Origin of the sequence: Chryseobacterium salviniae, assembly GCF_035819015.1 — a bacterium.
In the GTDB taxonomy this organism is placed as follows: domain Bacteria; phylum Bacteroidota; class Bacteroidia; order Flavobacteriales; family Weeksellaceae; genus Chryseobacterium; species Chryseobacterium salviniae.
This window is the reverse complement of record NZ_JAYLAA010000001.1, coordinates 57,672-115,342: the sequence shown is the minus strand read 5'-3', so window position 1 is coordinate 115,342 and position 57,671 is coordinate 57,672. Positions and strand designations below refer to the sequence as shown.

Genomic DNA, 57,671 nt, shown 5'->3' with positions numbered 1-57,671 from the left:
AAAATTCACCATGCCTTCTGGCAAGCCTCCGGATGAAAGCGTAATCGGATTCTGCGTATTGAACGGTGTACGGTAAAGTGGTTTTGGTATTGGGAAGTGCAACTTTTACTTTGGCTTCCCGGGGATAATCTTTTGTAACCTGGGTGATAATTTCCTCCAGTGTTTTATCTTCAAAGCTCTGGCAGTCTTTTCCGCTTTCCAGTAAAATACCGGGCGAGCAGCCTGTAATGGTAAGGTTTCCGTATCCTCCTCCCTCGTCTTTTTTATTTTTGATTCCGGCGATAATCCCTGAAAAAGATTGTCTTATTTTCCCGAAACGCCAGTAGGCAATCCCCAGATTTTTACCGAGGAGATTTTTAGAGTTTTCCATAATATATCCCTCAAAGCTGTCTAACGCGTCATCGGGAACGGTTATGGTAAAAGTATCGTGATCGGATGTTTTCTGGTGCAGCTCTACAGAATAGCTGTTTTTGGCGAGAAATTCTTTTCCGTCGAGTGTAAGAAGGCAGTAAACGATCGGGTTGGAAGGGTCCTGAAGCCATTCTTTAAAGGAACGTGAAGTTCCGAAGATCACGGTATGATCAAAGTCTGTATTTTCCATATTTGTATTTTTGGCTGATGCTGTGTGCTTATGCACAAGGATTCATTGTTTTAGTCGCGCCACATTTTCTCGTGAACGGCACCGTTTATATTAAATTTTTTTGCAATAAGGTGCATTTCTATCTGTAAGGGTTCTTCATTGGCGGCATTGAAGTGTTCTGAAAATTCAATGCAGTATGCTTTTTCAAAAACGAGTTCCTGGAGTTTGCTCATGGCGTCTCTTCGATAAAAAATGATTTTCCCGTTCTTTACCTGGTTATGATCCAGCATCCAGCCTAATAGTTCGGGATTGCCAGTGCTTTCGATACGGATCATGATTTCACCGCCTTTAGGAATTCCTTTTGGTTTTCCGGTACCATCCACCGGCTGGGTAAACCTGTATTTACATTCGAGGATGGTATATGTATTGCCGTCGAGCTCTAATTTTGATAAAAATGACATAGTTTTTGGGTTTGTCGATTGGGGAAAAAATTGTAATTTATAGTGTAATAAAAAATGGGCAATATCGTTATCACCCATTTTTGTTTGGGTTATACCCATTCATTTTCGTAAGCACCGCTTCCCATTTCTATTTTTCTTGCAGAGATGGTAAACGATTCGGTAAGCGGATTTTCTCCCACCGAATCAAATCTTTCTTTGTGCTTTACGAGATAGGCTTCCGTGAATTTGAGTTCTTTCAGTGTGGCTTCACTGTCTCTTTTGAAGAATATTATTTTCCCGTCTTTTCTTTCGAAAGAATTGGTCATCCATTCAAAAAGTTCTGTAGATCCTGTTCCTTCTACGGTAACATCTACTTTTCCTCCTCTTGTGATGGTAGACGGGCGACCTGTAGCGTCGGTTTCCTGGAATAATCCGTAATTTACATTCAGGATATTGTATTTTTTTCCGGCTACTTCTAATACTGCTTTAAATGACATAATAATTTTTTTTTCGGTTAATAGGTGTTTTGTGATAACAAGTTTCCGGTTCTCGCAAAATGGGTTGAAAATTAAGTCATGGAAAACTGTTTACATTAACTGACGACAGATTTCCGGGTATAATTTCCGGTTGAAGAGTATCTTTTATTGAGAATCTGGAATGTTTTTGATTTTGTTTGGAGTCAATTTATTTTGACTTTACAGAGAGGGCTATACCCATTCATTGACATGTTTTGCATTGCCTAATTCGATCTCTTTTGCTGAAAGCACAAAAGTTTCAGTAAGGGGGTTTTCTCCTGAAGCATCAAAATTTTCAGTGTACTTCACGATATACGCTTCCTTGAATTTAAGCTCTTTCAGTGTAGCATCGCTGTCTCTTTTAATGAATTTAATGCTGCCATCTTTTCTTTCAAAAGAATTGGTCATCCATTCAAAAAGATCAGTTTCGCCGGTTCCTTCCACCGTTAAATGAATTTTTCCTCCACGGGCTACGGAAGAGGGTCTTCCCGTTTTGTCGGTTTCCTGTAACATACCGAACTCTACTGATAAAACGTTACGCTTTGCGCCAGCGTATTCTAAAATGGTTTTAAATGACATAATAAATATATTTAGGTTTAAAATGATAATACTACCAACTATGGAATATATTCCTGAATTCGTGCATTTTATTAAAGAGGCAGAATACTTTTCAAAAATAAAATTTATTTTTATAAAAACAAGCATTATTCGTAATTTTTTATCACATTTTTTATTATGTTAACAATAAATAAAGTTAATATTTAATAATAATACAAGAAATATATTATTTATATAAATATTTAATTATTTGATAAAATATCATATTAATAAATTTATATATTCAGGAAATTAGCAATTGAACTTCAGTGTATTATCTGTCAATTATCAGGAGATTTCCAATTAAAAAAGCACAGGAGCAAATGCCCCTGTGCCAAAAAAACACAAATTACGAAAAAAGGCAGGAGGAACTTTCTCAGATTACCTATTCACTCCTGCAGCATCGTGACACGATGCTATTTTTCGGTTATTTTTGCTCATATTCCGTATTCCATTCATTTCCGTCGTCTCCTTTATGTCCGTCCATTTTAATTAGGAAGTTTTTTGCCGGGAAATAAGGTTTCATATGAATATCCAGATGAATACGGTCTTTTTGCACCGGATCCTGCTCAAATTTTCTGATTTCAAAATTTTCAATAAGTTTTCCGGGGCCTGTAATCGCATCTAAAAATCTTACAATCTGGTTCATGATTTCTTTTCTGGTTACAGCCGTAAAATTCTCAAAAGCTCTCCTGTTGAGGAAATCCATCAGGACTTTGGTTACATAATCGAATACCCTTACTACGGAATAAGTCTGCAGCCCGAGATTATCTCCGTTGAAGAGAGTTTTCCCGGAAAACGCCATTACTTTTCCGTATTCGTTTACCATGGGAATCAATCCCATATTTTCAAGGTTGGCGATTTCGCTTTTTTTAAGGTCAAACTTTACTCCGTCCACTTCATTTATTCCCCCGAATTTTTTGCCTGCCGTTACCTGAGACATTAAAGTTTTATAAACCTTTCCTGCAAGGGCTCCGGAGGGAGGTACAAATAAATCATCCGGTTCATTAATTTCCTCAAATCTTCCTCTTCCCACCAGCCAGTTGCAGGTCATTAATATATTTGAGCGGTAGATTTCTCCTCCGGTAAGATAGGCCTGATCGAACATTTCCATTACATCATCCGGTTCATCAAGGTGTTCAAAATCCGTCACCAGCATTACCTTGTTTTCATGGGCAATTTTTGCCCATTTTTCCACAACGGTGTTGGAGCCCAAATACCCAGGAATTACCAAAAGCCCGTAATTGTTCTTGAGGTCAAGTCTGTCGTAATTATCAGACAGCTCGGCATGAATTGTGTCGATAAATCGTGTATTGTCGAGATCTTTCAGCTGCTCAAGTGTAGCATTTACTATTGTGATGTTTTTTACTTTTTCCGACTCGGTATTTTTATAGAACAGAGCAATTGTTCTGTAGTTGGCTTCCAGTTCGCGGGTAGCTTCCACGGCTCTGGAAAGATTTTTTGCCAACAGTTCTTCCGCAGATTTTTTCTGTGCTTCGCAGTGCGATACCATATCTGCAACCGCATTGTTTTTTCCGATAACCCCGGCCCAGAGCTCAAGCGTTTTTTTAAGAACTTCTCTTTCTTTTTCTTTACTTTTTTCGGTGAGGAAAATTTTTCTTCTGGCTTTACGTTCCGGATTGATATTCTGCACATTTTCAATCGAGGTTTCCAGCAAGTCGAATCCTCCGTAGCGCGCCAGTTTTTCCAATAATTTATCGGCAGGTGTATGTCCTGCTATTTTCTGCTCCAGTACAGGAGTTTCAATTTGTTGCGATTCTTGTTGTTTTTGTGACATAATTTTTTGCGTTTTTAAGGTTATTTATTTTCTTCCAGTTCTTTAATGAGCAACAGCAACGTATCGTGCAGTGCTTTCTTTGCTTCGGGATCTTCCAGTGCCGCTTTCAGGATTTTGTTTGTTTTGAGCTGCTTTACAATTTTCTGGTACTGGTCTTTTTCCGTTTCCAGCCCGTTAAGGAAATTGCTCTGCGCTGTAATTCCTTTCGTTCCGAAATCTCCGAGATTACTGAACTTAAGAGATTCCATCCGGGTGGCGCCTTCTGCGTTTTCAAAATCGACTTTAATTTCCGGTTTAAAGTGTTCAAAGACTTTTTCTACCGTGGTAAGTCCTTCCACAAGTTCGGGTTTTACCGGGTCTTCTGCGGTAAGTTTCTGTGCGAAGAGTGTTCTGTTTTGTGGGATTTCCACAATCGCTTCGTTTGCTTCCAATGGTACTTCATTACCACCGATTCCTTTGTTTGATAACATAATATATTGAGTTTAAGTTGTTTTTACTTTTTTAATAATCGGTATTAAGTTGTGATGATTCTCATTTATTTTTCAAATAACCGGTACGGATACATATTTGCCGACGCATTTTTCAGGTTCAGCAAGAAGCTGTCGCAGAGATATTCCCATTCTTCTCTACGAATATTTTCTGTGTCTTCTTTATTGCGGACAAGAAAGATATCAACCGTTCTGCTGAAACCTCCTTTTAATGAGGCTTCTTTCTGTGTGCCTTTCTGAACTTGCACGTCTGCAATGAGGTTTTTAAAATGATTCATAGCAAAAGCCCTGATGTCTGCTATCGTAACGATTCGGCCTCTTGTGAGCAGAGCGTTTCTGTATTCCAATATTTTATCCTGGGGAGAAAGTTTCTTTTTCCCGCCCACCGAAGTACGGATGGCCAGGGCAGAATTCTCAAATAATCCGTTTTCCGGGCCGGCTGCTGTAAGCCTTGTCATCTGTTTTATCTCATTCCCATCCTGTGCGTTTGTAGACCAATATGAAATTTGGCACTGTAAATCTGTTTCCGGGTTCCCGGAAGAAATGATCAGGTAAGGATTATTGGTTTGGGTAAAGTTTTTTTCTTTTGCGAGCTGATGAAGTGATGCGACATTCTGATTGATCTGCCTGAGAATATCACTGACTGAATTGACTCCCATTCCTGCAAAGGCGGCTGTTTCATCTTTTATCAGCTCCAGCAGGTACTGTAGCAATTCGGAAGCGCTTCTGCTGTCGAATCTTGAGACTCCTCCTTTTCTTAGTACGGACGTTAGTTCTTCGGTTTCGGTTTCGTAGTTTTTGATATCTAATCTTTTTCCGCGTTCATCCAATACATAATCAAGCTCAAGAAATTGTTCTCCTTCATCAATCGGAATAATATTAAGCCTTCCTTTTATTCTGCGGCTGATGTTTTCGTTTTTGATGTTAAGGAAGGGAATACAGTTTAATGCAAAACGTACATTCTGTAAAATTTCAGGAACTATTGCTTCTGAAAATTTAAATTTCAGCCAGAAGATATCATGTTCTGCTTCTACGTCATTCCCCGGAAAGTGTTTCGTGAATAACTCTTCTTTTTCCGGTTTTTCAGAAAAGGATAGCCCTGCTTTCAGCGTAAAGAAATACGGCCTGTAAAACTGGTTGATTTCATTATAAATATGTTCAAGATCCGAATAATTTTTAGTGATGATATTTTCAAGGTTCAGACTTTCATTTTCTACATTATAGCCTTCTTTAAGTTCATATTCTTTACCGGCAAAATAGACTTTTACCTGATGAAGGTAATAGTAGAACAGCTCTTTCTGATAGGTATTGTTGATGTCAATAAAAAACATCAAATCTTCAAGGTTCTGTTTGTCGGGAGAATGAATACCCAGCCAGAGCTCTCCAGAGGGCAGGTGTATTTCTGCTTTTCCCACAGCATCTTCGAAAAAGAAGCTTTCAACCCGATTTAAAGTATTGGCATATGCTATATATTTAACTTTTGCTGTGGTAAGCCTGGCTTCTATGGAAGGACTGAAATGGACTTCTTTGCTGGTGCTTTCCGCAGGGCTGTAAATATTTTGCTTCCGTACGGATGTTTTAAAGCTGTTATAAAAAGATATTTTTGTGTTATTCTCCAGTGGATTGACCTGCAGAAGTGTTCTTGCGGGAACAACTCCCGAAACTTCTTCCGGAAACATTATTTCCAACACGCGTTCTATGATTCTGGAGCGGGAACTTTCCAGCTCGGACCCCAGCTTTTCCAGTTCTGCTGCACAGGCCGACAATAACAAACTGATAACAGGATCGAAAGAGGATTCTGCTTCCAGTTCATTATATCCCCACATGCGGGCTGCTTTTCTTAATATTCGGTCTTTGATACGGTCTTGGTTCATTCTTTTTGGTTCCGGTTGTCTGATTTTTTATCTTCTTTTAATTTCTGGTTGTTTTATGTTCTTGCATTTTTTATCATTTCTTTACCCCAACAAATTATCCCAAAATCCTTTTCTCTTTTTAGACTTTTCTTCTGATTCTTCTTCTGCCAGAAAACTGAATTTCTTTTGAGCCATTTTCTCTTTTTCTTTTATGGCTTCTTCTGTTGCCAAATAGCCTGTAACACCATCAATTTTTACAAAATCCCAACCTTTTGTACTGTGGACTATTTCTATTTCTCCTTTGGCTAAAATTTCCCGGGAGAAGCTGGAGAAATCGGGGCGGTCGTGGAGATGGAAAATAGTTGATGCTTTTTCTGTTTCATCAGAATTATTAAAAGCGCCCTCCATACCAGGATACCAAGTTCCATCTCCCTCTTCTTTTGCTTCTTTCCATTCTTGTCTGAAATTTGGAATATCATAATAATTATTTTTCTCAAACTCTTTACTGAAGCTGTTATCTTGATCACTATATTTTGCAAATTTCCCGATATATTGGTAAATGTCATTAGTTTCTTTCTGCATAAAATGAAGACAATATGCTGATATTCTAGCTCTCTCGGCAAAAGTAAGTTCAATGTTTAATTTGCTTTTTTCATCATTTAAATAAAAAATATATTCCAATACATCATCTTCATATTTGGGTAATTCTTTTTTATTATTTTCATGCATTAACTCAAATGTTTCATTATGAATTTTTAATGTACCTGAACAGTCTTTGTGCCACAACAATTTACCAAACTCATTTGCGTTATTTTCTTGCGGGTTGATTTTTAATTTTACACTTTCCATAACCCATTTCAATAAATCCTTATCTTTAGTGTATCCAAAATTCAATACAAGGCTTCTTAAAAAATCTTTATCATTAACTTTAAGCCATGCCAAACTTGCTTTATCATCGTTGAAAATATATTTGTTAAGAAAGATTATCCTTTGTGGAATCTTTATGTTGTATTTATTTTGAGAACTTACACTAATTATATCTTTCAATAAATACATTGGAAGTATAAGACGCTGTTTCTTAGAAATAAAATAATTGTGCGTGTAATAAAATAGATCATATTGATTACTAATTAATGTCTGCCTATTTCCATCCATTTCATCTCCAAAAAGAGTAATAAATGAATTTGTTGAATAAATTTTTTTGCATTTAGAATAATCTTCGTTATGCTTGACCCCAAAAATATTCAAAACTTTGTTTTTAAAAATATCCTCAGAAAATTTTTGAAAGCCAGAATTTTTTAATCCTTCACTAATAATCTCAGCAGCTAAATTTAAATCCTTTTCAGATAATTCATGTGGGGATTGGGGTTCATATTCTTCTGTCTCAACATTTTTTTGTAATGCAATATACTTTTTTATTTCTTCAATTTTTAACTGTTCCATTGTCGTTTTTGATTTGTCTGTTGTTTCCTTTTTTTCTTGACCATTGCACGCAATAGCAAATACTAAAACAAATATTCTAAATAAAAAAACAGCCATGTTACACTTTTTCATTTCTTTTCCTTTTTTTACCCAAACAAATTATCCCAAAATCCTTTCTTTTTGTTTTTTTCTTCTGATTCTTCTTCTGCCAGAAAACTGAATTTCTTTTGAGCCATTTTCTCTTTTTCTTTTATGGCTTCTTCTGTTGCCAAATAGCCTGTAACACCATCAATTTTTACAAAATCCCAACCTTTTGTACTGTGAACTGTTTCTATTTCTCCTTTGGCTAAAATTTCCCGGGAGAAGCTGGAGAAATCGGGACGGTCGTGGAGAATTAACGAGGTTATTTTGGTACCTAAAGTAGAATTATGGTCTATTGTAATTTCATCTAATGATTTATATATATTAGAATATTTTTCAAGCAATGCATATCCGTAAAAATTATTTTTAACAAAATTTTCTATAACGTCTTCTTTTTCCACATAGGAATTATTTAAAATGAGGTAGGCTTTATTGCCCTCGTTATTATCTTTCTCTACATCATATTTTTTCAATAATTCTTCAAACATGAAAGCTAAAGCTCTGTATTTATAAATATTTTTTGTTGAAAACCCATCCCAGAACTCTACTAAAACACAAATAATTGTAATAAAAAAATCTTCATTTTTTTCAATAATTTTTAAAAGCAAATGTTTTTTTATAGGTTCTTGTCTTGTTTTATCGTTATAGAATAATAGATGCTCTATGTATATGACCTCATTGTTATCAGTATCAAGATAATTAAGTGCGAAATTTAAGAGAATTGGACTTTTTTCGTAATCAAAATAGATAACTAAATCTTCAATAGCTTTTTTATTCTGCAAAATTTGAGTAATTGAAGGACTATCATCATTAAAAACAATCTTATTGTAGCATATAAAGTGATTGTTATCTTCGTTTCTAATGCCTTGTTCCAAAATTTCCATTTCTTGAAGAAAATGTAATTCAACTTCATAAGTATTTATAAATTGTCCTTTTACATCAATATCATAACCTTTAGGATGATTAAAAAACAAAACATCTTCATCTTTTGAAAATTCTAAGATTCCAAAATATTCTTTCAATTTGTTTTTAAAATCACTTTCTTGAAGTAATTTATAGCCATTTTTAATCAAAAAACCCAAAAGTATTTTCATCACTTACTATTTACTTTTTCTGAAATTATGTTTGAATCATAATCCAAAAACGTTATTGTCCCAAAGTCTTTGGTAGAATAATTTATTTTATCAGTTTTGTTTACAGACCAATTTATTATTTCTGCATATTTATGCAGAATAATGTTTTTTTGATCATATTTAAAAGTTATAAATTTACTTGAAATGTATTTATCCGAGACTTCATTTGACAGTTCAATTGTAAAAAATTGATTCTTAACAACCAATCTTCTAAAAGCATCTCCGAAATTATTTGGATATATATTTTCGTTTGTTAAAATTTTATATTTCTTATTTTGTTCATTTAATAAAATTAAAATAGGAGCTATTCTAGTTTCAGGATTTTGTGGATCAATATCGTGGTTATTTCCTAAAACAATAATTTTATCTCTAAACGTGTCATTATTTAAATCACATTCTTGTTCTTCTACTAAAAAATAGTTGCTTCCAGCGATGGAATCTATAATTTTTTTTGAATTTAAATTTCTTGTTGTAAACGCATTACTATTTTTAGGGTTAGTATCAGATTGTATTTGATCAGAAATATATTTCTCTCGCCAAGCTTGTTCTTTCTCATTTTCACCTTCGTTAAGTATTTTTATAGAGTCTATAAAAATCCATTGCTTAACATTCTCATCATAGCTGTATATTTTTTCTTCATATGCTGGTTTTTGGTAATAAAAAGGGTCTCCAGATTTAGCATAATTAAGGTCTTTTTTATCTATTAAAAAAATAATTATTCTAAATTTTTTTTTATACTCATCAATAGAAAGCCCATTCACTCTGTTGTTTTCTTGTTCTATTTGTTCATTTTTAATTTTAAGTTTATTTTTAGGAATTAAGTATATTGTTAGATTTCCAAATGGATTTGTTTTTTCATTGTATATTACTCCGTAATCCGCAGTCATAAAGTAACTTTCATTCCATGTATAATCTCCACTTTTCAATACACTATCAAAATTAATATTTTTATTGTGTGTGTTGTCGCTTTTATTTAGATCATTCTTCTGAGCCTCTCCTTTACAACTGAGAAGAAAAAAAATGATTGTAAAAATTAAGATTATAATTTTTCTCATTTTTCGTTTATTTTTTTAATTAAACTATGATCAAATCCTGAAAGATGTAAGTAATTATAATGTCAATACTCTCCTTTAGCTAACTTTTCTTTTCCTTTTTTCTACCCCAACAAATTATCCCAAAATCCTTTTCTCTTTTTAGACTTTTCTTCTGATTCTTCTTCTGCCAGAAAACTGAATTTCTTTTGAGCCATTTTCTCTTTTTCTTTTATGGCTTCTTCTGTTGCCAAATAGCCTGTAACACCATCAATTTTTACAAAATCCCAACCTTTTGTACTGTGGACTATTTCTATTTCTCCTTTGGCTAAAATTTCCCGGAAGAAGCTGGAGAAATCGGGGCGGTCGTACAACAAATAGGAAGTTGAATGTTTGCTTGTATTACCCGACTTTATTCTACTTTTGTGTACATAGCCTGTTTTGCCTTCTTTGGTTTTTACCTGCCACCAATCGCCAGAGTTATCCAATAAATCAATAAATTCTCCTGATTTTATTTTCTGCAAAACTTCGGAAGATGAACTTTTTTCTTTGCGGAGATTGGTGTAGCCGTCGGGGTCATCAATATAAAATTTATTATTTTCTACTTTATCGCCATCAGGAGATTGATATATAACTTCGACATATTGTTTTAATTTTTCAAATTTATAGAAGTTATTTTTTTTCAAAAACTTTATATAAGCTGGAGAATTATCTAATTTTTGCTGAATATATCCTAAAATTCCAACTTGTAATTCTTTGTCATACAAATAAGCTATTGTTTCATCAGGATTAACATAGTTATTCTTTTGGTATTCTATTTTTTGTATGATTTCAGAAATACTATTATAACCATTACCTTCTTTTGCATATGAAAAGTCTTCTACTTTGCCTCCATAAACAAGATTTTCTATATCATCCATTATACCCTTTCGTAACCTATATTTATTATTTTCTGGATTATATGAAAATAGCAAATCATGAGTATTAACTACATTATCAAAATCGTAATCTTTTAATACATACTTTATTAATTCTTTATCCTCATTATAACCATATGCTATAACTAAATCTTTTAATAGATAGGGATTTACTACCTTTAACAAATTAAAAGCATTTTTGTCTTTGTAAAAAACAAATTTATTATAATAAAGTAGCATTTCGGCATTTATGAAGAATTCATTATCTGAATCGCTATCTTGTACCAAAATATAATTCTCATTTTTAACAACTATTTCTGGAAAATCTGAAGGTCTCAAAGCAATAATGTTATTATCATATTTAAAAACATCCATACCATAAACTTTCAAAATTCTTTCTCTAAATACTTCTTTAACTGGAAATTTAAACCCTAAATTATTTAAATCTTTTTTTGCTTTTTTAATTATTTCTATGGAAAAATCATCATAATTAAATTTCTTTCCGTCTCCTTCATGAGAAATATTATAAGGCGCTATATGTTTCATATCATTATTTTTTTCTTGCCCATTGCACGCAATAGCAAATACTAAAGCAAATGTTTTTAATAAAAAAATTATTTTTTTCATATTTATATTCCTTTCCATTTTTTTGTTCCATATGCTGAATTTTCCCATTTTGTTTCAATAACTTTTCTATGTTCTAAAATAAAATGGACAGGTCTATTATCTCCCAATTTTAAATCAGGGATTTCATTGATAAAATCCTTAATAGGTTGTGTGTTTTTACCTGAATTAAATGTAAAACACCCTACTGAAAATCTTGGGCAATAGTGATGTAATGCAACGCCTCCTCTTGGGCCATCTAATCCATCAATCCCATTCTCAGAACTGGCGGATTTTGATTCTGAATCAATAACGTATACCAAATACTTTTGCCCTGCCAATCCTGGAACTAAAAAATATTCTCCAGGAGGAATTTCATTATATTGACCAAAACGTTTGTCAGAATGTTTATAAATTTCTGTTCCTTTCGAATTTGTTACCTGATGAGTGTCCCTGCTTAAATATGTAACATAGTCTGCTTCAGGTAATTTATTACTGTTTTTTAATTTTTTGAACGTAGCTAAACTAATATCTCTATAGACAGAGGTTTTATACATCATCCATTGCAAACCTGCTTTTGCAGGATCATTTTTCAAAACTTTATCTGTACCAGATACTAAAACGACGGTACCTTTTTCATTAGATACTTTTACTTCTCCTTTGGGCTTACATTCTTTTACTTTTAAAATTTCTACAGCTTTCTTAAAAAATCGTTCCCTTTCAGATAGACCGTCTAAAGCTGGATTGATTAATCTCGTCACATTTTTAACCGCTTCATTACTGACTTCTGTGGCTACGTTGTTAATATTATGTTTGCCCCAAAAAGCAAGAGCAGAAGTGATTGCTTCTTCAGGATTTTTTTTAAGCTTATATGGATTATCTCCATCTGTCCAATCGTATTTAGTGCCGAAAATTTGGTTTGTATATTTTTCTAACTCTTCATAATTTCCTTTCCAAGTAATCTGTTTAAAGCCTTTGCCACTATATCTCCAACCATCATTTGGATCTGTATGTTTTTTTCCGTTCGGATGAGTTTTTCCATAAATAGCATTAGCAACTTCTGGCCAATTTTCTTTTTTCAGTGATAGTTCAGATAATCGTTCTGCCTCACTCATCCTTTTTTTTCCAAACTGTTTAAAATAAGAATCAAATATTCCATTCATTCGACTAGCACTAGAATATTTAAATCTTTCTTGTAATTCATAAAATTTACTTTCGTGTGATATTTGAGCTAAAAAATGAGCTTTCGTAATACAAGTGTCTATTCCTACTTTTTTTCTATACTTATTCAAAAAGGGAAGTGCTTTCTTTATTATAGTATCATCTTCAATCAAGGTTGTTTCTACCCCATTTTTATTTTTTTTACTTACACATATTGCTTTGATCTGTTCTAATGTGATATCTTTCTCACAGTTAGGACATTTGCTTTTATTACTTGCTTCCTGCTTGTTGTCTTTCACCACCGCTTTACTCCTCCTCGTTTCTATTTTCTTGGGAGGTGCTTTTTCGTCTACATTTATCACTTCGGAGTCTATGCTTTGCCCTGCATATTCTACTTCTAAAAAAAGTTCTTGGGTGCTGCCTTCTTTCCAGTCGTCTCCTTTGTCTTGCATGGCTTGGGTAAGGGGTAGTTTTATAAAACTTTCGTCTCCTGCCAAGATGTAATTTTTTTCCAGAACCAATTGGTTCAGGATATCATTTTCCCATACTTTCAGCTTTACTGCCCTGCCTTTCATGTTTTGTGCAGTAATCTTTACCGTTACTGTAGTGCCATATTTGGCATGCTCCAGAGGCCTTCCTGCAAAATCCAGAAAAGAAACCTCTTTTATCCTGCCTTTTGCATCGGATGCTTTGGTTGTAGCTTTGGATGTAATCGGTTTTTTGTAGGTTTCCCTTTTAGGTGCAGGAGCAGGTGGTGCCGGCTTTTTATTGGGAGGTTTCGGGGCGGTTTTCGGCTGGGCAGATGTGGGCGTTTTTAGTTGGCTGCTTGCGGGTACTTTTTGGGGAGATGTATTAGACGCGGGATTATTTATATTAATATTGTTACTGGCTTGCAATTTCCCAAAGTATTCTGCGGTTACATAATATTCATGGGTTTTTCCTTCATTTTTGTCTCCTCTGGCTACCTGCCTATTGGCAATCATAGATGCCATGGTATATTGCGCCATATTAAATTTTGCTTCGGCAATGCCTTTTTTCACTTTTGCAGGTACAGGAAATGTATTGATTTTATTTACCTGGTTTGTTTTGCTATGTCCTGCTCCTTTGGCATCGTCTTCCCAAAGGGTAAAAAATAGGGTCTCCCCTTCCATATCCGTGCAGTACGCTTTAGCATATAGGGTATCCGCATAGCTCAAAGGCTTGGTTACTTTATGCTTATTGATATCCAGAAGCTCAATTTTATTTATTTTCGGCTGCCCGGCTGGTTTTGTTTTTATAATAAGCTCACCCTTGTCTTTACCTTTTATAACGACTAGTTTTATTCCTTTTCTGGTAAGGCTTTTTTGGTTGAAGGTGTAGCTTACAGAATCCCCTGTTTTGGAATTGCCAACGGTTTTTCTCCAGTTTCCTCTTTCCAGGACATGAATTTCCCAATGAGCCACTTCGTTATGAAAATCAAATACGGGAGATTGAACGGTTGAAAATTCAAACGTTTTGAAAAGACTGTATTGCTGTGGAATTCCTATTTGTGGATTTTGATTTCCTAATATGCTGATTTTTCCCATCGTGTGTATTTGTATTTCTAAGAATAAAAATCATCACCGTCTAAGTCTTCTATAAACTCGTCTAAATCCACTAAGGGATTTATCTGGTTATGGATTGTAGCATTGCTATTCTTAAAATTCTGTTTACTAAGTTGTGCTTTTTGCCCATGTTCCATTACTTTTATTTTTCCGCCGACAGCACATTGCAATTCAGAAATTTCGGTAAGACAACTTTTTCCGGTGACTTTTACTTTCTCATAGGTTTTCTTCCATTTTCCAGCCGCAGAAAAGGTACACGGCTGGTTGTTTTTCAGTGCACAATTACCGAAGGGTACAGCAGGAGGATTAAACTGAATATCATCTTCTGTAACTGCAAGATAATCTGCATCACCGCTATCATCATTCCAATAATGTTTTTGGTGGCTGGTTACTTTAAAATTCGGAAATTTGGTGCCTTTATCGCAAATCGCTTTTCCTTTCTGGATTACAAAATGCTTATTTTCGTGTTCGCTAGACATGATTTTTTATTTTTCATCTTTCAATTATGTTGATTTCTATTTGTATTGTTTCTTCTTCATAAAAATTGGTTTGCAGCTCTATATTTGCTTTTTTCAAAATTTTATAATTTTTATCTAAAATATAAGCTCCCTTTATGTAAGACTCCAAGGTATTGTCACTTTCCTCTTGCATGTCTTCTTCATCGGGTATCCATTTGTCAAGAATTTGCTGCGGAGTTCTGGGGTCAGTACAGTAAGCTTGTTGCTCAATATGGATTTCATCTGCGGTAATTTGCATTTGCATTGTATCTTGATAAAGTATCCTGTAGGTATGAAAATTTCGTTCACCTTCATAATTTCCATTCTTATAGTTTACATAGGGAGAAAAGAAGAATTGTAAAAACAAGTCATTTAAAATATAGTTGCTTAATCCTTCATTCATTGCTTCATCCATCATTTTGATGTATTTAAGAGAATAAGCATCGGAATAAGAGCTGAAAACACGGTCTTTTGTTTTTTCCCAACGTGTTCTTATTTCTTTTAAATTTTTTATTGAATACGGTTTGGCAATATTTTTTTCTAAAGAAAATTCTAACGGATACAGAAACTGAATAGCTTCTGTTGCCAAATCGCCCAGTTTTGTATGTGGTTTTTCATCGTTGATTAAATAATTTTCTTTTTTGTAATAGAAAAGCGGTGAATTTTGTTCGCTCTGATTCATATATCGGAGTTGGGCATCAAAGCTAAATACATCCGGAGAGCCTGGATCTTTGTAATTAGATATTTTTACTTGATAATGGTTTTTTATTGCCAAGAAATCCGGATACAGAATTTTATTTTTCAAATGATTTTCCTTCCGCTCACTCCTATCCTCTCTTAATTTTTTTTGGCTTTCTAATATTTTCTGAACATCTTGTTTTTGTGGTATGAAAATTTCTTGTTCTGTAAACACAACAGAACCAATATGACTGCTGTTTTCCGGAGCATGATGATTATGAAAATACCGCAGTATTTCCGCATCCGGAATGTCATATTTAGAAACAATATCATCAATTGTCTCTCCTTTTTGCACGATATGGGTTTTTATGAAAAATGACATTTTTTTATTCTTTTACTTTACGAGAGCATTTAATATGATAGCGGTCCCACAAAGAAGGAATTACTGAACGTAAAGGGACGGCTGGTTTCCAATATCAATCCTTTAATAGCAATGGTTACTTTCTTTTTCATCTTTATTTTTCCTAATGTTCCTAAATTATAATCCTGTACAGACACTTCTACATTCTCTAATGTCAATCGTTTCTCGTGCCTTGTAATGGAAGTCTTCACCGTTTGTGCAATCAGCTCTTTTAGCATATTGTCGCTCTTCATCAAATCAAAATCCATTTCCCAAATCTCTGTGCCATAGGTTTCATCAAATTTACACTCACCCAAAGCCGTGGTCGCTAATAAAAATATGTGCTGACGAATGGAGGCCTCCAAGGAAATTTTATCAACATCTTTTTTACCGGTAAGCCCTTCAAAATCTATGGGTATTTTATAATAAATTCCTTTCATTGGTGTTTTTTTATTTTTTTACAGGTAAACCAGTTTTTTGATATTTCCCTTATTATCGTACTCGAAATTCTTAGGAACCTGTTTTCTTTTTATAATCCTGAGCTCTACTTTCGGGGTAAGTTTCAGAAATTTTTCGCGGTAAAGAATATCTCCGGTAAAGCTCTTCCCATCATCATGATCTACCACAATAAAATATTGTTCAACACCCTCCGGTTTTGAAAATTTGCTGATCTCTCCAGCATAGATTACGATTTTTTTTCCATTTTTTTCCAGCCGGTAAACAAGCGTATCATGGGATAATTTCCGGTATGCTGAAATATCGAAGGTTTCCATATCATCCCGTTTCGGCTCAAACGGAATATTTTCGTAGAAGTGAGAAGTTTTATCAAACTTTTTAAATCCGAAGAATGATAAAAGGCTTTTTTTGTTTTTTGTTTCAACAAACCTCAACATATCCCTTGTCACCTGATAGGATTGCGTTTCTTCTGTTTTATCATCAGTCACGGTCATTTTATATGTGGGAACTTCAATCTCTTTTCCGTCAACCTTCAAAGTTATAGTTCCCGCCTCCTGATCGGATATTATAAGGCTAATCATATGCTTCCGAAAGGCAGAATCGGTTCGCACCATGATGGCTTCTTTTCCTTGTTTATCAAGGGAAGAACTGTTGTCTTTTGACATTCCTAAATTCAGGTTCAATTCGGGTAGCGGGCTCATCTTATGTGATCGTGTTAACAGGTTATTTATTCTTTTCAGGTTTTACTTCATTCGTTTTTTTGATTTTATATGCCGAAAGACAATCGATATATTGATGAATGTCCTGATTTTGTACATCATTCAGATACATTTCATAATTTTTTTTGTAGGTATATATTTGTAGGAATGTGAGTTCATTTTCTCTGAGCTTTTTAAGTTCTTTTTTAGTCAGCTGCTTTACGAAAAGCGATTCACAGTTGATCGGGTATTCGTTTTTCAGAGTAAGGATTTCACCTGTTTTAAAATGAAGATCAACATTTTTATCCTTTTTAATGCATATATTATCTGCCAGCAGCTTGAGATAGAGATACATTTTGTTTTTTCTTTTCCCCAGATGCAAAGAAGCATACATTTGCTCTTCATTATTAATCCTAATCCGTATTGCCGGTACACTCGCAAAAAAACGGCGATCCAGCTTTTGTTTGGTCTGGGTAATCTCACAGTCGAAATGGGCAAATTCTGCAGAATCCGCTACTTTATCCTGAGCATGAAAACTTGGGGCAAAAAAGGATATGCAGAAAAAAGTAATACAGAATTTTAGCATTTCGATTTATTTTTAGTTATTGGTATTATTGAACCTGATACAATTGCCTGCAAACATCAAGATCGGTTTTCATTTTATCGTATTCTTCTTTCAGCGTTTTGTTGATCGTGCTTAAGCTGTCCATAAGGGCCTGATTTCCTGAAAGCTGTTTGATTTGTTTCTTAGCATCAATCAAATCCTTGTAGGTCATGATCGTATTGTTGTACATATTCTTGTTTTTCAGGGTGTCTTTCGGGAGTTGTTTGTACATATCTGCAAGAATGGAAAGAGCCAGTTTTTCATTAAAAAAATCATTCTGTTTGGGCATTCCCATAGAATCTACAGCCGCTTTTACTTTTTCCAGCTGAAAAGAAAATTTATTCTGGGTTTCCATTTCTTTTTTCATACGTATGTTTTCAGCTTTCAGAAGACTGTTTTCTTTAAACGGGAAATACGTATTGAAAAATACGGCCACTACAATAAGGGTGGATGTGAGCAGGAAAAACAATACAAAAAACCAATAAGCACTTCTCCGCTGTCTTTTATTTAAAACTTCCATGAATATTATTTAAATTTTAGAATATAATTGAGGGGTCAGCTGTCATTTGAATAGTTAATCTGCCAGGAAAGTACGGCTTCTCCTGGCGTGGATAATAATATCCCTTTCATCGGTGCTTTCTGATACGAAAATACTTCCGTCGCGTTTTTTCCCGATATAATCGAGCCTGCTCAGGATAGAGAAAAGTTCCTCCAGTGTTTTCATAAAGTGCATTATCTTTACGATTGCTCTGTCCATATGATTATGATTATAATCCAGATTGATAATATCCGAGAATATGATTTCGAAATCTCCCTGGCTCACGTTGCACCATTCGGCAAAATAATTCAGGAGCTCTTCCTTTCCTGCTCCGGAGCGGGCATCTATAAAGTTTTTAAGAATCCTGGCCAGCGCCACCACCGAGAGCAGCATCTTTGCAGGAGCAGAATGTGGCGCCATCCACCTGAAGCGGTTGATTTCACTGCCTAAATAATTCAATGCTTTATCAGCCATAAGTTCCATCATCAACGCCAGGCTGTTCGACTGTTTTTTTGCATATATCTTTTGGGAAATCTGGGTAGAATACAATTCAATCTGTCCGTAAAAACGATCTATTTCGGTGTACAGATCCTGCAGCTTATCGTGACTGGAAACAGAGACACTAGGAGGAATATAATTTTCATCAATTTTAGATTCTCCCGCATTTACAAGAATCTTTCCGATAATGAGATAGCTGCTTCCAAAACCGATGGTGTTTTTAAGTTCGTCTTCCGCAATGAGATTAAGCGAGTATTCCGGACGGGTGTAGGGATATCGGGGCGGATTTTCTTCAGGGTCCGGTTCTCCGTAAGGTGTTCTTTTGAAATGGTTTACGGAAATGCAGGCCAGCAATACCGCATTTTCATTTTCTTTTAGCTCCCGGACTGTTTCAGGATAGGGAATGGACAGTGCCAGGCTTTCAGACTGATCTCCTCCAATCTCTATTCTTGAACCATTGGGCGTTACGGCATGGCACTCTTCCACTTTTATGCGCAGAAGTTTGTGGTTATCAATAATCAGATGAATTTTAATAGAATTCTTTACCGGCAGAAGACCGTAATTAATCATTGAAGTATGCACTCCCACTGCATCGCGCACTGAATCACTTACAAAATCCTGTACATCAATAAAATGGGTTTTATTGATCTTCATTCCGTCTATCCAATTGACCGGAAAATGGGTTAATTTCTCTATCATTTGTGGTAATCTTTATTGGTTAATGGCTATTATTGATATTGGGTTTCTTTTTCCTGACTGTATTCAAAATCGGCTTTCCGGGTTGGTTTGTTTTTGCCTAAGACCTGGTCTGTTCTCATACAAAATACCACGCTGTTTTCTTCAATCCCGTTCATATAAAGCGTAAGATTAGGATCGATATATTTAGTAGATTCATACCATTTCGGCTGCAGAAAGAATACCCAGCTGAAAAGTCCGTTTTCGTCTTCTACCTGGATCTGATCTTCCGGATGTCTTTGGTTGTAATCTACCACAAAATTGTAAAAAAGCCTTCCGAAATCAAGCCTTGTTGGCCCTTTTGCCCTGTAAACGCTGTATTTTCTGGCATTTTTATCCTTATCCATTACATACGTGAAAACAACCATATCCCGCCACTCATCATCTGAAAGGCCAACGGTTTCTTTGTAATTTTCCGGAAACTGCCATGTTACATAAACTTTCGGAGGGATATTCATTGCGCGGTTGAATGTATCATTCAGGAATGTCGGGATAAAAAATACAATAAAATGTCCCAGCATCAGATAGACGAGATCTGTACCGTTAAGAAAGGAATAAATCAGCATAAACGGCACAGAAGCATAAAATACGGAAACAACAGCAAAAAGGTATTCATTACCGGGTTTTCTGAGCTCAAATTTGTCAAAATAGCCACGATATACATAACAATGTATGATTCCTATGATGAGAGAGCACATCTGATAGAAGAAGAACTCATAGAGATTATTGCCCTGAAAAAGCCTGTTGTAGCCCAATAACGCAATGATTGCGTATATGAAGGCGACTGAGAAAAGATAAATATAGAATTTGGATCGATATCTTTGTTTAAATTCTTTTGCTTTCTGAGAAAAAATCATCGTAAGAATGATGCATACGGCAATAGCAACCAGCACAATAATGAGAAGTTGCGGATCGAATAAGTTGGTAATATATTTTTTAATCTTACTCATATACAAGTATTATATCCTAGAACAGCTTCGGTTTTCCGGCTCATGTCGAATCTTTCTTCATCTTCATGAAGCAGAATAATGGTGGTAATTTCTATTTCAATCGGGAAAAAGTATTCATAAAACAAATCAACAAACTGCTTCTTTTTTCCTGTATGTATAAATTCTGTGAAAGATGAATTTTTCAAAGGGCCGATTTTGATATCGATATGCTTTGAGTAATCATCATATTGAGTTCCCGTTATGGAATCCAGTCCGAGGCGGGTTTCTCCCAGCAAAGTTGCCCTGCTCTGGTCTGCGTACTTTTGATACGTCCGCTCATTTACCGTTACTTTTTCTTCCAGCAGCACAGAAAGTATATGGCTGGCCTGTGTAATATTTCCCACGATTTTATAGGTAAAAGGAAGAAGCCTGATGAACTTTGAGGTTAGCAGCGGCGGAAATTCCCTGCTGATATTCCAGAATGTATAAAACATATCAGGAACTTTATTTCCGTTCATACTAAAAAGGAAATCACTTTCAAAGCGTTCTATTTCCACACCCAACTCAAATATTTCATTTTCAAAGGGCTGAAAGAATTTCCTTGCTGCTTTTTGCTGTTTTTTCTGATCGTAGTACTCCCGAATCATCCCATCTACTTCTTTCCCGGGAATATCATCCGAGGCACTATGTGATATGCCTTCCGGAAGTGTATCGTACATGCTGTCTCGGGACAGGCTTAAGGTAAGCTTCTCATCGTCATCATAATCCAGAATTTTTGCATCCAGCACATCGAAACGATAAGCCCGTGAAAACTGGCCTTCTTTACGGATCATGTATTCCTCTTGCTTCAGATCTCCGCTACGGATGAGATCATTGATAATGACTTCTGCACGGATGTCGTGCTGAAGGGAAGTAATGAGCGAAGCAATATATTGTATGTAATTCATTATTTCTTCTCTTTTAATCTTCCTGCAGCAACAAAACGAAGCTGAAAATATTCGTCATTAAAATCATAGATATTGAGACCCTTAGCGGTACAAGCCAAAATACGGTCATTATGAAGGTAAAGGCCGACATCGGAAATGGGCCGGGATTTATCATACCGGAAAAAAATAATGTCTCCTTCTTTTAAAAATGCTCTTCCTGTAAAAAGCTGCAATGCTTTGGAGCGAAAAATACCATCCGGCGTTTTGGAAAATGTTTCTCCATATACATCACTGAACAGCGCCTGTATAAAATAGGAAGCATCAACTGCTTTTTGTTTTTCAAGAGACTGTTTTTTATAAGGTGTTCCCAGCCACTCATCAATATAGGAATAGAGCCTGTAATCTGTGATTTCTTTTGGCATAACTTCCATAATAATTGAATATTTTTCTTTGATTTTGAGTGTATCGTCATGCAATCCTTCCGGATTATCGTTTACTACGGAATAGTTGGTACTACCTGACTGGTCTGGTTGAAAAATTTTATTGGAATAATGGTAAGGAATCTCTATAATATATTTTTTACCGCCACAGGAAAGCATAGCGATACAAATAAACGAATAAAGGATTGTAATAAATTTACTTTTCTTCATCGTGTTTTTATTATGGCATTCGTTTTTTAATTAAGATAATTTCATTGCTTTTTCAACAAAACATGAAAAATCCATCGCTTCAAATATATTCAATTTATTGTGAAATGCGCAACATTAATATGAATAAATATTAATTTTTAAGATAAAAAAAGGTAAATTAATTATCTATTTAACAATAATAAAGAAATTTAATAATTATCAATATTTAATTATTTAATGTTTTTTTTGAATGTATTTAAAATTATATTGCTTTTCCGGCAATAATATTTATTATTGCTTTTTATTATAAAAACCTGGTACAGGGATATTATTTTTTAATTTTTTAAAGATTATTCTTCTATCCAAATCATCCATTTTTTCACTTTGTAATGAATGTTAATGTTCTGAATACAATTTTTAGTGTCTTTATTAATCCTCAAAGCGGTAATTTTAATTTTTTTTCCGTTTATTTCCTGGCAAAATTGTTCAAATGGCATTAGTTTTTTATCATTAATTACTACGGGAATATCGTATTTTTCGCAGAGGTATTCTTTAAAATCGTCTTTGGTTTTAGATTGCGCAGCAACTTGCCCCAGCATAATCCGGAACTGCTCATTGGAAATTTCAGGAGCCTTCTTTGCAATGATAATTGAATCTTTTCGTTGTTTTGTTTTCGGAGAAACGGGTATATATTGCAGCATATCTACAAGAGGATCTTTCTGGGATTCTCCGGGAGGCAGAGAAAATGCGGAGTGAGGTTTTTCAAATTCGTAGGATTTGATGTCTATTTTTTGTTTGGCACGAATTGCCTTAGGTGCAACATATACTGTTTTTACTGCAGTATGTTCTACATCTCCATTAACGATAAGGGTAATCTTTTTATCCCCTGTTGTTTTGAAACGATAAACAGGCGATTTTTCCAGGGCATCTGTTGATCCGGTTTCTCCAAAGCTCCATTCCCATGATTCCCCGCCTTCTTTTTCAGCATTGAAATAAACGGGATCGCCAACAGTTGCCACATCCGGAGCCATGATAATCGGAAGATAACCATTTTGCTGACTGATGCTGGTAATGGTAACCAATTTCTCGTGCACGCAGTTGCCATTAATTTTTAATTTTACAATATATTCTCCCGGTTTTTTGTAATAATGAAGCGTACGTTGTCTTCGGTCTGGCGGTGTATTATCGCCAAAATCCCATTCCCACGAATTTGCTCCGGGGGTATTATCATTGAACTCAACTACCTTATTGACGATATATTCATCTGCATGAATATAAAAGTTGGCGTTTTCGCAATCTACATGCCGGAGATATTGATACAGCAAAAAAATAAGGGAGATTATAAAGATGAATCCAAAGCTTAGATAAATTCTAGGATCAATATTCGGAAGGAAAGTGGTTCTTTTTTTCATTTTACATCTTTTGTGCTGGTTACAAATGTATTTATGTTTTTGGTTTTACACAAATTTTTTAATGTATGCGAAAGATGATTTCAGATATCGTTTTCAAAGTTATGATTTAACAAGCCTTTCTTTATAAAAACTTCGTGAAGCAAATCATAAAACATCATATAGTTCAATAATTTCAAAGACGAAAGCATTTTGTTTTATAGACATCATACCAAAATTTCAAAAAGTCGGAATATAATTGTCCCGACTTGAAAAAATTTAATGTTGTGCTTGTTAACCGATTACTCTTTTGTCTTTGGCTACAAATTTTGCAAAAGCCAATAATGCTCCCGTAACCATTATGTTCCGGAAAAAGTTTACCATTTCTAATTCTTTTTCTCTCATTAGGTCGGAAGTCATATTTTCTGTTCCTAACTCGTGTCCCATTGCCCTTGGCAAATGAACCAAAACTGCCATTAAGATTACATACAATGCCATCAGAGAATAGGCTAACTTGTCATATTTACCAATTAATGCACTTACTATGAAAAGTAAAATGCAAACCAATGTGAAGTAGTTCCAAAAGGATGGAAATGGAATGTAGTCTGGCACAAATGATGCCCCAACTTCTGGTTTACCAAGATGTAAGCCTGCGTAAAGCAAAACGAAAGCGGGAAAATATACTTTCCTAAGTTTAAAATTTTGTCCATTGTTGGAAATGTTAGTTTGTTGGAAATGGTATGAGTGGTCTGATTTCAACTGAACTGTTAGGATATTTAAGTATAGGGCAGGTTTTACTCCATTCTTGAACTTCTTCCAAACTGTCGGATTTGCCTATTAAAAACCCTGAAACTAAAACACTATTAGTTTCCTTGTGTGGTCCAGCAGTAACATCATTGCTGGTTACAATTGTTGCGTCATAACGTATTGGTGCGGTATGCACCAGTTTGCCTTGCATTGCGATATTGCCAATCCAGGATTGCCACTTGGGCATATCTTCAGCCATATCTTGTGATGTTGTCAAATATCCGTTTTCTGCACTTGCATTTCGGAATAATAAAAGATACTCTGTCATTGTTGTAAAATTTTAAATGAATAATGATGCAAAAATGCAAATCACATATTCATTTAACGATGACAAAAGTCTACAATTTAAAGTTTGGCTTTTAAGCGACTGAAAACATCTTTGTTAATGCCCAAATAAGAAGCAATTAGTTTGCTGGAAACCCTTGTCATTAGTTTGGGTCTAAATTCCATTACCCATTTTATTCTATCCAATGCAGATAAGGCAACAAAAGTGTTTATTCGGTAAACTGAATTGGCATAAGAAATTTCCAAAATTTGCTTATATACTTTATCAAACTGTGGTACGGTTTCCATCAGTTTTTGAAAACTTTGTTTATCAATTGCCAAAAGTTCGCAGCCCTCAACTGTCCTTATGTTTTCTTGTGCTGGCTTGCCACTTCCAAAACTTAACAATTCTGAACACCAAGTACCTTCTGTTACAATGTCTCTTGTTGTTTCGTTCATTTCGTTGTCGTAAACAAAAACTTGTAAGCAACCTTTTGCAATAAAATAAACTTGTTGGCAGATCTGTCCTTCCTGAACCAAAAAAGTATTTCTGTCAATTTTTAATGGTTTGAAGTAACTAAGAACAAAGTCTAAATTGTCAATGTCGTTGCCAAGTCGATCAAGCAAATGTTGTTGTAAAATTTCTATCATCTCATTGCGTCTTTTAAGTTTTGCAGGGTGTCGTTCTAAAATGGCACATAATGGTTGGGCGATTGGCGCAGAGGCGGATTTCGGAGCATTAAATTGTCAACACACCAAAAAGTTGATGCGAGGTAGAATGTTCAATTAACCACGTCACCCACCATTGAGCCAAACGCTTGTTACTGGCAGGGCTTCTATCTGTCTGTGTTGTTTTCATCTCTATTCTCTTTTACTTTTTGTCCGCAGTAAGGGCAAACAACCCATAGTTTTTCAAGTTGACTAAAACAACTGTCACAAGTGATTACTTTGTCAACAACTGCTTTTATTGGTAAAGTCGTCCTAACAGTGAATGCTTCAGGAATTTCTTTTAAAAAACTTGATTCATTCCCCTTTTCGGTAATTAGGAAGAGTTTGTCTTTGGCCCTTGTAATAGCTACATAAAACAATCTTCTTTCTTCTTCCATCAGTAAGTCATGGTTAGCCTTTTTGATTACTTGAAAAATCCTGTCCTCAAGCCAAATGTCGGGAAAACCGCCATTCCCTTCTGTAAGTCCAATGATAAATACAACTTTCGCTTCAAGTCCTTTTGAAGCATGAATTGTTTTTCCTTGAACTCGTATTCCTTCGCTTTTAAATCTGTAGAAATAGGGTGAATACATTTTACTCCTTCTGTAAAGGAATAAAATTTCATCATTGCTAATTCCGTCTTCGAGTAATTCTCTTACCCTGTCAAGACAGAATTGTATGTTTTCTTCTTCTCTGTTGCCTGAGTAAACGACAATTTTATGTTCAGATTTCTTAGACGCTTGAACGTCTTTGTCAACTTTAAATTTATTGTTCTTAATTACCTCATTACTCGCCCCAACTATATTTTGTGTGCTGCGATAGTTTAGGTTTAATTTGATTGTCCTTGCGTTTGTGAAGTGATTTTCAAATTCAACAATGTAACTAACATTAGAACCCCTGAAACCATAAATGCTCTGCCAGTCATCCCCCACACAAAACAACTGTGTTTTGTCAGTTAGTAATAACTTTATTAACTCAACTTGTAAATTGTTTACGTCTTGAAATTCGTCAACAAGAATGTATTCATATTTATTCTTGTACTTGGTTGCAATGTCTTCGTGATTTTGAAAAAGTGAGGTGCTTCTTAAAATCAAATCGTTGAAATCAAGGTAAGATTTGTCTGTGCAATAGTGAATATATTTTTTAACGATTGGGATTGCAAGTTCATAAAAGTGTCGAACTCTTTCATGTTGGTCTTTTCGAGCATTTTCCAATACTACGTTAACATCAATATTTTCAACTTTAATCATGTCGGTAATTCGTATGATTTGTTGAACGAAATCTTTCACGTTTTCTTGATACCCGTGAAATTCTTCTTTGAAGTTGAGAGTTACCGTCTTGTGATAGTTGGAAGGTAATCTGTTTTTTACAATTTTGTCAAGTGAATGATTAAAGAGAGCAGAGTCCTTAGTCATGCTGTCAAAAGTCTTTACGAGAAGTAAATTGCCTTTTTGAAATTGTTCTTCTTTGTCTTTTGTTGAGAAACTTTTGTCGCTGATATGTTCAATGTAAAGATTTGCGTCTGGAATATAAAAGTCGGGGTGAAATGAAAAGTCCTTTACATTCAAAAGGGGTTCATACTCATACTTTATGCTGTGTCTGTAAAACCAATCTGCAATGAATTGTTCAGATTTTGAACGAACTTTTGTTCCATCAAGCGTTGTAAAGTATTTTCCATCCTTTGGAAGAAATTTTGGGTCTGCCTTTTTTAAGTGGATCTTATCAATTATGTAATCGAGGATATATCGTTTTAGTTGAAGTAAGTAGTTAGTGACCTCACATTGCTCAATTAAGAGTTTATGAATTACCTCAAATACTGTCTCAGGAGCAACGTGTTTTGAAAGTTCATCTTCTTCATCTTTTTTCTCGTCTCCAATTATTCTGAATTTGTTATCAAACTCGTTAACTCCATAATTTCTTAAAATGCTGTAACAAAACGAATGGAATGTCTTTACTGTTAAGCCGTCAATCCATTTATATTTTTTTTGTTGAAGGTATCTTTCTCTGTCTTTCTCTGCTTTACTTATTCTCTTGTCAAACAACAGTTTTTCGTAATCCCCAGTATTGTCTGCTGAAATGATTAAACGGTCAATCATTTCATTTGTCGCATTTTTAGTGAATGTGATTGCCAAAATGCTGGAAGGACTAACGCCTTTTTCTTCTATGAGATAAATTAGCTTTTGTAAAAGGGTTTTTGTCTTTCCAGAACCAGCACCAGCTAAAACTAAAAGGCGTTTGTCTTCACTTACAACAGCTTCATGTTGTCTGTCATTTAATGCGCTTAAATTGGTTTTAACACTATTTTCCAAAATATCGGTCTTTATATTTCAAATATCTTAATTATTTACTTCCAAATCAACAGGATATTCACCCATGATTTGGTTTCCCATTTTAGAATTTCATTTTCGTAAGTGTTTTCATTGAGCCATTTAATTGCTCTATCAATTAACTCAAACAACTTAACATTTTTATTACTCTTATCATGATTAGTTGTTGCTTCTTTGTCTCTAACCCAACCTATTGCATTTCTGCTGTCTGAATAAATTGGGAAGTTTTATGTTTTTCCTGCTTGCAATAAGCTAATGCATGAACTATTGCTAGAAATTCAACTATGTTATTTGTGCCATCTTCAAAAGGTCTAGACTTAAATAATACTTTTCCTATAAATTCTATTTGCTCCATTACTAATTGTACTGGATTGTAGTAAATTTTTCCGTTGTATTTGAAATCTGGCATTGTCTGTAACTATTTATTTTACTATTACTTACCTAAATGTATGTATCACACTTTTAGGTTGTACACATTACAAATATAATTTTAATAATTTATTTTGTGTCATAAAAAATGGTTTAATAAAATCTTATAAAATGGAACAAGTAAAAGAAGTAAACAGCTATGTACACTTTCACGGAGCTGAAAGTAAAGGTAAAATAGTAATGGTGGCAAGCTCACCAACAGTCAGCCAGCAAACCGGGTGGCCCATTGGTTTTTGGGCAGCGGAACTCACACATCCTCTTCGTGTTTTTCAGGAAGCCGGCTACGAAGTAGAATTGTTTTCTACCGAAGGTGGGAAAATAGAAATGGATGCCTACTCGAATCCAGCGGATGAAAGCGGTTATTCAGCTCACGACGTGATTTCGCTGGGCTATATGCAACAAGATTGGTTCAACAAAATGTTGGAAAACACCAAAAAACTTACCGAGGCTGATGTACAAAATTACGACGCTATTTTTCTGGTAGGTGGTCAGGGTCCGATGTACACCTTTAGAGGGAATAAAGATCTGGAAAAATTATTTGTCTCGTTTTATGAAGCCGGTAAAATAAGTGCGGCAGTATGTCACTCCACCACTTTGCTTTTAGAAGCTAAAAAATCGAACGGTGAATTGTTGGTTGCTGGGAAAACCTGGACAGGTTTTGCGGATGCCGAGGAAGAATTTGCAGACAAAGCCGTAGGGATGAAAATTCAACCTTATAGAATTGAACAAGAAGCCCGAAAAATGGAGGGAACTATGTTCAAAGTGGCTGCTCCGTTTAGTGCTTTTGCTATTCAGGATGGTAACTTAATTACAGGTCAACAGCAAAATAGCGGTGGTGCAGCTGCGGAATTAGTTGTAAAAGCGTTAAACAAATAATCTTAAAACTTTTGACGAAATGAAAAAATTAGTTTTCTTTCTTTTAGTCGTTTTGATGTCGATGCAGGCGTTCGCCCAGCACAATGCAGGCAATAACGGAAAAATTTTAATGATTGCCAGTAATCCTTCGGTTTCAAAAACTACCGGTTGGCCCATTGGTGTTTGGTATGCAGAATTAACCCATCCGTATTGGGTTTTTAATGAAGCGGGTTATACGGTTGATATTGCGAGTTTGAATGGGGGCGAAATAATATTCGATGGTTTCAGTGACCCCGAAGATGAAAGTAAATATGCGGCTTTCGATTATATCTCTTTAGGTTTTAAGAAAGACCCTAATAAAATGGCTTTAACCAAAAATACTTTGAAACTTTCATCTGTTAATCCGAACGATTACAAAGCCATCTTCGTATGTGGCGGACAAGGACCCATGTACACCATGTATAAAAATCCGGAAATTTTAAAATTCTTTTCAGATTTTTATCAAACCGGAAAACCAGCGGCAGCCATTTGTCACGGCACAAGCATATTGCTGGATACCAAATTGTCTAACGGAAAATATTTGGTGGCAGGCAAAAAATGGACAGGCTTTGCCAACAGCGAGGAAAATTATGCTGATGCTTATGTGGGCAAAAAAATCCAGCCGTTTCGTATTGAAGATGAGGCAAGAAAAATGCCTAATTCAAAATTTGAAGTGGCTCATATGTTTGAAGCCTATGCAGTTCGTGATGGAAACTTAATTACCGGACAACAGCAAAATTCAGGTGCAAAAGCTGCAGAATTGGTGTTGCAGGCTTTGGAAGATGATAAGAAAAGATATCCAACTTATGTGCTGGTACATGGCGCTTGGGCTGATGAAAGTGCTTGGGGTTTTGTAAGAAATGATTTGGCTAAAAACGCCAATGTAGTGGTCGTTAATCTTCCGGCTCACGGTGCGGATAATACTTATGGAGTGGGTATTGGGTTGAAGAACTATGTGAAAACAGTGAGCGATGCCATTAATAAAATTAATGGAAAAGTTATTTTGGTGGGACATTCTATGGGTGGAATGGTAATTTCACAGGTGGCTGAAAATTTACCTAACAAGATTGATAAACTCGTGTATGTTTCTGCTTTTCTTCCCAAAAATGGCGAAAGCCTCAATAGCATTGTAAACACAGTAACACAAGGCAAAACACCCGATTTTTTTAAATTTAATCAAGAGTATTCATTGTTAAGTATTAAGAAAGAAGCCATTCCACAAGTGGTTTGTGCCGATTGCCCGGATTTCATGAAAGATGTTTTGGTAAAATATCATAGAGCGGAACCCGTACAAGGCTTTAATGATGTAGTAAAATTAGGAGTAAACTTCAATAAAGTACCCAAATATTACATCAGTACCAAAAATGATAATGCTGTTCCTTTTGCATTGCAACAAAAGATGATTAAAGACAATGGCACTGTGAAAAAAGTTTTTGAAATGGAAACTTCGCATTTGCCGTTCGTGGTGAAGCCTCAGGAATTTTTGAATCTTTTGACTTCAATAAAATAAATAAATACACACCTGCATTGCATTTTTTGTAATGCAGTGTTTAAAAAAAAGTAAAATGAAAAAATTCATCTTTTCAGTAGCATTAATGTTAGCCTTTGTTTTACAGGTAAATGCACAGAACAGCTATTTCAATAAAGTGGCGGATGCAAATACCAACGTAAAAATTGTTAAGTTTGGACCTATCAAAATACATACGTATGTAAATCCGCAATTGGTACAAGTAAGCAGCCATATAGTTGAGTTAAAAGACAGTCTTGTTATTATAGACGCACAACTCACTTATACATTCACAAAAGAAGTTCTTGCTTATGCCAAATCCTTGAATAAGCCAGTAGCAAAAGTCATTTTCACGCACGCACACCCCGACCATATTTTGGGCAATTATGCCTACAAAGACTATCCCATGTTTGCACTTGCAGAAAATATTGATTTGATTAAAAGCAATGGAGAAAGTTTCAGACAGGTATTCCTGAAAAACTTTGGAGAAAAAGATGCTGCACCTGAAGTGGTAATTCCGCAGCATGAATTAAAAGAAGGCACCATGAAAATCAATGGAGTGAAGTTTGTTATCAAAAAATATAAAGACCACGAGAGTGACATTGCTGCTATCATTGAAATACCTGCTGCCAATGCTTTTTTTGCGGGAGATTTAATTTATAACCAAGTACATTTATTTCCGGGTAATAATCATTTAGCCGCTTGGCAAAAGACATTGGATGGAATTAAAAAAATGGTAAAAAATAAAACAATTTTTCCTGGTCACGGCTATGCCGGTAAAAGTAATGTTTTGGATGAGAATAGGGCTTATCTGAAAAAAGCCATTGAAATTGCATCTCAACCCAATATGGATGCAATAACGTACAAAGCAGAAATGGTAAAAGCATTCCCCAATTATGGTGCAGCCATTTTAATTGACTTTGGTGCGACAGAATTGTTCAAGAAATAAGTTAATCATTAAATATATTTGAATGTCATATTTATGGCAAAGAAATATACAATAGTTATGTTTTTTTTGTTGGGCATGGGCAAATCTTTTGCCCAGCTCAATGAAAGTGATACGCTGAAATTCCAAATGCGGGCTTCAGCAACCGGATCTTGGCAGGAAGGAAATGTAAATATTCTCGTATTGCGTGGAAGGCTTGATTTTGTGGCAAACGGAAACAAAGATTGGGTTTTTAAAAGTCAAAACAGTAGTCTGTATCAGGAATTGGGAAATAAAAAAGCCGATAATGATATCTACAGCCGAAATTATTTGTATTACAAGCCTCAGAAAAAAATCTATCCCTTTGCCATATTTTATGCACAAACCAATTTCCGAAGAAAAATAGATTACCGCCTCTTTGGTGGTGTGGGTGCTACTTATCAAGCAGTTCGTACCGAAAATCATATGGTTAAATTATCGGCATCTTTGGTAAACGAAAAAACAAGTTTTACCACAGATAAATTTAATGAAACTGCCTACAATGGAAGCAATGAAATTGCCTTGTGGCGTGGAACGGCCTATCTTTCGGGGATTCATAAAATTGCCAAAAACAAATTGCGGATTTTTTACAACGCTTATTGGCAACCGGCTTTTGAAAATGTACCCAATAACAGAGTGCAGGCGGAAATTGGCTTAGAAGTACCGGTTTGGAAAGGCTTGAACTTAAGCACACAATATGTTTACGCTCATGAACAAGTGGTGGCGGAAAAGATTAAACAAACCGATAAAATACTCACATTCGGAGTTTCATACCAATTAAAAAAGTAAAGTAAATCATAAATAGAAATCCATAAAAAAATATGATAACAAAAAGAAATTTTGATTTGCGAAAAGTGTTTTGGAACATTCGTTTTGAAACCCTTACTACGCTTTTGGTGGCTATAACTGTTTTTGTTTTACACCATTTTAAAATAATTGATTTAACATTACCCTTTTCCATCGCCGGAATTTTAGGTTCGGCTTTGGCTATTTTTATTGCGTTTAGAAACCAAAGCAGCTATGCCCGTTGGTGGGAAGCGAGAACCATTTGGGGAGGTATTATCAATAACAGTCGGATTTTTGCAAGACAATTAATTGCCAATGTAGATAATGCGGTAACGATTGGAAAAGTAAGCCAACAAGATGCCGGTTTTTATAAAAAGGAAATGATAGACAGGCAAATTGCTTTTGCACACAGTCTGCGATTGCATTTAAGAAAGCAAGAAAGTTTACAAGAATTTCAGCACCTTTTATCTGAAAGCGAGTTTAACGAACTCAGGCAAAAACAAAATCGCCCCAATATTTTGTTGAATACACAAGGTATCCGCATAAAAGAAGCCATGCAAAAAGAAATGTTGGGTGCTTTTGATAATATCAGTATGGAACCCAATCTGGCAACATTCAGCAATTGGCAAGGCGCTTGTGAACGCATCAAGAACACACCTTTGCCTATGAATTATCAATATTTCACGAAGTTGTTTTTGTATGTTTTTATTTTTGTGTTGCCCATTTGTTTAATCGGCGATTTTACCAAAATGAATATCGGATTTATGGTAATCCCGGTAAGTTTTATTATTAGTTTTGTGTTTTCCGTAATGAACAGAGTAGGCGAAATCAACGAAAATCCTTTTGAAAATCAAATGTCTGATATACCCATGACGGCACTTTGTAACACCATTGAAAGAGATTTGAAAGAAATGTTGGGCGAGCCAATGCCAGAAAAAATGGAAGCAAAAAACGGTTATTTATTTTAAAATATGCATTAGCTCAGCAGTGGATTAAGCAGATTATACGGTTTTAATCGGTGCAAATTTCCTTTGAGTGATAAGAATTCAAAATTGGCAAATTAAATAGGCGATGATAGATTTGCAACTATCGAAAATGCAGTGAAGCAAAGCGAATATAGGATAGTGTTATTATTTAGAACCGAAAGTTATTATCCCTATGTTGCCCATTGTTTTTAGGCATAAAAAAAGCCCTCTTAAAAAAGAGAGCTGTATGCTGAGTCTTTCAGCTAGTACCCCAGACGGGACTTGAACCCGTACGTCCTTACGGACACAGGATTTTAAGTCCTGCGTGTCTACCAGTTCCACCACCAGGGCAGGCGTGGAGCGAAAAACGGGATTCGAACCCGCGACCCCAACCTTGGCAAGGTTGTGCTCTACCAGCTGAGCTATTTTCGCAAACTGTGCGGATGAAGGGACTCGAACCCCCACGCCTCTCGGCACCAGATCCTAAGTCTGGCGTGGCTACCAATTACACCACATCCGCGTGTTTTTTTGTTTTACTGATTTTTAATGATCTTCTCTCGTTTTCAGTGGTGCAAAGATAGAATAAATTCTTTTACCTCCAAAATTTTCATCAGAAAAAATTAAAATTTTTAGATTTTTTATGTACGACCCCCTTTATTACATTTCATTTTATTACTTTTACATCGTTAATTAATATGATATGGAATTACAAGGAACGGTAAAGAAACTTTTTGATGCTCAGACTTTTGCGAGCGGTTTCCAAAAAAGAGAAATGGTTATTTTAACCCAGGAGCAGTATCCACAGCCGATAAACATAGAATTTTTGTCTGATAAGATCAGTTTATTGGATAACCTTAAAGAAGGTGAAAATGTAAAAGTAGGAATCAACATCAGAGGAAGAGAATGGGTTTCTCCGCAAGGCGAAACAAAATACTTCAATTCTATTACAGGATGGAGAATTGAGAAAATTTCCGATAATGCGTCAGAACCTACACAGGCCGCACCTTCGCAATCTGCATCTTCAGTTTCCAATGAAAATCCTTTCGCCGGTGACGATGATGATGATTTGCCTTTCTAATTAAAAATACGATTGAAATACAAATCCTGCTTTCATAAGTGGGATTTTTTTTCCCAAAAATGATTCGACTAGACGAAAATGAGATTTCCTTTCCTGATCCTGAGCTGTACGACGGTCATGAAGGAATTGTTGCTTTTGGCGGAGACCTCTCGTTAGAAAGAATATGGTTTGCTTATCAGCTGGGCATTTTTCCGTGGTTTAATCCGGGGGAAGAAATTCTCTGGTGGTGTCCCGATCCCAGATTTGTGCTTTTTCCGGAGGAAATTAAAGTCTCAAAATCTATGAAGAAAATACTGGCCCGGAACGTCTTTACCTTCACTGAAAATACAAATTTCAGAAAGGTCATTAAAAGCTGCCGGGATATCGGCCGTAAAGGACAATCGGGAACCTGGCTTTCGGATGAACTGATGGCGTCTTTCATCAAACTTCATGATTATGGGCTGGCAAAGAGCGTAGAAGTGTGGCAAAATGAAGAGCTGGTGGGTGGCTTTTACGGCCTTCAGATCGGAAATGTTTTTTGTGGAGAAAGTATGTTTTCCAAGGTTAGCAATGCTTCAAAAGCAGGGTTTATCCATTTTGCCCAAAGATATAAAGACAAGCTGGAACTCATCGACTGCCAGTCCCACACCGATCACCTGGAAAGTCTTGGTGCGAGAATGATTCCCAAACGGGAATTTCTGAAAATTTTACATAAAAACAATGAATACCGATAGAGAAAAATGGATTCTTCTGATTCTCCTGAGCATGATTTGGGGATCTTCTTTTATTTTAATTAAAAAATCCCTGGAACATTTCAATCCTTATCAGGTGGGTGCCCTGAGAGTATTAATTGCCGGAATCATCCTGATGCCGATTGCCATCTCAAAATACAAGCTCTTTCCCAGAAAGCATCTGAAATGGCTTTTGCTGGCCGCTTTTACAGGAAATTTCATCCCAATGTTTCTGTTTCCTATTGCCGAAACGGAAGTAAGCAGCAGCATTGCCGGAATTGTAAATTCGATGATGCCGATTTTTGTAATAATAGTCGGCGCACTGATATGGAAGTTTGGTACAACGCAGCGACAGATTACGGGAACTTTAATAAGCTTTACCGGTGTTTGTATCCTGGCTTTCGGAGGCGATGCGGAAAGCGGAACTTTCAAGCTCATTCCTATCGTACTGCTCTTGCTGGCCACTTTGTGTTATGCAATAAGCACAACCACCGTAAAATCAAAATTAATGGATATTTCTTCTACGGTTTTATCTGCTTTTGTTTTTACGTTCGTTTTGTTGCTGCCTTCCGTGATTGCCCTCTTTTTTACCGGATTTTTTTTAACCTTCAGCTTTGATAAGGATCACCTTACCGGACTGATGTTTGTGAGTTTACTGTCGATTTTCGGAACCGGACTGGCGATGATGATGAATTACCGTCTTCTGAAAGTTTCTTCTCCCTTATTTGCTTCAACGGTTACTCTCTTAATGCCTATTGTTGCCATTGTCTGGGGTATTCTTGATGGTGAAAAACTTACTATGCTGCAATTTGCCGGAGCCGGAGTTATTATTGCCGGACTTATCTTTCTAAGGAGTAAGCCTAATGCTATAAACAAATAAATCCCGCTGTTTTGCGGGATTATTTATGTAAGTTGATTATCCTAACCTTCGGAATTTTTCTTTTTCACTCGGGCTTTTGCTTTTTTCACCTCATCTTTAATGAAAGGATATTTTTTCTGCATATCTGAAACCAGCGAAGGATCAAGCTCCAGAGCCTGGAGCAGTACTTCTTTGCCTTTTTCGTGGTTTTTCAGGTTGAAATAGCAATTGCTGAGCTGATAATACAGTTCTGCTCTGTGATGTGTTTTTACAGCCTTATTTAAAACGAGAATAGCTTCTTCATATTCACCGAGCAGCATCAGCACTTCAGAATAGGCATACCAATTGTAAAATCTTGATGGTTCTGCATCAACGAGCTTTTTCAGGCAGGTAAGGCTTTCTTCAAATTTTCCGGCATCAATGAATAAAAATGCAAGTCTTTTTTGATAGTCAAGATTATTTTCATTGAGGTGAGTCGCTTCTTTTGCAAAATGTAAAGCTTCGGTCATACCACCCATTTCTTCATAAATGTAGGATTGCTCCATCATTGCCAGATAAAACTGCGGATCTTCCCGTAATGATTTCTGGAAAGCATTTAAAGCAACAATTGGCTGTCTTAAAGCTTTGTAGCAAAGTCCGATTTTATAAAAGGTAAATGCTTTGGTATACTCCAATTCAAGCATTTCTTCATAAACGGATATTGCTTTTTTATAATCTCCTAACGCTTCGTAACAGGCTGCTTTATTGGCATACACTCCTACAGAGCTCGAGTTGATGGCCAGTAAATAATCGTAGCCTTTTATGGCTTCTTCGAAATTTTTTCTGTTGAAATAGAATTGTCCGTATTCAAACCAGGCAATTTCCGAATAGGCATATTCATCGAGATATTCATTCAGGAAGGCAATAGCCTCATCACTCTTATTCAGGTCGGAAAAGCAAATCATACAGTTTTCCAGCGCGTAATCATCGGTAGGATCTTCTTTAAGGGCTTTTCTGTAATGTTTAAGGGCGTTAAAAGGATCTCCGAGATTTACATATTCATCTGCAATAAAGTTGTGAAGGAAGTTTTCTTCTTCTCTCAGCTCCAGTGCTTTTTTACAGATATCAATGGATTTTCTTGGATTCCCTAAATTCGAATAATACTTTGCGTAGCAGACCAGAAAGTCTGTGTTTTCCATAGAAGAACCTTTCAGCTCATCGATCAGCTCTTTAGCCGTATTATAGTCTTCCCATTCCAAAAGAATTTCAAGCTTTTTGATCTTGATGTCTAAGGAATTGGGGTGAAGCTTGAGCCCGTAATTAACTGCAGTATCTGCGTAATTAAAGTCTCCCAGCTCCAGGTAATAAACAATAATGTCTTCAAGCTCTTCTGTATCGAAGTAGAATTCATCATTATTTTCCATCATTTCCTCGAACTTTTTTACAAGTTCATTTCCAAAATATTCTTCCAATATAAAACAGTTTTAAGATTTAAGACCAGAGATATGAGATATACTAATACTCGCTTCTGAAAATCTTAGTTTTAAATTTAATAATAAATACGATTAAAATGATGAAAGGGTTGTTAACTTTTATTAAATCAGGCTATTGATTTTAGCTATCATTTCATCACCTAACCGGTCGGCTTCCTCCTGCGATTTAGCCTCTGTATAAATTCTGATAATAGGTTCCGTATTTGATTTTCTTAGATGAACCCAGTTGTTTTCAAAATCTATTTTTACTCCGTCTATTGTGGAGACCTCTTCATTTTGATATTCTTTTTCCATTTTGGTTAAAATATCATCCACATTAATTTCCGGGGTAAGCTCTATTTTCTTTTTACCCATGAAATAGCTTGGATAACCTGCTCTCAGTTCAGAAACCGTTTTGTTTTCTTTGGCAAGATGCGTTAAAAACAAAGCAACTCCCACTAAAGAATCTCTTCCGTAATGAAGATCAGGGTAGATAATTCCTCCGTTTCCTTCACCTCCGATCACTGCATTTTTCTCTTTCATTAAAGTAACCACATTTACTTCTCCTACTGCACTGGCAAAATATTCTGAGTTGTGGCTTTGCGCAACGTCTCTTAAAGCACGGCTTGATGAGAGGTTGGAAATAGCGGTTCCGTTTTTATTTTTCAATAAATAATCTGCAACAGCAACCAGGGTATATTCTTCTCCGAACATTTCTCCTTTCTCATCAATTAGAGCTAATCGGTCTACATCCGGATCAACAACGACTCCGAAATCTGCACCTTCTTTTTTTACCAGCTCGCAAATGTCTCCTAAATGTTCTTTCAAAGGTTCAGGATTATGCGGGAAATGGCCGGTTGGTTCACAGTATAATTTTATTGTTTCACAACCCAGCTTATCCAACAGCATCGGAATGGCAATTCCCCCTGTTGAATTTACTGCATCAAGAACAACTTTGAACTTTTTAGCTTTAATCGCTTCCAAATCTACCATCGCCAAATCCAGAATCTGCTGAATATGAATATCAAAAGCATCGTCTCTGGTCTCATATTTTCCTAAATCATCTACTTCGGCATAGTTGAAATCTTCGCTTTCTGCAAGCGCTAAAACTTCGGCTCCGTTTTCGCCGCTGATGAATTCACCTTTGCTGTTCAGTAATTTCAGGGCATTCCACTGTTTTGGGTTGTGGGAAGCGGTCAGGATAATTCCTCCGTCAGCTTTCAGTTCAGGAACCATTATTTCCACGGTTGGCGTGGTAGATAATCCCAGATCAATCACATTTATTCCCAATCCCTGTAACGTAGCAGTTACGAGAGAAGAAACCATCTGCCCGGAAATCCTTGCATCTCTACCAATAACGAGGGTAAGGTCTTTTTTATTGCTGTTATTCTGGAGCCAGGTTCCGAATGCGGAAGCAAATTTTACCACATCAAGTGGCGTAAGGTTATCGTTTACTTTTCCTCCGATGGTCCCTCGGATTCCTGAAATACTTTTTATTAGTGACATTTTATTTTTTCTTAGTTTGTTTTAGAATCTTCTTTTCATCTCCCTCTAATTTCCGCTGAACTTTTTTGATATCTTCTAATGCCGGAAGGCGTTCAGGCTTTATGCCTCTTCTCCTAAAATTTTTCTTACCGCAAGATTATTTTCTATATGTTCATTGGTGATTTGAGAATCTCCATTCAAATCTTTTCAACAACATTATGGCTTGTTATTCAGTTGCAAAGTCTTTGGCTTTTAGATGCAATATCCGAATAGAATAAGCTTTCTCAAATTTAAAAAACAGCTCTTCAATTAATTCTTTTTTCATGTAATCTTGTGTATTTATTACAAAAATAGGTAAAAACTGAATCGTAAGAATATATTAGTTTTCCACAAGAACATTATTTTTTTATGAACAACCGCAATCCTTATCGCAGTTTGTTCTTTTGGAGCTGAACTTTTTCGGTGCAAAATTCTTTCTAACTATTCTAAACAGTGAGTAGCAGGCAAATGCTACAATAAGGAGAACAACAATGTATTGTACAATTAAGGAAGAATCCATTATTTTAAGATTTGATATGCAAACATGGATACAAAATAGGCCAATCCTGTCATCATAGTTACTTGCAAAGCTGTCCATTTCCAGCTTTTGGTTTCTCTGTAGACTACTGCAAGTGTAGAAACACACTGCATTGCAAATGCGTAAAAGAGAAGAACTGAAACTCCTGTTGCAAAGCTGAACACTTTTTCGCCGTTCGGTTTTACGTCTCTTCTCATTTTATCAATTACTTTCACCTCCGGCGCATCATCTTCAAGACTGTATAATGTAGACATTGTTCCTACAAAAACTTCCCTTGCGACAAAACTTGTCAGGATTCCGACACCCATCTTCCAGTCGTACCCAAGCGGTGCGATTACCGGCTCTATCCCTTTTCCCATTTTGGCTAAGTAAGAGTGATCCAACTCAACATTGGTCGCTACCAACTGATCCGGCTTTTGTTTCGGGCCGAAATAGCTTAAAAACCAGATGATGATGCTTACGATGAAAATAATTTTTCCGGCTCCTGTAATGAAGTCCCATACTTTACCCAACACCATTTTAAGATCATATCCGAAAAGCGGCTTTTTGTACGTTGGCAAATCCATTACCAGATAGGTTTTTCCTTTATTTTTAATGAACCTGTTAAGAACGGCGGCAGATAACAAAGCCACCATAAAACCCAGCAGATACATTGCCATTAATACAATGGCTTTATACTTTATCCCTAAAAATGCTCCGTCTGAAATGATCAGTCCGATGATGATGCTGTAAACAGGAAGCCTTGCAGAACACGTCATGAAAGGCGTTACAAGAATCGTTAATAACCTTTCTTTAAGGTTTTCAATATTTCTTGTTGAAATTACGGCGGGAATGGCACATGCCGTACCGGAAACTAAGGGAACGATACTTTTTCCATTTAACCCGAAAGGACGAAGAAGCCTGTCCATCAAAAAGACGACTCTTGCCATATACCCGGAATCTTCGAGAAGATAAAGAAAGTATAACAAAATCCCGATTTGCGGTGCAAAGATGACAATCCCTCCTATTCCCGGAATGATTCCGTTGGAGATGAGCGAATTTAAAGGCCCTTCCGGCAAATGTTCTCCGGTAAAGGCGGAAAGCCAGGCGAAAAGCTCGTCAATCCAGTTCATAGGATATTCTGCGAGGAAGAAAACGCTCTGGAAAATGATTAATAAAATCATCATAAAAACAACGTAGCCCCAGAATTTGTGAACGAGTATTTTATCTAATTTCTCGGTTAACAATTCTTTGAACTGAGGCTTTTTGGAGATAACGTTTGCTAAAATTCCATCAATAAGCTGATACCGCCTTACAGTTTCCTGAACCTGTAATCTTTTCGGAACAAGACTTTTAGAATCTGGTTCGTTGATTTGTTCAACTACAGAATTGATTTTTCCGAGATCTGTCCCGAGTGATAAGGTAAGCCATGTTTTATATTCATTGTCAAAACCTTTGTGTGCCGCAACTTTATGGATAAAATCTTTATGTTCGGAGGGTATTTCAAAAGAAGGTGCGGAAGTTTTCAGAAAATTATTCTGAAAAACAGCTTCTTTCAGCTCTTCAATACCAATCTGTTCTTTCGCATTGGTACGGATGATGGTAATGCCTAATGATTCTGAAAACTGATCAATATCAATAGAAATCCCTCTTCTTTCGGCCTGGTCAATCTGGTTAACAACGAGAATCATCGGGATTCCGAGATCCTGGATCTGCTGGAACAGAAGCAGCCCTCTTTTTAGGCTTAACGCCTCGAGAATGTAGATTACTCCCGCATAATCATTTTGATTTTCCATCACAAACTTGGAGAAAATAGCTTCATCTTCCGAGCTTGGATAAATACTGTAAGAACCCGGAAGATCTACCACTTCCACCTCCTCATTTTTATAGGTATAAAATCCGGAATGGCTGGCTACCGTAACTCCTGCGTAGTTCCCGGTTTTCTGCTTTTTGTTGCAAAGCGCATTGAAAACCGTGGATTTTCCTACATTTGGGTTTCCGACTAACAGTATTTGTTTTGTATGATTTCCCTGCATCAATTCAATTCTTCAACAATAATATATCTGCCCTCTTCTTCACGGAGCGCAATCCGGCTTTTTTCTTCCCCGAATTCTACATACATCGGTCCTTTGAATGGTGCCTGATACAAAATCCTGAATGAGGTTTCCGGAAGAAGCCCCATTTCGATAATTTTGTTAGGCATTTTAAGGCTGTCGTTATCATACCCTAAAATCTTTCCCATTCTGTTTTTGGGAAATCCACTTAATTTATGTAAACCCATCTTTGTCAAGCCAAAATTTTGTATGCAAATATACGCTATTTAAATTTAATCTAAATAACATGTTGGTATGAAAGAAATCAACCCAAATGCAAAAATGCATTTGGGTTGATTCAATATAATTTAGTTAAATATGAATGTTTACTTTTTCTTTTTGTCTGTAGAGGGTGAAGTAAGTTCAATAGGGTTATCATTGGCATTAAAGAAATCCTTGTACATTTTTTCCTGTTTCTTCATCATATCTCCTATGGTTCCGTCCATTCCCGGTATCGTTTTAGACATAATTTCCTGGGTCATCATTGGTCTTGCTGTGGCGAAAGGGTCTTTTTTGAAATCGCTGAATGTTTTTTCAAACTTCTCTCTTGGCATATCTGTTACTTTCAGAGACATATTGGAAATTTTTTCGGAATAAGAAAGTTCTTCCCAGTTCTGAACCTTTTTATTTCCCTGCAATGTCCAGGAATAATTCTTACCATCGTCTTCGATTTTTACGATAAGCCCTGGTAATCCTGAAAACTTGTATGGCCCGTCCTGAAACGGAAGATCCGTACTGAACCAAGCCGTCCATTTTCTTCCTCCGAAATCAGCTGTTGCTTTTTGAGCATTATAAGGTCCTATTTTCTCTTTTTCATTGGAAATTTTCCAGTCGAATTTAATGGTTTCATTATATGCAATTCCCATTGGTGTAAATCCGCTTGCTATTCTTTCAACATACTGCACTTTCATATCAGGATAATATTTTACAATTTTCTCTGAGAATTTTGGCATCCTGATCGTTTTTGACAGGTCTTTGAAAACGCCCGATTTTTGCATGGCCTCAACCTGAACTTTAATAATGGAGTCCTGCCCGATCACTGTGTAGTCTCTGTAAACGGAGCGGTCTTTAACGATATCAAGTACAGTTAATACTTTTTCAAGTTTTGCAGAATCTTTTTTAGGCTTAAAGGTAAGCTCATAAAAAAATCGGTTCGCCGTTTCTTTAGAGTCATTGTCCTGAGCGCTTACAAAAGCAAAAAGAGCGATAAAAAATATTGAAAATAGCTTTTTCATTGTTGTTCTAATGTTTAATACTATTAGTTGGTAATACTATACTTTTGTTACACTTTTTACCCGATTTATTTTATTTTTGATTTCAAGATGTAATATTTTAATGTGATTTTAATCTCTTTAATCGCATTTTAATTCCGTTCCAAAGAGCTTCTAATCTGGTCATTTTAGTTTTGTATCATCGAAAAAGATAAATACGAACTAAATCTCAACAATATGATCAAGACGATTTTAATAGCCACAGATTATTCCCTTGAATCTTTAAATATCCTTAAAAAAGTAATGAGGAATAAAGATGCTTCGGAAGACCAAAATCAGTACAATATTCTTTTGGTTTCAGGATATGATACGGGAGATTCTATCAGAGATCTTTTATTCAACACAAAAAGCACAATATTTAATAAGTTGAGGCCACATGAATTTTGTGAGGCATATTCCATCATCAAAAACAAATATCCTCACCTGATCCATAAAATCGTGTGTGATGTTTTCACGGGAAGCTTCCAAAGAACATTTAACAATTATGTAAAAGCAGAAAATATTGAGGAAGCTTATTATTCACCATCTATCAAAAGCAATGGAAACGGAAAATTCGATCTTATACCATATATCAAAAAGTGTAAAGATCTTACAAGCTACGAAATCTCTATAGAACTTAAAAAACATCTGCCTGAAAAAGGAAAACTGGCGGAAATCTTTGCGGAAGCTTAAAATCAGACTTATAAAAATTATAAAAATGTTAAGGAATTATAGTAACAGCAGGACGTTAGGAGACAACATACGACTGGGGACGCTGACTGCCTTTACGGCAGGTACTATAAATATTGCATCTCTGTTAATATTCCTCTCTTTTACGTCCAACGTAACAGGACATTATGCCATTTTTGCAGCAGAAATCAGTAAAGCCAACTGGTCTCAGGTTGCCGTAGTGGGAAGCTGGATTTTTCTTTTCTTTTTTGGTGCGTTCGTATCAAACTTCATCGTCATCAATTTTAATAAGAAAAGTAAATATTTCGCTCATGCCATGCCGTTGGTATTGGAAATAGCCTGTCTCCTTTTTGTAGGAATTTATGGGCAGTTCTTCTATCAGAAAACGTTAGAAGAAACAGAATATCTAGTTGCATTAATGCTGTTTGCAACAGGACTGCAAAATGGTTTAACGGCAAGTATATCTAACTTTTCCGTGAAAACGACACACCTTACCGGTACCACTACCGATCTGGGAATTCTTTTTTCAATGTTTACCCAGAAGGAATTCAGGAAAAATGGCGAGCTGGTAGCAAGAGCAAAACTATTGACGAGCATCATGATTGCTTATGTTTTAGGAGCGGTATTTTCAGGGCTTACGTATTACTATCTTGAGTTCAGGGTGTTTTATGTGATCTGCCTTTGCTTATTGGTAGTAATCGGATATGATGCTTATAAAATTCACCTGCGGCATTACCAAACTCAGTACCGATACAGTAAAATTTATAAAAAGCCTAATTTCTTAGCTTTTATGTATGAAAAGATTCATGGAAATTCGGGGATCAGGCAAAAAAAAGAGAAAGAGAGAAAACTTATTTTCGAAGAATAAATGGTTTTGTAAAAAACTTTATTTTAAAACAATACATATCAGTATTAATTTTGTGTAAACTAGCTGTGAATCAATCCTCTAATTGTGTAGTGCAATTGGGGGATTGTATTTTAATAAAATGCTTTACAGAAGGTTATTTAAGCTAAAATGAAAGCATGTGAGGAGTATTGAAATGTTGATAATTAAATTTTAATTCAGGGGTTTATTGTTTTAATTCTTATTCCGAATGCCTATTTTTGTAAGTTGATTTACTTTTTATATGTCAGATATTATTCAGCTTTTACCGGATCATGTAGCCAACCAAATTGCGGCAGGAGAGGTGGTGCAGAGACCTGCATCCATTGTAAAGGAACTTTTGGAAAATGCAATTGATGCCGAAGCGACGAAGATTGAACTGATTGTAAGGGATGCCGGAAAAAACCTGATCCAGGTAGTAGATGACGGAAAAGGAATGTCTGAAACGGATGCAAGGATGGCTTTTGAAAGGCATGCCACCTCCAAAATCAGAGGGACGGAAGATATCTTCAGGATTGCTACAAAAGGATTCCGAGGAGAAGCACTGGCTTCTATTGCAGCTGTTTCCCAGGTAGAGCTGAGAACCAAGCAGAAAGATGCCACCATAGGAACCAATATCTACATAGAAGGCGGTGTGTTTCAGTTTCAGGATCCTGTTCAGACAGCGGATGGCTCCAACTTTTTAGTAAAAAACCTTTTTTACAATGTTCCGGCCAGAAGAAAGTTCCTTAAAAATAATAATATTGAATTCAGGCATGTTATTGATGAATTCCAAAGGGTTGCGCTTGCGCATGAAAATCTAGAATTTTCCCTTTTTCATGATGATGAAGCGGTTTTCAGATTAAGAAAAGGAAGCCAGATGCAGCGTATTGTGGATATTTTCGGAAGAAAGCTTCAGCCACAATTGATTCCGATTAAAGAAGATATTATCTGGTGTAAACTTCACGGTTTTGTTGCTAAGCCGGAAGGAGCCAAAAAAACCAGAGGAGAACAGTTCCTTTTCGTAAACGGAAGATACTTTAAAAGCCCTTATTTTAATAAGGCGGTTCAGGAAGCTTTTGAAGGATTGCTGCTGCCGGGATACATCCCTACATTTTTTCTTTTCTTAGAATTAGATCCTGAGAAAATTGATGTAAACATCCATCCGCAGAAAACGGAAGTGAAATTTGAAGACGAGCATCTTATTTTCGCCCTACTCCGTTCTACCATAAAACGATCACTGGGTATTTATAACGTTGCGCCAAGCTTGGATTTTGAAAGAGATCCTCAACTGGATGAGATCATGCAGAAAACGTTTCCAAGCAAGAGCAACGGAGGTAGCGGAGGCGGATTTATCAAAATGCCGGAAATCATCGTAGACAAAGACTATAATCCGTTTCTGGAAGAAAGAGGCGTGAAACAGGCAGAGATTCAGAATCTTGCCGAGATGTACCATCAGAATATTTCAGCCGAGCCGTCAAAAATCAACCTCTTTGAAGATGAAGATTTTGATGAAGATCTGATGAGGCTCCCGAATGGTTACTGGCTGTTCAATAAAGGAGATAAAACCTTAATGCTGGATCTTGGAAGAATGCACCGGCTTGTCGTTTCAGAAAATACAAAGCCTTTACGAAAAGGAACAACGAACAGCCATTCACTGCTTTTCTCTCTGGAGTATCACATGAATGAGATTGAAAAGAACAAATATAAATCAATCAAGAAATTTCTTCCTGAATTAGGGTTTGAAATGAGCATTGCCCATGAAAGTGTTTTGAGGATTGATGCCGTACCGGAAGGATTGAAGGAAACACAGGTCATGAAGTTCCTGGAAAATCTTTTCAATATCCTTGAATATAAAACAGAGGAAGAATTCATGCAGTATTACCAGAACCAGTGGAGCAAAATGCAGTCGAAATCAAGATTTGATTTTATCTATAAAAAAGATGCGGAACAGCTGATTAAAGATTTTACGGCATTAGGATTCCCCGAATTTTTACCGAACGGGAAAAGGTGTTTTTTTGAAGTTCCGTTTAATGATTTTAAAAATAAATTTTAAGTATGTTTAATAATTTACCACCAATAACGAAAAATATTATCATTATAAATATTGTGGTTTATATAGTTACCAACTTTTTTCTATATGCATTAAATAGACCGGAACTATACTATAATTTATCCGCATACTATCCTTTCTCACCTTTTTTCAAATCTTGGCAGATTATTACTTCTATGTTTATGCATTCTCCAATTTCCGGAGGCCCTGGAATTATGCATATCTTCTTTAATATGTTTGTGTTATATAATTTTGCTTTTTTAGAAAATATCTTAGGAGGAAAAAGATTTTTGATCCTTTATTTTTTAAGTGGAATCGGTGCTTATGCATTATTTAACCTATGGGAATTTATGCAGGTTGAAATGTTTGCACGACAATTAGAAGATTTAGGATTTAACGTCTATGATTATTTTTCAGGAACAAATATTCAATTAAAAGGGTCTGCAGAATCAATTGAAAGCCAAAAAAAGTTTATAGGAAATATTGTTAAAATAATTTCCACCCCGCTCATGGGTGCATCTGGAGCTATTTTCGGTGTAGTGGCAGCTTTTGCTACAATTTATCCAAATGCTAAACTTGGCATTCTGTTCATCCCCTTTCCTATTAAAGCAAAGTATTTATTAATTTTTAGTGTTGGTCTATCGCTCTACTTAGGATATAACGGATTAGACAGCGGTACTGCCCATTTCGCACACGTTGGAGGCGCTTTGGTAGGATGGATTCTGGCAAAAATCTGGAGAAAACATTTATATAGATTCAATTAAAATTCCGTGAAAGTCATTCGTCTTATATTTTTCATTGTACATATAGGAATAGCTTTCCTATTGGCAGGAACCTTTCTTAATGCTTATATACCGCCAAAAACATTTCCGTGGCTTAATCTGCTTTCCTTAGGGTTTCCCGTACTGATGATTGCGTATATTCTACTCACTTTTTTCTGGATCATCAGCTGGAAAAAAAGAGCTTTTGTATTCTTGCTTTTCGGGCTGCTGTTTTTCAAACCGGTTATACGATGGATAAACTATACACCGCATAAAAATGAAATTTCCGATCTTAAAATCATTTCATTGAATGCCAAAGGCGGTTTATATGGAAAAGAGAATATTGAATCATTTGTTAATGCCCAGAATCCTGATGTTATTTTTTTACAGGAATATGGAGCAAACAAAAAATATCATTTCAAAGGATTGAAAGATCGCCCCGAAAGCCATATAATCGCAATTTTCTCTAAGCATAGGATTGTAGAACAAAAGCAGCTTATCGAAGGCAATTACCAATTTAATAATGCGTATGCATCTCAAACCGACATTGAAATAAGAAGCAAAATGTACCGGTTTATTAATATATACCTTCAGCCTTTCAAATTTGATAAAAGCATGGTGAGGCTTAACGGAAACAGTGAAGAAGATGAGCAGAAAGTAAAAAATATCGTAAAAAGACTTATTCCAACCTTTAAAATGCATCAGGAACAGATCGGCGCAATAAGAAAAAGCATTGATGAGTCTCCATATCCTGTTATTCTGGCAGGAGATTTTAATTCGGTGCCTAATTCTTACGAATATTATCATTTGCTTGAAGGCTTGCAGGACGCTTTTGTGGAAGCCGGTAGAGGAAGCGGCACCAGTTTCCACGATTATAAATTTCCGATAAGGATTGATTATATTTTCTCTTCTCCGTCAATAAAGCCATTCAGCTATAAGGTAGACCGTTCCGTAAGGCTTTCCGATCACTTTCCTGTTATTGCAACATTTAAAACAGAATAAGATTCAGTATCTTTTTTGAATAGAATAAACTCTTATAAATTATTGTACAGCTTTTCTATTAATTGCAGAAATTCTGTTAAATTAGTTCTTATGAAAAATTTGTTTTTAATACTCTTCATTGCATCAATTTCGGCCGTTTCATGCTCGAAAAAAGAACCGCAGGATCTTTATCCGGAAGAAAGCCCGAAGGCAAATTACGATACAATGGCTATTGATTCTTTTTCGGCAGGAGCCATTTCGGTGGATGTTGCAGAGCAGATAAGAAAGTCTTCGCAAAAATACCAGGACTCAGTTAGGGAAGCATTGAAACTGCAGGAACAGGAAGCAAAAATTAAAGAAGAGCTGGAAAAAGAAATCAAGAAAAAAGCGGAAGAAGAAAAAAAGCAAAAAACATCCGAAATCACTCCATCCAACGATGTGAAAAAGGAATAATATTTGAATTCCAATTAAAAATTTATCAATACGTATGAAAAAAAACTTTTTATCAGGATTAATGATTGCAGCATTGGTGGTATCATGCACCAAATCAACATCAAAAACCGAAACGGTTGAAAACCCGGACGGAAGCGTTACCACCACTACAACAGTTTCTGAAAGCGGACTGGGAGTTGATACGGCAAAGATCAATAATGTGAAAGAAAAAACTGAATCCAGAATTGATGCAGCCGGAGATAAAATAGATAATGCCGCAGAAGATGCCAAAAATAAAATTGATGCCACAGCGGATAAAGCTAAAGCAAACCTTCAGAAAGCAGGAAAGGACATCAAAACTGAAGCTGACAAAGTAGGTAAAGATGTAAAAGATGCAGCCGCAAAAGGTGCATCAAAAGTAGAAGACGGAGCAAAAAAGCTTAAAGAAGATTTAAGCAGATAATAAAGACCCCGATAAATAAGAGAGCCGCAGCAAAAGCTGCGGCTCTTATGTTTAAAGCTATTTATTGAGTTCCAGTAAAGGATCAATATATTCTCTGTCATTGCTCAGCCTCGGCACTTTATTTTGTCCTCCCAATTTGCCTTTAGATTCCAGCCAACAATAGAAAAGATTAGGTTTGGCGATATGTACAATCGGTCTTTTAAGCGTCATATTGTTGTAGCGTTTTGCTTCATAATCAGAATTAATGGCTTTCAAATGATCATCAAAAGCATCAATAAAGCGCTCTATATCATCCGGCATCCGGCAGAATTCAAAAATCCACTCGTGAGCACCGCCTTCATTTTCTTTCATGAAAACAGGAGCACCCGTAAAGTCTGAAATGGAAGCATTTGTTGCCTCACAAGCTTTGGTAATGGCAGATTCTACGTTGGTGATCATCAATTCTTCTCCAAAAGCATTAATATAATGTTTCGTTCTTCCCGTAATCTTTATCCTGAACGGACTGATGGAAGTAAACATTACCGTATCGCCGATAAGATATCTCCAAAGACCCCCGTTTGTGGTAATTACCATTGCATAGTTCTTCCCGGTTTCCACATCTTCCAGGCTCACTACCTTCGGATGGGAAAGGTGAAACTGATCCATCGGAATAAATTCGTAGAAAATACCGTAATCAAGCATCAGCAGCATTTCATCACTATTTGACCTATCCTGAATACCAAAAAAGCCTTCGGAAGCATTATAAATCTCGTAATAATTAATATTCTTCCCTATAATCTGCTTATATTGATCCCGGTAAGGCTTAAAGCTGATCCCGCCGTGAAAGAAAACTTCCAGATTCGGCCACAGTTCAGAAATATTTTTGATGCCCGTTTCGTTGATTATCCGCTGAAGAAGCACCATCATCCAGCTTGGAACCCCGAGAATACTTCCCACATCTTCATTTTTAACTTCAGAAATGATGGCTTTCAGCTTGCTTTCCCACTCTCCCATCAGCGAAACCTTTTTGCTGGGAGTCGTGGTAATTTCTACCCAGAATGGAAGATTATCAATCAGAATTGCGGAAAGATCACCGAATTTGGTATTAAAATCTGCATACAGCTCCGAGCTTCCGCCGAGGCGCAGGTTTTTGTAATTAAAAAGCTGGTTTTCCGGATGGTTATTAGCATAAATGGATACCATATCCTTTCCCGCCTTCATGTGGCAGTATTCCAGGCTTTCTGCGGAAATAGGAATGAATTTGCTTTTTGCATTGGTGGTGCCTGAAGATTTGGCGAAATGCTTAATATATCCGGGCCAGGTAATGTCTTTTTGTCCCTGTCTTGCTTTTTCAATATAGGGTTCAATTTCCTCATAGGTAACAATCGGAACCTTATTTTTAAAGTCCTGATAGCTGGAAACAGAATTGAAGCCGTACTTTTTACCGTACTCTGTATCTTCTGCATGAAACAGTTGGGAAAATAAAACCCCTTTTTGTGTTTCAATAGGATGATCTATAAAATTCTGAATCTGGTCTATTCGCTGACGGATAAACCAGTTGACCACAGTATTGAAAAGTGCTTTCGTTGCCATTCCAACAAATATAACAATATTTGTATTTTCAGAGAATATTTTATTATGTTAAAAATAAAAAACCGTTACTTCATCAGTAACGGTTTCTATTAAATATGATTTTTATTAACAATATTCATCGTAGGCTGCCTGAAGGTTTGCAGCAATTGCTCCTGCCGGATTTCCTTCAATGTGGTGTCTTTCCAGCATGTGAACCAGCTCGCCATCCTTGAAAAGAGCTACACAAGGCGAGCTCGGCGGAAACGGAGCAAGGTGTTTTCTCGCTTCTACTACTGCTTCAGTATCGAAACCGGCAAAAACAGTTGTAAGATGATCCGGCTTTTTATCTCCTGTTAAAGAATATACTACTCCCGGTCTGGCCGCTCCTGCTGCGCATCCGCAAACGGAATTGATTACCAAAAGGGTTGTTCCGCTTTGTTTTAATGCTTCTTCTACCTGTGACGGAGTGGTCAGGTCTTCGAAACCTTTATCTGTAAGTTCAGCCTTCATAGGCATTACTAAATCTGTTGGATACATATGTTTGTTTTTAATTCAGGTACAAATTTAAGCAATTCTTTAGTTTTGTTCAATATATAAAAACTATCAGTCTCTTTTGTAAATGAAATGAATCTGAATATAGTTCGGCTACCATTATTTAATTTCAAAATAAAAACCCTGTTCTTCCAGCTCTTTATATTTTTCCTGATTAAAAGTGAAAAGTTTCCCAGGCCTTCCGCTGCCTTCTTTTTTAACGTTTTCGGTTTCATTTAAAAGTCCGTAGCTCATTATTTTCTTGCGGAAATTACGGCGGTCAATTTCTTTCCCTACAATGGTTTTATATAAATTTTCGAGATCTGAAAAAGGAAATTCCTCATTCAATAAATTAAATCCTATCGGCTGATACTGAATTTTGTTACGAAGCCTTTTTAATGCCGTATCAATAATGATCTGGTGATCAAAAGCAGGCGTAGGAAGCTCATTCACACTGAACCATTGGGCATCATCTGCATCGGAATCGGCAGAAAGATTGTGATAAGAAGGATTTACCAATCCAAGATACGTCACGGAAACCACCCTGTTTCTCGGATCGCGGCCTACATTTCCGAAAGTGTAAAGCTGTTCCAGAAAGTCGGGTTTTATGCCGGCTTCTTCATACAGCTCTCTTTTTACAGCATCATCCAAATTTTCATCATCAAGCACCAGTCCGCCGGGAAGTGCCCAGTCTCCTTTAAATGGTTCAATATTTCTTTTAATAAGGAGAATCTGAAGATCTTTCTTATCAAAATACCCGAAAACAACAGCGTCTACCGCTACTTTTATATCCTGTAATTTTTTTGGAGTGTTCATAATGCTTATTTGCGTTGTGAATACACAAAATTACAACTTAGACGAACAGTTTCATGTAAAAATAAAATTTATTTGAATCTAAATTTTTATTACATTTATAATCAACTTAAAACGAATTAATTATGAAAAAATTCTTACTTGCTGTTTTTGCGGCCTCCTTAATTATTTCCTGCGACAAAGTGAAAATGGATGTAAAAACTTCATCCGATACCACTGATTCTACCACTAATGAAGGGTGGAAACCCGTAGATTCTGCAACGGCTACAAAAGCCTGGATGGATTATGCTACTCCGGGAGATATGCAAAAAATGCTTGCGAAATCAGACGGAAACTGGATCGGTGAAACCAAAATGTGGATGGAAAGCGGAAGCCAGCCTATGATGAGCAAATCTGAAGCCACCAACAAAATGGTCTTTGACGGACGCTACCAGATGAGCACGCATAAAGGTGATATGATGGGAATGCCTTTCGAAGGAATCAGTATTGTGGGTTATGACAATTCAAAGAAAAAATTTGTAAGCACATGGATCGACAATATGGGAACGGGAATTATGAATATGGAAGGTACTTGGAATGCTTCCACAAAATCTATTGAATTTAAAGGAAAAATGACAGATCCTTCAAGGCCGGGAAAAGATTGTAATGTAAGGGAAGTTTTCACTTTTGTGGATGATAATACCCAAAAAATGGAGATGTTCGGTCCTGATCATAAAACAGGAAAAGAGTTTAAAACCATGGAAATAAACTACACCCGTAAAAAATAAAAACCAGGAATTGCCGGAAATGAAAAGACCGATTGTTTGAAAATCGGTCTTTTTTTATATTAATCATTCAATTTAAGAACAGCCATGAACGCCGATTGCGGTACTTCTACTCTACCAATCTGCTTCATTTTCTTTTTCCCTTCTTTCTGCTTCTCCAAAAGTTTTCTCTTTCTGGAAATATCCCCTCCATAACATTTTGCGGTAACGTCTTTTCTTAATGCCTTAATGGTTTCCCTTGCAATAACTTTTGTTCCCAATGCAGCCTGAACAGCAATATCGAACTGCTGTCTCGGGATCAGTTCACGAAGCTTTTCACACATTTTTTTTCCGATATGATAGGCATTGGAATCGTGAATCAGGGAAGACAAAGCATCTACCATATCTCCATTGATCAGGATGTCCATTTTTACCAGCTTGGAAGCCCTGAATCCGATCGGATGGTAGTCGAATGAGGCATAGCCCTTAGAAATTGATTTTAAGCGGTCATAAAAGTCGAAAACCACTTCTGCCAAAGGCATATTGAAAACAAGCTCTACCCTTTCCGAAGTCAGGTAACTCTGGTTAACGATTTCCCCTCTTTTTTCTATACAAAGTGTCATTACCGCACCTACAAAATCAGATTTGGTGATGATGGAAGCTTTAATGAAAGGTTCTTCTACCCTGTCCATAATGGTAGGATCCATCATTTCAGATGGATTGTTAATCAGAATAGGAACTTCCGGCTCTCTTTTAGAATACCCGAAATAAGATACGTTCGGAACGGTTGTTATAACGTTCATATTAAACTCACGGTCAAGCCTTTCCTGAACGATTTCCATGTGAAGCATTCCTAAAAATCCGCATCGGAAACCAAATCCTAACGCTGCTGAACTTTCCGGTTCAAAAACTAATGAAGCATCATTCAGCCTTAATTTTTCAAGAGAGAATCTCAGCTCTTCAAAGTCTTCGGAATCAATAGGATAAATCCCGGCAAAAACCATTGGCTTTACTTCCTCAAAACCTTCAATTGGTCCATCGGCTGGGTTTTCAAATGAAGTGATGGTATCTCCTACTTTTACTTCACGGGCATCTTTTATCCCCGAAATCAGATAGCCTACATCTCCGCACTGGATTGTTTTCTTAGGAACCTGCTTTAATTTCAAAGTTCCCACTTCATCGGCTCCGTATTCTTTTCCTGTTGCGAAAAATTTAACCTTTTCATTTTTGGAAATGCTTCCGTTTACCACTTTAAAATACGCTTCAATTCCTCTGAAAGGGTTGTAAACCGAGTCAAAAATCAGCGCCTGAAGCGGACCATCCGGATTTCCTACCGGGGCCGGGATTCTTTCAACGATTTGCTCAAGCAAATGATGAACGCCCTCTCCTGTTTTACCGGAAACTCTCAATACGTCTTCATATTCGCAGCCGATAAGATTCATGATTTCATCGGTTACTTCTTCAGGATTTGCAGATGGAAGGTCAATTTTATTCAGAATCGGAATGATCGTTAAATCATTTTCCAATGCTAAATATAAATTACTAATTGTTTGTGCCTGAATACTTTGTGCCGCATCTACAATCAAAAGGGCTCCTTCACAGGCAGCGATGGAACGGGAAACTTCGTAAGAAAAGTCTACGTGTCCCGGTGTATCAATAAGATTTAAGATATATTTTTCTCCTTTGTATTCATAATCCATCTGGATGGCGTGAGACTTGATGGTAATCCCGCGTTCTTTCTCCAGATCCATATCATCCAGCGTCTGAGACTGCAATTCTCTTTGAGTCACTGTGTTGGTGTACTCCAAAAGACGGTCTGCCAAAGTACTTTTACCGTGGTCAATATGAGCGATTATGCAAAAATTTCGTATGTTTTTCATTTAAGAATCTTGTAATTTGCAAAGATAATAAAATGCAGGATAATTCCTTGCTCTATTTTTAGCGGTTAAAATTTACTTTAACAAATATAAATTGTATTTAAGGTTATTTATTAAACAAGTAAAAAGTAAATATTGCTGTTTTATTTTGTTTTACCAAAGTTTTCGGGTAAAATATAATGTCCTGTAAGATGATCTAGGGAGACTTCAGTTCCCGCCATTGCACTTCTTTTTTTGGCTGCACTGGCATCAATTGCTGAAACTGCGATCGTTCCGACTATAGATCCAATCAATCCTGCTACACCACCACCAATGAAAACAACATTGGAAGAGTTTTCAGGGAAGAGTTCTTCTTTTTTAACTTCAATAAAAAGGCCTTCTTCGTCTCTGAAAATTTCAACGTATCCTACAGGAATTATCTTGTAAGGTACTCCGTTGTATACAAATGCATAACAATTCCCGATCGAAATTTTTTCATCTCCTTTCACAGCTCTTGTTGCTACTCCTTTTTTATTTGTTTCTATCACAAATCCGGGTTCCGGGTTATGGGTGAAAAAACTGTAATAACTTTTGTAAATGCCATCTTTTAAACTGTCTGTTTTTAAAATATTAAGTTTTTCCTTTAATACAACTGCGTAATCTTTCAGTTCACTTTCGGGAAGGCCATATTCCCAAGGTGTTTTCTGATAAGAGTTTTTAATTAGATCAGCCAAAATAAGCGTGATTTTTTTGGATAAGCTTTGTGCCAGATAAGGTGTTACGCGGGATGAAACGGTTGCTGCAGTATCTTTTCTATACACAAAATGGTAACCATCTTCCTTTTTAATGAAGGTGCTTGCCGTTAGTTTCAGCTTGCCGATGGAAGATTTTTCTTTTTTATCCTCTATTATTTCTATATTTTCCAGCAGTAAAACAAAATCTTTATTCCCCCTTTCCTTGTTTTCCTTATAAAACCAGTCCTGAAGATCTTTATCCGCACTATTTTCAAAAGCAATGTTTACCTGATCTTTGTGATACATTACAGATCCTATTTCCTTGTTTGGCCTTTGATCAATTACTGTAAATGTTTTAACAGAATTGCTCCTGTCCCTAATTGACTTGGAAAGATCAATCGTTTCGGTTTTCTGTGCAGATAAAATTGTACAGAAAAATAGAAAGAAGAGTATTTTTTTCATAAATCAAATTTCCGCAAAACTACGAATAACTTTAAATTAAACGACTCCCGCAATAAATTGCAAGAGTCGTCCAACATTAAAAAAATAAACTATTATGGTTTTATCTTTGTCTTGTAGCGTTATTTCCGCGAGGTTTTCTCTCATTCACTTTATCGCGCATCATTCCCTCTGTCTGAAACAGCTTCAAAACTTTTTGGCAAGGAATTACCTGCTGCATTTTATCAGCATATTTTTTTCTGTTATCCAATAGCTTCTGGCCTACTTCAAAGCTTTGCTGAAGTTTTGCTTTTGCTTCTTCATCAGATAAATTTTCAGGATTAAAATCAGAATTAAACTGGCTTTTGATCTGTTTCTGGCTTTCAAGATATTCGTTATAAATATCGGTGAACTCTTCTTTATCGCCGGGATCTATATCCAGATTATCCATTACCATATTATTTCTGAATTTCGTCAGAAGTGCTTTTCTTTCTTCCGGAGAAAGACTGTTGATGACCTCTTTTCTTTGCTTGGGATCCATTTTCTTCCAGTCGTAATCCGTTCTTTGGGCATTAAGACCAAATCCGTAGATGATTAAAAGCGCAAATAATATCTTTTTCATTTTCCTTTTTAATTATACAAATCCAAATAAACGTCCTGCGTTGAATTACTTGCCAGCTCTGAAATTTCAGAACTTGTGAATGAATCCAGATATTCGTTTATCTGAGTTTCCTGCTTTTTAGAAGCAGATTTTACGGGCTGAGCTGCAATCTTTTGCTGATTCGCCGTTTTGTTGTGAGCGAAAGATTTACCAGCATTCTGACTTACAATTTTTGGATTGCTTTTTTCCACGGAAGTTAAATCAGACTGTAGGATTTCATAAGCAATTTCACTTTCCGTTTTCGGCTCATTATTGTTGGCAGCATAGTTAGTATTTGCAGTTACTGTTTTCTTTACTGTTTCGTTATCTGAATTGAAAACAAAAGTCGCTCCAAAAATCAGTGCTAAAGATGCTGCAATGGCGTACGTCCAGTTAAGCCTGAAAACAGGTGCCTGTTTGCGAGGGATGATTTTATTTATTACATGATTCTGAACATCATCATACATACTTTCAGAAACGGGATAAATATTTTTACGTTCCAGTTTTTCCAGATCAAATTCATCCAGCCCGCTTAATACGCTCTCCTGAATATTTTCAAATAAATTTTCAGGTACTGTGTAAATATTTTTACGTTCTAAATTTTCTATGTCAAACTCTTTCATTGTCAGTTGTCTCAAAAATTATCTCTCGTAATTTTCTTTAATATATTCTTCAATTTTTTGTTTGGCATAATGATAATTTGTTTTCAGTGTTCCTACCGACATATCTACAATTTTAGATATTTCTTCGTAAGGCAAATCATCATAATACCGCATCATAAATACCAGTTTCTGCTTTTCCGGCAGGCTTTGTATGGCTTTCTGAAGCAAAATCTGTATTTCCTCGGCATCTTCTCCGGCATTATCGGCAACAAGATTCTGCATATGATACACCGGATCTTCATCCGTTTTCTGCATTTTTTTCAGTTTATTGATCTGCTGCAACGCTTCATTGGTTGCAATCCTGTACAGCCAGGTGTACAGTTGGCTATCATTTTTAAACTGATGAAAATTCTGATAAGCTTTAATAAAAGTCTCCTGCAAAGTGTCCTGAGCAAGATCTCCGTCCACAATAATTCTTCTTATGTGCCAATACAATCTGCTTTGATAAGCATCCATCAAAGCGCGAACTCCTTTTTCCTGAGTTCGTGGGTTTTGCATCAACGAAATAATTTCCGCGTCCTTAATCTTCATAAGATGCTTTCACTGTTTTGGATTACAAAAATAACTGAAAGTTAAATTAAATATTCAATTTTTAGTCCAATATACTCATTATTTATAAATATTTATATGCATGAATCGCATGAATATTGGATCTTGTGCTGATGTGTTTTCCTTTTAAAGTTATGTTAAATTACATCTCAATAATTTATTTCAGTTTAAAATGAGGTAAAGAAGTATTAATAGCGTCGGGCTTTAGCCCGATATTTTAAATAAAAATACAACAAAGGCTTTAGCCAAAAAATTATGGTCGAAAATATTTTTAAAGAATTTTAAAACAGCCATCAAAAACTTCTGTCTTCTCTCTCCTATCTTCCATCTAAATCTTATCTTTGTTTCATGCAAACAGTAATCATCGGTTCCGGAAATGTGGCTTATCATCTGGCAAAAGCTTTTGTTCTGAATAGAATTCCTCTTGTGCAGATTTTTGGCAGGAATGAACAGGAACTTAAAAACATTTCCGGGGAATTAAACATTCCGTATTCTAAGGAAAATTTGATGAAAGCAGATCTTTATATTATCTGTGTAAGTG

The 57,671-nt window shown here is 36.0% G+C and carries 59 protein-coding genes and 3 tRNA genes (2 of these 62 cut by a window edge); 17 read left to right on the top strand and 45 right to left on the bottom strand.

The window, feature by feature from the left end; translation table 11 throughout:
• From SOP96_RS00565 to SOP96_RS00425, 29 genes are all read right to left on the bottom strand, one after another.
• A protein-coding gene (locus SOP96_RS00565) for a type VI secretion system Vgr family protein (RefSeq protein WP_326319298.1) crosses the window boundary here: on the bottom strand, positions 1-601 show its start. Its footprint begins 1,304 nt before the window's first position; the window shows 601 of its 1,905 coding nt (coding positions 1-601); the start codon lies at positions 599-601; its stop codon lies off the left edge, out of view.
• 50 nt (positions 602-651) lie between these two features.
• The gene (gene tssD / locus SOP96_RS00560) at positions 652-1,041 is read right to left on the bottom strand and encodes a type VI secretion system tube protein TssD (protein ID WP_326319297.1); all 390 of its coding nucleotides are present in this window, start codon (positions 1,039-1,041) and stop codon (positions 652-654) included.
• An 89-nt stretch (positions 1,042-1,130) separates the two neighbouring features.
• Positions 1,131-1,517, bottom strand: coding sequence for a type VI secretion system tube protein TssD (gene tssD, locus SOP96_RS00555; RefSeq protein ID WP_326319296.1), 387 nt, complete (start codon positions 1,515-1,517; stop codon positions 1,131-1,133).
• A gap of 210 nt (positions 1,518-1,727) precedes the next feature.
• On the bottom strand, positions 1,728-2,114 hold the full coding sequence (gene tssD / locus SOP96_RS00550; RefSeq protein WP_326319295.1) for a type VI secretion system tube protein TssD: 387 nt from the start codon (positions 2,112-2,114) through the stop codon (positions 1,728-1,730).
• Positions 2,115-2,559: 445 nt separating this feature from the next.
• A complete protein-coding gene (locus SOP96_RS00545) occupies positions 2,560-3,930 on the bottom strand; it encodes a DUF5458 family protein (protein WP_326319294.1) in 1,371 nt (456 codons plus the stop codon).
• 20 nt (positions 3,931-3,950) lie between these two features.
• Positions 3,951-4,400, bottom strand: a complete 450-nt coding sequence (locus tag SOP96_RS00540) for a hypothetical protein (protein ID WP_326319293.1) — start codon at positions 4,398-4,400, stop codon at positions 3,951-3,953.
• Positions 4,401-4,465: 65 nt separating this feature from the next.
• Positions 4,466-6,292 (bottom strand): type VI secretion system baseplate subunit TssF, encoded by a 1,827-nt coding sequence (locus tag SOP96_RS00535; protein WP_326319292.1) that lies wholly within the window; start codon positions 6,290-6,292, stop codon positions 4,466-4,468.
• A gap of 81 nt (positions 6,293-6,373) precedes the next feature.
• Positions 6,374-7,825: a hypothetical protein gene (locus SOP96_RS00530; RefSeq protein WP_326319291.1), complete on the bottom strand. Its 1,452-nt coding sequence runs from the start codon at positions 7,823-7,825 to the stop codon at positions 6,374-6,376.
• Between the two features lie 14 nt (positions 7,826-7,839).
• Positions 7,840-8,928 carry a hypothetical protein gene (locus SOP96_RS00525; RefSeq protein ID WP_326319290.1) on the bottom strand — a complete coding sequence of 363 codons (1,089 nt, stop codon included), beginning with the start codon at positions 8,926-8,928 and terminating at the stop codon, positions 7,840-7,842.
• Entirely contained in the window at positions 8,928-10,022 is a 1,095-nt protein-coding gene (locus SOP96_RS00520) for a hypothetical protein (protein WP_326319289.1), read from the bottom strand. Before SOP96_RS00520 ends, SOP96_RS00525 begins: the two co-directional genes overlap by 1 nt.
• Before the next feature lie 101 nt (positions 10,023-10,123).
• Entirely contained in the window at positions 10,124-11,542 is a 1,419-nt protein-coding gene (locus tag SOP96_RS00515; protein WP_326319288.1) for an SH3 domain-containing protein, read from the bottom strand.
• 2 nt (positions 11,543-11,544) lie between these two features.
• A complete protein-coding gene (locus SOP96_RS00510) occupies positions 11,545-13,830 on the bottom strand; it encodes a glycoside hydrolase family 19 protein (protein ID WP_326319287.1) in 2,286 nt (761 codons plus the stop codon).
• Positions 13,831-14,261: 431 nt separating this feature from the next.
• Positions 14,262-14,741 (bottom strand): DUF4280 domain-containing protein, encoded by a 480-nt coding sequence (locus SOP96_RS00505; protein ID WP_326319286.1) that lies wholly within the window; start codon positions 14,739-14,741, stop codon positions 14,262-14,264.
• Positions 14,742-14,754: 13 nt separating this feature from the next.
• Positions 14,755-15,792: a hypothetical protein gene (locus SOP96_RS00500; protein ID WP_326319285.1), complete on the bottom strand. Its 1,038-nt coding sequence runs from the start codon at positions 15,790-15,792 to the stop codon at positions 14,755-14,757.
• Between the two features lie 56 nt (positions 15,793-15,848).
• Positions 15,849-16,277, bottom strand: coding sequence for a GPW/gp25 family protein (locus tag SOP96_RS00495; RefSeq protein ID WP_326319284.1), 429 nt, complete (start codon positions 16,275-16,277; stop codon positions 15,849-15,851).
• Positions 16,278-16,295: 18 nt separating this feature from the next.
• On the bottom strand, positions 16,296-16,994 hold the full coding sequence (locus tag SOP96_RS00490) for a hypothetical protein (RefSeq protein ID WP_326319283.1): 699 nt from the start codon (positions 16,992-16,994) through the stop codon (positions 16,296-16,298).
• Between the two features lie 22 nt (positions 16,995-17,016).
• Complete coding sequence (locus SOP96_RS00485; protein ID WP_326319282.1) at positions 17,017-17,577, bottom strand: hypothetical protein; 561 nt, start codon at positions 17,575-17,577, stop codon at positions 17,017-17,019.
• Positions 17,578-17,602: 25 nt separating this feature from the next.
• The gene (gene tssO / locus SOP96_RS00480; protein WP_326319281.1) at positions 17,603-18,115 is read right to left on the bottom strand and encodes a type VI secretion system TssO; all 513 of its coding nucleotides are present in this window, start codon (positions 18,113-18,115) and stop codon (positions 17,603-17,605) included.
• A gap of 54 nt (positions 18,116-18,169) precedes the next feature.
• Positions 18,170-19,330: a hypothetical protein gene (locus tag SOP96_RS00475; protein WP_326319280.1), complete on the bottom strand. Its 1,161-nt coding sequence runs from the start codon at positions 19,328-19,330 to the stop codon at positions 18,170-18,172.
• Positions 19,331-19,359: 29 nt separating this feature from the next.
• Entirely contained in the window at positions 19,360-20,316 is a 957-nt protein-coding gene (locus SOP96_RS00470) for a TssN family type VI secretion system protein (RefSeq protein WP_326319279.1), read from the bottom strand.
• On the bottom strand, positions 20,313-21,242 hold the full coding sequence (locus SOP96_RS00465; protein ID WP_326319278.1) for a type VI secretion system baseplate subunit TssG: 930 nt from the start codon (positions 21,240-21,242) through the stop codon (positions 20,313-20,315). The genes SOP96_RS00470 and SOP96_RS00465 overlap by 4 nt, the downstream gene beginning before the upstream one ends.
• Positions 21,242-21,871: an NlpC/P60 family protein gene (locus SOP96_RS00460; protein ID WP_326319277.1), complete on the bottom strand. Its 630-nt coding sequence runs from the start codon at positions 21,869-21,871 to the stop codon at positions 21,242-21,244. The genes SOP96_RS00465 and SOP96_RS00460 overlap by 1 nt, the downstream gene beginning before the upstream one ends.
• 329 nt (positions 21,872-22,200) lie before the next feature.
• Positions 22,201-23,262, bottom strand: a complete 1,062-nt coding sequence (locus SOP96_RS00455) for a PKD domain-containing protein (RefSeq protein ID WP_326319276.1) — start codon at positions 23,260-23,262, stop codon at positions 22,201-22,203.
• Positions 23,263-23,532: 270 nt separating this feature from the next.
• The gene (locus tag SOP96_RS00450; RefSeq protein ID WP_326319275.1) at positions 23,533-23,805 is read right to left on the bottom strand and encodes a hypothetical protein; all 273 of its coding nucleotides are present in this window, start codon (positions 23,803-23,805) and stop codon (positions 23,533-23,535) included.
• Complete coding sequence (locus tag SOP96_RS00445; RefSeq protein ID WP_326319274.1) at positions 23,781-23,948, bottom strand: hypothetical protein; 168 nt, start codon at positions 23,946-23,948, stop codon at positions 23,781-23,783. The genes SOP96_RS00450 and SOP96_RS00445 overlap by 25 nt, the downstream gene beginning before the upstream one ends.
• A gap of 11 nt (positions 23,949-23,959) precedes the next feature.
• Entirely contained in the window at positions 23,960-24,313 is a 354-nt protein-coding gene (locus tag SOP96_RS00440; RefSeq protein WP_326319273.1) for a YciI family protein, read from the bottom strand.
• 77 nt (positions 24,314-24,390) lie between these two features.
• Complete coding sequence (locus SOP96_RS00435) at positions 24,391-24,960, bottom strand: Crp/Fnr family transcriptional regulator (protein WP_326319272.1); 570 nt, start codon at positions 24,958-24,960, stop codon at positions 24,391-24,393.
• A gap of 185 nt (positions 24,961-25,145) precedes the next feature.
• Positions 25,146-27,326 (bottom strand): ATP-dependent helicase, encoded by a 2,181-nt coding sequence (locus SOP96_RS00430; RefSeq protein WP_326319271.1) that lies wholly within the window; start codon positions 27,324-27,326, stop codon positions 25,146-25,148.
• 208 nt (positions 27,327-27,534) lie between these two features.
• On the bottom strand, positions 27,535-27,753 hold the full coding sequence (locus SOP96_RS00425) for a ribonuclease H family protein (RefSeq protein WP_326319270.1): 219 nt from the start codon (positions 27,751-27,753) through the stop codon (positions 27,535-27,537).
• A 131-nt stretch (positions 27,754-27,884) separates the two neighbouring features.
• Here SOP96_RS00425 and SOP96_RS00420 point away from each other — a divergent pair, with 131 nt between their 5' ends.
• From SOP96_RS00420 to SOP96_RS00400, 5 genes are read left to right on the top strand one after another with little or no spacing between them, the layout of a single operon-like run.
• A complete protein-coding gene (locus SOP96_RS00420) occupies positions 27,885-28,649 on the top strand; it encodes a type 1 glutamine amidotransferase domain-containing protein (RefSeq protein ID WP_326319269.1) in 765 nt (254 codons plus the stop codon).
• 19 nt (positions 28,650-28,668) lie between these two features.
• A complete protein-coding gene (locus tag SOP96_RS00415; RefSeq protein WP_326319268.1) occupies positions 28,669-30,177 on the top strand; it encodes an alpha/beta fold hydrolase in 1,509 nt (502 codons plus the stop codon).
• Between the two features lie 55 nt (positions 30,178-30,232).
• Complete coding sequence (locus SOP96_RS00410; protein WP_326319267.1) at positions 30,233-31,123, top strand: MBL fold metallo-hydrolase; 891 nt, start codon at positions 30,233-30,235, stop codon at positions 31,121-31,123.
• 33 nt (positions 31,124-31,156) lie between these two features.
• Positions 31,157-31,927 carry a DUF481 domain-containing protein gene (locus SOP96_RS00405; protein WP_326319266.1) on the top strand — a complete coding sequence of 257 codons (771 nt, stop codon included), beginning with the start codon at positions 31,157-31,159 and terminating at the stop codon, positions 31,925-31,927.
• A 32-nt stretch (positions 31,928-31,959) separates the two neighbouring features.
• A complete protein-coding gene (locus SOP96_RS00400; RefSeq protein ID WP_326319265.1) occupies positions 31,960-32,892 on the top strand; it encodes a bestrophin family protein in 933 nt (310 codons plus the stop codon).
• Positions 32,893-33,156: 264 nt separating this feature from the next.
• Here the strand turns inward: SOP96_RS00400 and SOP96_RS00395 are convergent.
• From SOP96_RS00395 to SOP96_RS00385, 3 genes are all read right to left on the bottom strand, one after another.
• Positions 33,157-33,240: transfer RNA gene (locus tag SOP96_RS00395), tRNA-Leu, on the bottom strand.
• Between the two features lie 5 nt (positions 33,241-33,245).
• A tRNA-Gly gene (locus tag SOP96_RS00390) sits at positions 33,246-33,321 on the bottom strand.
• Positions 33,322-33,327: 6 nt separating this feature from the next.
• Positions 33,328-33,409 (bottom strand) — tRNA-Leu (locus SOP96_RS00385).
• Between the two features lie 180 nt (positions 33,410-33,589).
• On the opposite strand from SOP96_RS00385, the gene SOP96_RS00380 reads away from it, so the two are divergent.
• From SOP96_RS00380 to SOP96_RS00370, 3 genes are read left to right on the top strand one after another with little or no spacing between them, the layout of a single operon-like run.
• On the top strand, positions 33,590-33,967 hold the full coding sequence (locus SOP96_RS00380) for a DUF3127 domain-containing protein (protein WP_089859187.1): 378 nt from the start codon (positions 33,590-33,592) through the stop codon (positions 33,965-33,967).
• Between the two features lie 59 nt (positions 33,968-34,026).
• Entirely contained in the window at positions 34,027-34,680 is a 654-nt protein-coding gene (gene aat / locus SOP96_RS00375; RefSeq protein WP_326319264.1) for a leucyl/phenylalanyl-tRNA--protein transferase, read from the top strand.
• Positions 34,667-35,557, top strand: a complete 891-nt coding sequence (locus SOP96_RS00370) for a DMT family transporter (RefSeq protein WP_326319263.1) — start codon at positions 34,667-34,669, stop codon at positions 35,555-35,557. Before aat ends, SOP96_RS00370 begins: the two co-directional genes overlap by 14 nt.
• 41 nt (positions 35,558-35,598) lie before the next feature.
• Here the strand turns inward: SOP96_RS00370 and SOP96_RS00365 are convergent, their stop codons facing one another.
• The 5 genes from SOP96_RS00365 to SOP96_RS00345 all read right to left on the bottom strand — a co-directional run bounded on the left by SOP96_RS00365 (position 35,599) and on the right by SOP96_RS00345 (position 42,356).
• Entirely contained in the window at positions 35,599-36,987 is a 1,389-nt protein-coding gene (locus SOP96_RS00365; protein ID WP_326319262.1) for a tetratricopeptide repeat protein, read from the bottom strand.
• Between the two features lie 123 nt (positions 36,988-37,110).
• Entirely contained in the window at positions 37,111-38,493 is a 1,383-nt protein-coding gene (glmM, locus tag SOP96_RS00360) for a phosphoglucosamine mutase (protein WP_326319261.1), read from the bottom strand.
• Positions 38,494-39,030: 537 nt separating this feature from the next.
• Positions 39,031-41,064, bottom strand: coding sequence for a ferrous iron transport protein B (gene feoB / locus SOP96_RS00355; RefSeq protein ID WP_326319260.1), 2,034 nt, complete (start codon positions 41,062-41,064; stop codon positions 39,031-39,033).
• Complete coding sequence (locus SOP96_RS00350; RefSeq protein ID WP_066438285.1) at positions 41,064-41,309, bottom strand: FeoA family protein; 246 nt, start codon at positions 41,307-41,309, stop codon at positions 41,064-41,066. The genes feoB and SOP96_RS00350 overlap by 1 nt, the downstream gene beginning before the upstream one ends.
• A gap of 138 nt (positions 41,310-41,447) precedes the next feature.
• Positions 41,448-42,356, bottom strand: a complete 909-nt coding sequence (locus SOP96_RS00345; protein ID WP_326319259.1) for a GLPGLI family protein — start codon at positions 42,354-42,356, stop codon at positions 41,448-41,450.
• 213 nt (positions 42,357-42,569) lie between these two features.
• Here SOP96_RS00345 and SOP96_RS00340 point away from each other — a divergent pair, with 213 nt between their 5' ends.
• The 7 genes from SOP96_RS00340 (at position 42,570) to SOP96_RS00310 (ending at position 48,613) form a co-directional block, all read left to right on the top strand.
• On the top strand, positions 42,570-43,064 hold the full coding sequence (locus SOP96_RS00340; protein ID WP_326319258.1) for a hypothetical protein: 495 nt from the start codon (positions 42,570-42,572) through the stop codon (positions 43,062-43,064).
• 25 nt (positions 43,065-43,089) lie between these two features.
• On the top strand, positions 43,090-43,929 hold the full coding sequence (locus SOP96_RS00335; protein WP_326319257.1) for a YoaK family protein: 840 nt from the start codon (positions 43,090-43,092) through the stop codon (positions 43,927-43,929).
• A gap of 259 nt (positions 43,930-44,188) precedes the next feature.
• Positions 44,189-45,979 carry a DNA mismatch repair endonuclease MutL gene (gene mutL, locus SOP96_RS00330; RefSeq protein ID WP_326319256.1) on the top strand — a complete coding sequence of 597 codons (1,791 nt, stop codon included), beginning with the start codon at positions 44,189-44,191 and terminating at the stop codon, positions 45,977-45,979.
• A 2-nt stretch (positions 45,980-45,981) separates the two neighbouring features.
• The gene (locus tag SOP96_RS00325) at positions 45,982-46,740 is read left to right on the top strand and encodes a rhomboid family intramembrane serine protease (protein ID WP_326319255.1); all 759 of its coding nucleotides are present in this window, start codon (positions 45,982-45,984) and stop codon (positions 46,738-46,740) included.
• Between the two features lie 6 nt (positions 46,741-46,746).
• The gene (locus SOP96_RS00320) at positions 46,747-47,739 is read left to right on the top strand and encodes an endonuclease/exonuclease/phosphatase family protein (RefSeq protein WP_326319254.1); all 993 of its coding nucleotides are present in this window, start codon (positions 46,747-46,749) and stop codon (positions 47,737-47,739) included.
• 90 nt (positions 47,740-47,829) lie between these two features.
• Positions 47,830-48,171: a hypothetical protein gene (locus SOP96_RS00315; RefSeq protein WP_326319253.1), complete on the top strand. Its 342-nt coding sequence runs from the start codon at positions 47,830-47,832 to the stop codon at positions 48,169-48,171.
• A 34-nt stretch (positions 48,172-48,205) separates the two neighbouring features.
• Positions 48,206-48,613, top strand: coding sequence for a hypothetical protein (locus SOP96_RS00310; RefSeq protein WP_326319252.1), 408 nt, complete (start codon positions 48,206-48,208; stop codon positions 48,611-48,613).
• Between the two features lie 57 nt (positions 48,614-48,670).
• On the opposite strand, the gene SOP96_RS00305 is transcribed toward SOP96_RS00310, so the two are convergent.
• From SOP96_RS00305 to SOP96_RS00295, 3 genes are all read right to left on the bottom strand, one after another.
• Positions 48,671-50,185 carry a GH3 auxin-responsive promoter family protein gene (locus SOP96_RS00305; RefSeq protein ID WP_326319251.1) on the bottom strand — a complete coding sequence of 505 codons (1,515 nt, stop codon included), beginning with the start codon at positions 50,183-50,185 and terminating at the stop codon, positions 48,671-48,673.
• Between the two features lie 105 nt (positions 50,186-50,290).
• Positions 50,291-50,701: a BrxA/BrxB family bacilliredoxin gene (locus SOP96_RS00300; protein WP_248389297.1), complete on the bottom strand. Its 411-nt coding sequence runs from the start codon at positions 50,699-50,701 to the stop codon at positions 50,291-50,293.
• Positions 50,702-50,815: 114 nt separating this feature from the next.
• A complete protein-coding gene (locus SOP96_RS00295) occupies positions 50,816-51,511 on the bottom strand; it encodes an NUDIX hydrolase (RefSeq protein ID WP_326319250.1) in 696 nt (231 codons plus the stop codon).
• Positions 51,512-51,633: 122 nt separating this feature from the next.
• Between SOP96_RS00295 and SOP96_RS00290 the strand changes: the two genes are divergently transcribed.
• Entirely contained in the window at positions 51,634-52,275 is a 642-nt protein-coding gene (locus tag SOP96_RS00290) for a DUF1579 domain-containing protein (protein WP_326319249.1), read from the top strand.
• Positions 52,276-52,334: 59 nt separating this feature from the next.
• Here SOP96_RS00290 and lepA read toward each other — a convergent pair whose 3' ends face one another.
• The 5 genes from lepA to SOP96_RS00265 form a co-directional block, all read right to left on the bottom strand.
• The gene (gene lepA, locus SOP96_RS00285) at positions 52,335-54,131 is read right to left on the bottom strand and encodes a translation elongation factor 4 (RefSeq protein ID WP_169231635.1); all 1,797 of its coding nucleotides are present in this window, start codon (positions 54,129-54,131) and stop codon (positions 52,335-52,337) included.
• A 140-nt stretch (positions 54,132-54,271) separates the two neighbouring features.
• The gene (locus SOP96_RS00280; RefSeq protein WP_326319248.1) at positions 54,272-55,303 is read right to left on the bottom strand and encodes a hypothetical protein; all 1,032 of its coding nucleotides are present in this window, start codon (positions 55,301-55,303) and stop codon (positions 54,272-54,274) included.
• A gap of 100 nt (positions 55,304-55,403) precedes the next feature.
• Positions 55,404-55,901 (bottom strand): hypothetical protein, encoded by a 498-nt coding sequence (locus tag SOP96_RS00275; protein ID WP_326319247.1) that lies wholly within the window; start codon positions 55,899-55,901, stop codon positions 55,404-55,406.
• A gap of 8 nt (positions 55,902-55,909) precedes the next feature.
• A complete protein-coding gene (locus SOP96_RS00270) occupies positions 55,910-56,542 on the bottom strand; it encodes a hypothetical protein (RefSeq protein ID WP_326319246.1) in 633 nt (210 codons plus the stop codon).
• 18 nt (positions 56,543-56,560) lie between these two features.
• On the bottom strand, positions 56,561-57,112 hold the full coding sequence (locus SOP96_RS00265) for an RNA polymerase sigma factor (RefSeq protein WP_326319245.1): 552 nt from the start codon (positions 57,110-57,112) through the stop codon (positions 56,561-56,563).
• 366 nt (positions 57,113-57,478) lie between these two features.
• Between SOP96_RS00265 and SOP96_RS00260 the strand changes: the two genes are divergently transcribed.
• Positions 57,479-57,671, top strand: the 5' portion of a protein-coding gene (locus SOP96_RS00260) for a Rossmann-like and DUF2520 domain-containing protein (RefSeq protein ID WP_326319244.1). It continues 557 nt past the right edge of the window; only the first 193 of its 750 coding nucleotides appear in the window; the start codon lies at positions 57,479-57,481; the stop codon falls past the right edge of the window.

Coding starts and splice junctions, on each gene's coding strand:
- tssD (WP_326319297.1), bottom strand. CDS start 1,041: ATGTCATTTTTATCAAAATTAGAGCTCGACGGCAATACATATACCATC.
- tssD (WP_326319296.1), bottom strand. CDS start 1,517: ATGTCATTTAAAGCAGTATTAGAAGTAGCCGGAAAAAAATACAATATC.
- tssD (WP_326319295.1), bottom strand. CDS start 2,114: ATGTCATTTAAAACCATTTTAGAATACGCTGGCGCAAAGCGTAACGTT.
- SOP96_RS00545 (WP_326319294.1), bottom strand. CDS start 3,930: ATGTCACAAAAACAACAAGAATCGCAACAAATTGAAACTCCTGTACTG.
- SOP96_RS00540 (WP_326319293.1), bottom strand. CDS start 4,400: ATGTTATCAAACAAAGGAATCGGTGGTAATGAAGTACCATTGGAAGCA.
- SOP96_RS00535 (WP_326319292.1), bottom strand. CDS start 6,292: ATGAACCAAGACCGTATCAAAGACCGAATATTAAGAAAAGCAGCCCGC.
- SOP96_RS00530 (WP_326319291.1), bottom strand. CDS start 7,825: ATGAAAAAGTGTAACATGGCTGTTTTTTTATTTAGAATATTTGTTTTA.
- SOP96_RS00525 (WP_326319290.1), bottom strand. CDS start 8,928: ATGAAAATACTTTTGGGTTTTTTGATTAAAAATGGCTATAAATTACTT.
- SOP96_RS00520 (WP_326319289.1), bottom strand. CDS start 10,022: ATGAGAAAAATTATAATCTTAATTTTTACAATCATTTTTTTTCTTCTC.
- SOP96_RS00515 (WP_326319288.1), bottom strand. CDS start 11,542: ATGAAAAAAATAATTTTTTTATTAAAAACATTTGCTTTAGTATTTGCT.
- SOP96_RS00510 (WP_326319287.1), bottom strand. CDS start 13,830: ATGGAAGGGGAGACCCTATTTTTTACCCTTTGGGAAGACGATGCCAAA.
- SOP96_RS00505 (WP_326319286.1), bottom strand. CDS start 14,741: ATGTCTAGCGAACACGAAAATAAGCATTTTGTAATCCAGAAAGGAAAA.
- SOP96_RS00495 (WP_326319284.1), bottom strand. CDS start 16,277: ATGAAAGGAATTTATTATAAAATACCCATAGATTTTGAAGGGCTTACC.
- SOP96_RS00490 (WP_326319283.1), bottom strand. CDS start 16,994: ATGAGCCCGCTACCCGAATTGAACCTGAATTTAGGAATGTCAAAAGAC.
- SOP96_RS00485 (WP_326319282.1), bottom strand. CDS start 17,577: ATGCTAAAATTCTGTATTACTTTTTTCTGCATATCCTTTTTTGCCCCA.
- tssO (WP_326319281.1), bottom strand. CDS start 18,115: ATGGAAGTTTTAAATAAAAGACAGCGGAGAAGTGCTTATTGGTTTTTT.
- SOP96_RS00475 (WP_326319280.1), bottom strand. CDS start 19,330: ATGATAGAGAAATTAACCCATTTTCCGGTCAATTGGATAGACGGAATG.
- SOP96_RS00470 (WP_326319279.1), bottom strand. CDS start 20,316: ATGAGTAAGATTAAAAAATATATTACCAACTTATTCGATCCGCAACTT.
- SOP96_RS00465 (WP_326319278.1), bottom strand. CDS start 21,242: ATGAATTACATACAATATATTGCTTCGCTCATTACTTCCCTTCAGCAC.
- SOP96_RS00460 (WP_326319277.1), bottom strand. CDS start 21,871: ATGAAGAAAAGTAAATTTATTACAATCCTTTATTCGTTTATTTGTATC.
- SOP96_RS00455 (WP_326319276.1), bottom strand. CDS start 23,262: ATGAAAAAAAGAACCACTTTCCTTCCGAATATTGATCCTAGAATTTAT.
- SOP96_RS00445 (WP_326319274.1), bottom strand. CDS start 23,948: ATGGACAAAATTTTAAACTTAGGAAAGTATATTTTCCCGCTTTCGTTT.
- SOP96_RS00440 (WP_326319273.1), bottom strand. CDS start 24,313: ATGACAGAGTATCTTTTATTATTCCGAAATGCAAGTGCAGAAAACGGA.
- SOP96_RS00435 (WP_326319272.1), bottom strand. CDS start 24,960: ATGATAGAAATTTTACAACAACATTTGCTTGATCGACTTGGCAACGAC.
- SOP96_RS00425 (WP_326319270.1), bottom strand. CDS start 27,753: ATGCCAGATTTCAAATACAACGGAAAAATTTACTACAATCCAGTACAA.
- SOP96_RS00420 (WP_326319269.1), top strand. CDS start 27,885: ATGGAACAAGTAAAAGAAGTAAACAGCTATGTACACTTTCACGGAGCT.
- SOP96_RS00415 (WP_326319268.1), top strand. CDS start 28,669: ATGAAAAAATTAGTTTTCTTTCTTTTAGTCGTTTTGATGTCGATGCAG.
- SOP96_RS00410 (WP_326319267.1), top strand. CDS start 30,233: ATGAAAAAATTCATCTTTTCAGTAGCATTAATGTTAGCCTTTGTTTTA.
- SOP96_RS00405 (WP_326319266.1), top strand. CDS start 31,157: ATGGCAAAGAAATATACAATAGTTATGTTTTTTTTGTTGGGCATGGGC.
- SOP96_RS00400 (WP_326319265.1), top strand. CDS start 31,960: ATGATAACAAAAAGAAATTTTGATTTGCGAAAAGTGTTTTGGAACATT.
- SOP96_RS00380 (WP_089859187.1), top strand. CDS start 33,590: ATGGAATTACAAGGAACGGTAAAGAAACTTTTTGATGCTCAGACTTTT.
- aat (WP_326319264.1), top strand. CDS start 34,027: ATGATTCGACTAGACGAAAATGAGATTTCCTTTCCTGATCCTGAGCTG.
- SOP96_RS00370 (WP_326319263.1), top strand. CDS start 34,667: ATGAATACCGATAGAGAAAAATGGATTCTTCTGATTCTCCTGAGCATG.
- glmM (WP_326319261.1), bottom strand. CDS start 38,493: ATGTCACTAATAAAAAGTATTTCAGGAATCCGAGGGACCATCGGAGGA.
- feoB (WP_326319260.1), bottom strand. CDS start 41,064: ATGCAGGGAAATCATACAAAACAAATACTGTTAGTCGGAAACCCAAAT.
- SOP96_RS00350 (WP_066438285.1), bottom strand. CDS start 41,309: ATGGGTTTACATAAATTAAGTGGATTTCCCAAAAACAGAATGGGAAAG.
- SOP96_RS00345 (WP_326319259.1), bottom strand. CDS start 42,356: ATGAAAAAGCTATTTTCAATATTTTTTATCGCTCTTTTTGCTTTTGTA.
- SOP96_RS00340 (WP_326319258.1), top strand. CDS start 42,570: ATGATCAAGACGATTTTAATAGCCACAGATTATTCCCTTGAATCTTTA.
- SOP96_RS00335 (WP_326319257.1), top strand. CDS start 43,090: ATGTTAAGGAATTATAGTAACAGCAGGACGTTAGGAGACAACATACGA.
- mutL (WP_326319256.1), top strand. CDS start 44,189: ATGTCAGATATTATTCAGCTTTTACCGGATCATGTAGCCAACCAAATT.
- SOP96_RS00325 (WP_326319255.1), top strand. CDS start 45,982: ATGTTTAATAATTTACCACCAATAACGAAAAATATTATCATTATAAAT.
- SOP96_RS00315 (WP_326319253.1), top strand. CDS start 47,830: ATGAAAAATTTGTTTTTAATACTCTTCATTGCATCAATTTCGGCCGTT.
- SOP96_RS00310 (WP_326319252.1), top strand. CDS start 48,206: ATGAAAAAAAACTTTTTATCAGGATTAATGATTGCAGCATTGGTGGTA.
- SOP96_RS00305 (WP_326319251.1), bottom strand. CDS start 50,185: ATGGCAACGAAAGCACTTTTCAATACTGTGGTCAACTGGTTTATCCGT.
- SOP96_RS00300 (WP_248389297.1), bottom strand. CDS start 50,701: ATGTATCCAACAGATTTAGTAATGCCTATGAAGGCTGAACTTACAGAT.
- SOP96_RS00295 (WP_326319250.1), bottom strand. CDS start 51,511: ATGAACACTCCAAAAAAATTACAGGATATAAAAGTAGCGGTAGACGCT.
- SOP96_RS00290 (WP_326319249.1), top strand. CDS start 51,634: ATGAAAAAATTCTTACTTGCTGTTTTTGCGGCCTCCTTAATTATTTCC.
- lepA (WP_169231635.1), bottom strand. CDS start 54,131: ATGAAAAACATACGAAATTTTTGCATAATCGCTCATATTGACCACGGT.
- SOP96_RS00280 (WP_326319248.1), bottom strand. CDS start 55,303: ATGAAAAAAATACTCTTCTTTCTATTTTTCTGTACAATTTTATCTGCA.
- SOP96_RS00275 (WP_326319247.1), bottom strand. CDS start 55,901: ATGAAAAAGATATTATTTGCGCTTTTAATCATCTACGGATTTGGTCTT.
- SOP96_RS00270 (WP_326319246.1), bottom strand. CDS start 56,542: ATGAAAGAGTTTGACATAGAAAATTTAGAACGTAAAAATATTTACACA.
- SOP96_RS00265 (WP_326319245.1), bottom strand. CDS start 57,112: ATGAAGATTAAGGACGCGGAAATTATTTCGTTGATGCAAAACCCACGA.